Source organism: Caballeronia zhejiangensis (genome assembly GCF_000698575.1).
Classification (GTDB): domain Bacteria; phylum Pseudomonadota; class Gammaproteobacteria; order Burkholderiales; family Burkholderiaceae; genus Caballeronia; species Caballeronia zhejiangensis.
In genome coordinates this window covers 1-55,774 of sequence record NZ_JFHD01000005.1, presented here as the reverse complement: position 1 = coordinate 55,774, position 55,774 = coordinate 1, and the positions used below count along the sequence as shown (strand labels likewise).

Annotated in this window: 57 protein-coding genes and 2 pseudogenes (1 of these 59 cut by a window edge); 20 read left to right on the top strand and 39 right to left on the bottom strand. The window is 62.6% G+C overall.

Features of this window, described 5'->3' with window-relative positions; translation table 11 throughout:
- The 9 genes from rng to upp form a co-directional block, all read right to left on the bottom strand.
- A protein-coding gene (rng, locus tag BG60_RS09645) for a ribonuclease G (protein ID WP_008350634.1) crosses the window boundary here: on the bottom strand, window positions 1–833 show its 5' portion. Its footprint begins 637 nt before the window's first position; only the first 833 of its 1,470 coding nucleotides appear in the window; it begins with the start codon at window positions 831–833; its stop codon lies off the left edge, out of view.
- 7 nt (window positions 834–840) lie between these two features.
- On the bottom strand, window positions 841–1,455 hold the full coding sequence (locus BG60_RS09640; protein WP_008350633.1) for a Maf family protein: 615 nt from the start codon (window positions 1,453–1,455) through the stop codon (window positions 841–843).
- Window positions 1,456–1,509: 54 nt separating this feature from the next.
- A complete protein-coding gene (gene rlmH, locus BG60_RS09635) occupies window positions 1,510–1,980 on the bottom strand; it encodes a 23S rRNA (pseudouridine(1915)-N(3))-methyltransferase RlmH (protein WP_008350632.1) in 471 nt (156 codons plus the stop codon).
- Between the two features lie 14 nt (window positions 1,981–1,994).
- On the bottom strand, window positions 1,995–2,447 hold the full coding sequence (gene rsfS / locus BG60_RS09630) for a ribosome silencing factor (protein ID WP_008350631.1): 453 nt from the start codon (window positions 2,445–2,447) through the stop codon (window positions 1,995–1,997).
- Between the two features lie 2 nt (window positions 2,448–2,449).
- The gene (locus tag BG60_RS09625) at window positions 2,450–3,127 is read right to left on the bottom strand and encodes a nicotinate-nucleotide adenylyltransferase (RefSeq protein ID WP_034471229.1); all 678 of its coding nucleotides are present in this window, start codon (window positions 3,125–3,127) and stop codon (window positions 2,450–2,452) included.
- Window positions 3,118–4,077 (bottom strand): oxygen-dependent coproporphyrinogen oxidase, encoded by a 960-nt coding sequence (gene hemF / locus BG60_RS09620; protein WP_034471227.1) that lies wholly within the window; start codon window positions 4,075–4,077, stop codon window positions 3,118–3,120. Before hemF ends, BG60_RS09625 begins: the two co-directional genes overlap by 10 nt.
- 133 nt (window positions 4,078–4,210) lie before the next feature.
- On the bottom strand, window positions 4,211–5,512 hold the full coding sequence (gene purD / locus BG60_RS09615) for a phosphoribosylamine--glycine ligase (RefSeq protein WP_008350628.1): 1,302 nt from the start codon (window positions 5,510–5,512) through the stop codon (window positions 4,211–4,213).
- Between the two features lie 266 nt (window positions 5,513–5,778).
- The gene (locus tag BG60_RS09610; RefSeq protein WP_008350627.1) at window positions 5,779–6,507 is read right to left on the bottom strand and encodes a YebC/PmpR family DNA-binding transcriptional regulator; all 729 of its coding nucleotides are present in this window, start codon (window positions 6,505–6,507) and stop codon (window positions 5,779–5,781) included.
- A gap of 318 nt (window positions 6,508–6,825) precedes the next feature.
- Window positions 6,826–7,479, bottom strand: a complete 654-nt coding sequence (gene upp / locus BG60_RS09605) for a uracil phosphoribosyltransferase (RefSeq protein ID WP_008350624.1) — start codon at window positions 7,477–7,479, stop codon at window positions 6,826–6,828.
- A gap of 212 nt (window positions 7,480–7,691) precedes the next feature.
- Here upp and BG60_RS09600 point away from each other — a divergent pair, with 212 nt between their 5' ends.
- From BG60_RS09600 to kdpE, 4 genes are read left to right on the top strand one after another with little or no spacing between them, the layout of a single operon-like run.
- Complete coding sequence (locus BG60_RS09600) at window positions 7,692–8,471, top strand: SDR family oxidoreductase (protein ID WP_008350622.1); 780 nt, start codon at window positions 7,692–7,694, stop codon at window positions 8,469–8,471.
- A 13-nt stretch (window positions 8,472–8,484) separates the two neighbouring features.
- The gene (locus tag BG60_RS09595; RefSeq protein WP_008350620.1) at window positions 8,485–8,874 is read left to right on the top strand and encodes a methylglyoxal synthase; all 390 of its coding nucleotides are present in this window, start codon (window positions 8,485–8,487) and stop codon (window positions 8,872–8,874) included.
- A 23-nt stretch (window positions 8,875–8,897) separates the two neighbouring features.
- The gene (locus BG60_RS09590; RefSeq protein ID WP_034471225.1) at window positions 8,898–9,872 is read left to right on the top strand and encodes a quinone oxidoreductase family protein; all 975 of its coding nucleotides are present in this window, start codon (window positions 8,898–8,900) and stop codon (window positions 9,870–9,872) included.
- A 31-nt stretch (window positions 9,873–9,903) separates the two neighbouring features.
- Window positions 9,904–10,602, top strand: a complete 699-nt coding sequence (gene kdpE, locus BG60_RS09585; protein ID WP_008350616.1) for a two-component system response regulator KdpE — start codon at window positions 9,904–9,906, stop codon at window positions 10,600–10,602.
- Here kdpE and BG60_RS09580 read toward each other — a convergent pair.
- Complete coding sequence (locus BG60_RS09580) at window positions 10,578–11,255, bottom strand: SDR family oxidoreductase (protein ID WP_008350614.1); 678 nt, start codon at window positions 11,253–11,255, stop codon at window positions 10,578–10,580. The genes kdpE and BG60_RS09580 overlap by 25 nt on opposite strands.
- A 700-nt stretch (window positions 11,256–11,955) precedes the next feature.
- Here BG60_RS09580 and BG60_RS09575 point away from each other — a divergent pair.
- From BG60_RS09575 to BG60_RS09565, 3 genes are all read left to right on the top strand, one after another.
- A complete protein-coding gene (locus tag BG60_RS09575) occupies window positions 11,956–12,459 on the top strand; it encodes a hypothetical protein (RefSeq protein ID WP_008349889.1) in 504 nt (167 codons plus the stop codon).
- On the top strand, window positions 12,456–12,785 hold the full coding sequence (locus tag BG60_RS09570; RefSeq protein ID WP_008349887.1) for a hypothetical protein: 330 nt from the start codon (window positions 12,456–12,458) through the stop codon (window positions 12,783–12,785). The genes BG60_RS09575 and BG60_RS09570 overlap by 4 nt, the downstream gene beginning before the upstream one ends.
- Before the next feature lie 252 nt (window positions 12,786–13,037).
- Complete coding sequence (locus tag BG60_RS09565; protein WP_008349885.1) at window positions 13,038–13,364, top strand: hypothetical protein; 327 nt, start codon at window positions 13,038–13,040, stop codon at window positions 13,362–13,364.
- 13 nt (window positions 13,365–13,377) lie between these two features.
- Here the strand turns inward: BG60_RS09565 and BG60_RS09560 are convergent, their stop codons facing one another.
- From BG60_RS09560 to BG60_RS09550, 3 genes are all read right to left on the bottom strand, one after another.
- Window positions 13,378–13,698: a hypothetical protein gene (locus BG60_RS09560; protein ID WP_008349882.1), complete on the bottom strand. Its 321-nt coding sequence runs from the start codon at window positions 13,696–13,698 to the stop codon at window positions 13,378–13,380.
- A gap of 525 nt (window positions 13,699–14,223) precedes the next feature.
- Window positions 14,224–14,508, bottom strand: coding sequence for a hypothetical protein (locus tag BG60_RS38170; RefSeq protein ID WP_152563190.1), 285 nt, complete (start codon window positions 14,506–14,508; stop codon window positions 14,224–14,226).
- Window positions 14,505–14,882 (bottom strand): hypothetical protein, encoded by a 378-nt coding sequence (locus tag BG60_RS09550; protein WP_034471219.1) that lies wholly within the window; start codon window positions 14,880–14,882, stop codon window positions 14,505–14,507. Before BG60_RS09550 ends, BG60_RS38170 begins: the two co-directional genes overlap by 4 nt.
- A gap of 601 nt (window positions 14,883–15,483) precedes the next feature.
- Here BG60_RS09550 and BG60_RS39510 point away from each other — a divergent pair.
- Window positions 15,484–15,894: pseudogene (locus BG60_RS39510) on the top strand (contractile injection system protein, VgrG/Pvc8 family); the annotation flags it as partial.
- Window positions 15,895–15,927: 33 nt separating this feature from the next.
- On the opposite strand, the pseudogene BG60_RS38685 reads toward BG60_RS39510, so the two are convergent.
- The 7 genes and pseudogenes from BG60_RS38685 to BG60_RS09510 form a co-directional block, all read right to left on the bottom strand.
- Window positions 15,928–16,260: pseudogene (locus BG60_RS38685) on the bottom strand (phage portal protein); the annotation flags it as partial.
- Window positions 16,261–17,266: 1,006 nt separating this feature from the next.
- The gene (gene gpW, locus BG60_RS09540; RefSeq protein WP_008349871.1) at window positions 17,267–17,497 is read right to left on the bottom strand and encodes a gpW family head-tail joining protein; all 231 of its coding nucleotides are present in this window, start codon (window positions 17,495–17,497) and stop codon (window positions 17,267–17,269) included.
- A gap of 96 nt (window positions 17,498–17,593) precedes the next feature.
- On the bottom strand, window positions 17,594–19,630 hold the full coding sequence (locus BG60_RS09535; RefSeq protein WP_081851839.1) for a phage terminase large subunit family protein: 2,037 nt from the start codon (window positions 19,628–19,630) through the stop codon (window positions 17,594–17,596).
- Complete coding sequence (locus BG60_RS09530; protein ID WP_034471217.1) at window positions 19,623–20,147, bottom strand: hypothetical protein; 525 nt, start codon at window positions 20,145–20,147, stop codon at window positions 19,623–19,625. Before BG60_RS09530 ends, BG60_RS09535 begins: the two co-directional genes overlap by 8 nt.
- Window positions 20,148–20,872: 725 nt before the next feature.
- Window positions 20,873–21,490, bottom strand: a complete 618-nt coding sequence (locus BG60_RS09520; RefSeq protein WP_034471213.1) for a formyltransferase family protein — start codon at window positions 21,488–21,490, stop codon at window positions 20,873–20,875.
- Complete coding sequence (locus tag BG60_RS09515) at window positions 21,478–22,608, bottom strand: ABC transporter ATP-binding protein (protein ID WP_034471211.1); 1,131 nt, start codon at window positions 22,606–22,608, stop codon at window positions 21,478–21,480. Before BG60_RS09515 ends, BG60_RS09520 begins: the two co-directional genes overlap by 13 nt.
- Window positions 22,605–23,237 (bottom strand): ParB/Srx family N-terminal domain-containing protein, encoded by a 633-nt coding sequence (locus tag BG60_RS09510; RefSeq protein ID WP_081851842.1) that lies wholly within the window; start codon window positions 23,235–23,237, stop codon window positions 22,605–22,607. Before BG60_RS09510 ends, BG60_RS09515 begins: the two co-directional genes overlap by 4 nt.
- A 71-nt stretch (window positions 23,238–23,308) precedes the next feature.
- Between BG60_RS09510 and BG60_RS09505 the strand changes: the two genes are divergently transcribed.
- Window positions 23,309–23,869, top strand: coding sequence for a hypothetical protein (locus tag BG60_RS09505; protein ID WP_034471209.1), 561 nt, complete (start codon window positions 23,309–23,311; stop codon window positions 23,867–23,869).
- On the opposite strand, the gene BG60_RS38160 is transcribed toward BG60_RS09505, so the two are convergent.
- The 10 genes from BG60_RS38160 to BG60_RS09460 form a co-directional block, all read right to left on the bottom strand.
- A complete protein-coding gene (locus tag BG60_RS38160) occupies window positions 23,866–24,120 on the bottom strand; it encodes a hypothetical protein (protein WP_160172882.1) in 255 nt (84 codons plus the stop codon). The genes BG60_RS09505 and BG60_RS38160 overlap by 4 nt on opposite strands.
- A gap of 530 nt (window positions 24,121–24,650) precedes the next feature.
- Window positions 24,651–25,511 (bottom strand): adenine nucleotide alpha hydrolase family protein, encoded by an 861-nt coding sequence (locus BG60_RS09495; protein ID WP_034471207.1) that lies wholly within the window; start codon window positions 25,509–25,511, stop codon window positions 24,651–24,653.
- 9 nt (window positions 25,512–25,520) lie between these two features.
- Window positions 25,521–25,754 (bottom strand): hypothetical protein, encoded by a 234-nt coding sequence (locus BG60_RS09490; RefSeq protein WP_152563187.1) that lies wholly within the window; start codon window positions 25,752–25,754, stop codon window positions 25,521–25,523.
- A gap of 2 nt (window positions 25,755–25,756) precedes the next feature.
- Window positions 25,757–26,257: a RusA family crossover junction endodeoxyribonuclease gene (locus BG60_RS09485; RefSeq protein ID WP_034471203.1), complete on the bottom strand. Its 501-nt coding sequence runs from the start codon at window positions 26,255–26,257 to the stop codon at window positions 25,757–25,759.
- Complete coding sequence (locus BG60_RS09480; RefSeq protein ID WP_034471201.1) at window positions 26,254–26,484, bottom strand: hypothetical protein; 231 nt, start codon at window positions 26,482–26,484, stop codon at window positions 26,254–26,256. The genes BG60_RS09485 and BG60_RS09480 overlap by 4 nt, the downstream gene beginning before the upstream one ends.
- Window positions 26,471–26,803, bottom strand: coding sequence for a hypothetical protein (locus BG60_RS09475; RefSeq protein ID WP_034471199.1), 333 nt, complete (start codon window positions 26,801–26,803; stop codon window positions 26,471–26,473). The genes BG60_RS09480 and BG60_RS09475 overlap by 14 nt, the downstream gene beginning before the upstream one ends.
- Before the next feature lie 98 nt (window positions 26,804–26,901).
- The gene (locus BG60_RS37840) at window positions 26,902–27,888 is read right to left on the bottom strand and encodes a hypothetical protein (protein ID WP_174447717.1); all 987 of its coding nucleotides are present in this window, start codon (window positions 27,886–27,888) and stop codon (window positions 26,902–26,904) included.
- A gap of 1 nt (window position 27,889) precedes the next feature.
- Window positions 27,890–28,087, bottom strand: a complete 198-nt coding sequence (locus tag BG60_RS38155; protein WP_152563186.1) for a hypothetical protein — start codon at window positions 28,085–28,087, stop codon at window positions 27,890–27,892.
- A 10-nt stretch (window positions 28,088–28,097) separates the two neighbouring features.
- Window positions 28,098–28,604, bottom strand: coding sequence for a hypothetical protein (locus BG60_RS09465; protein ID WP_034471195.1), 507 nt, complete (start codon window positions 28,602–28,604; stop codon window positions 28,098–28,100).
- Window positions 28,601–29,455 (bottom strand): hypothetical protein, encoded by an 855-nt coding sequence (locus tag BG60_RS09460; protein ID WP_152563185.1) that lies wholly within the window; start codon window positions 29,453–29,455, stop codon window positions 28,601–28,603. The genes BG60_RS09465 and BG60_RS09460 overlap by 4 nt, the downstream gene beginning before the upstream one ends.
- Before the next feature lie 407 nt (window positions 29,456–29,862).
- Between BG60_RS09460 and BG60_RS09455 the strand changes: the two genes are divergently transcribed.
- Genes BG60_RS09455 through BG60_RS09430 form a run of 6 tightly spaced genes read left to right on the top strand, consistent with a single transcriptional unit; the run spans window position 29,863 to window position 32,542 of the window.
- The gene (locus BG60_RS09455; protein WP_034471193.1) at window positions 29,863–30,096 is read left to right on the top strand and encodes a hypothetical protein; all 234 of its coding nucleotides are present in this window, start codon (window positions 29,863–29,865) and stop codon (window positions 30,094–30,096) included.
- 50 nt (window positions 30,097–30,146) lie between these two features.
- Entirely contained in the window at window positions 30,147–30,398 is a 252-nt protein-coding gene (locus BG60_RS09450; RefSeq protein ID WP_160172881.1) for a DNA-directed RNA polymerase subunit alpha C-terminal domain-containing protein, read from the top strand.
- Complete coding sequence (locus BG60_RS09445) at window positions 30,385–31,296, top strand: YqaJ viral recombinase family nuclease (RefSeq protein ID WP_034471189.1); 912 nt, start codon at window positions 30,385–30,387, stop codon at window positions 31,294–31,296. The genes BG60_RS09450 and BG60_RS09445 overlap by 14 nt, the downstream gene beginning before the upstream one ends.
- A complete protein-coding gene (locus tag BG60_RS09440; RefSeq protein ID WP_051996452.1) occupies window positions 31,293–31,937 on the top strand; it encodes a RecT family recombinase in 645 nt (214 codons plus the stop codon). The genes BG60_RS09445 and BG60_RS09440 overlap by 4 nt, the downstream gene beginning before the upstream one ends.
- Window positions 31,938–31,966: 29 nt before the next feature.
- On the top strand, window positions 31,967–32,197 hold the full coding sequence (locus tag BG60_RS09435; protein ID WP_152563184.1) for a hypothetical protein: 231 nt from the start codon (window positions 31,967–31,969) through the stop codon (window positions 32,195–32,197).
- Window positions 32,198–32,218: 21 nt separating this feature from the next.
- Window positions 32,219–32,542: a helix-turn-helix transcriptional regulator gene (locus BG60_RS09430; protein ID WP_008349861.1), complete on the top strand. Its 324-nt coding sequence runs from the start codon at window positions 32,219–32,221 to the stop codon at window positions 32,540–32,542.
- 50 nt (window positions 32,543–32,592) lie between these two features.
- Here the strand turns inward: BG60_RS09430 and BG60_RS09425 are convergent, their stop codons facing one another.
- The 7 genes from BG60_RS09425 to BG60_RS09395 all read right to left on the bottom strand — a co-directional run bounded on the left by BG60_RS09425 (window position 32,593) and on the right by BG60_RS09395 (window position 45,286).
- Window positions 32,593–33,825 (bottom strand): tyrosine-type recombinase/integrase, encoded by a 1,233-nt coding sequence (locus BG60_RS09425; RefSeq protein ID WP_033536402.1) that lies wholly within the window; start codon window positions 33,823–33,825, stop codon window positions 32,593–32,595.
- A gap of 879 nt (window positions 33,826–34,704) precedes the next feature.
- Window positions 34,705–38,040, bottom strand: a complete 3,336-nt coding sequence (locus BG60_RS09420) for an efflux RND transporter permease subunit (protein ID WP_034471185.1) — start codon at window positions 38,038–38,040, stop codon at window positions 34,705–34,707.
- Between the two features lie 3 nt (window positions 38,041–38,043).
- Window positions 38,044–41,163: an MdtB/MuxB family multidrug efflux RND transporter permease subunit gene (locus BG60_RS09415; protein ID WP_034471183.1), complete on the bottom strand. Its 3,120-nt coding sequence runs from the start codon at window positions 41,161–41,163 to the stop codon at window positions 38,044–38,046.
- 15 nt (window positions 41,164–41,178) lie between these two features.
- Window positions 41,179–42,534 carry an MdtA/MuxA family multidrug efflux RND transporter periplasmic adaptor subunit gene (locus tag BG60_RS09410; RefSeq protein ID WP_034471181.1) on the bottom strand — a complete coding sequence of 452 codons (1,356 nt, stop codon included), beginning with the start codon at window positions 42,532–42,534 and terminating at the stop codon, window positions 41,179–41,181.
- Between the two features lie 321 nt (window positions 42,535–42,855).
- A complete protein-coding gene (locus tag BG60_RS09405; RefSeq protein ID WP_008350606.1) occupies window positions 42,856–43,689 on the bottom strand; it encodes an IclR family transcriptional regulator in 834 nt (277 codons plus the stop codon).
- Between the two features lie 512 nt (window positions 43,690–44,201).
- Complete coding sequence (locus tag BG60_RS09400) at window positions 44,202–44,510, bottom strand: hypothetical protein (protein ID WP_144403775.1); 309 nt, start codon at window positions 44,508–44,510, stop codon at window positions 44,202–44,204.
- Window positions 44,511–44,704: 194 nt separating this feature from the next.
- A complete protein-coding gene (locus BG60_RS09395; RefSeq protein WP_034471179.1) occupies window positions 44,705–45,286 on the bottom strand; it encodes a DJ-1/PfpI family protein in 582 nt (193 codons plus the stop codon).
- Window positions 45,287–45,463: 177 nt separating this feature from the next.
- On the opposite strand from BG60_RS09395, the gene BG60_RS09390 reads away from it, so the two are divergent.
- Together BG60_RS09390 and BG60_RS09385 are read left to right on the top strand one after the other, a co-directional pair.
- Complete coding sequence (locus tag BG60_RS09390) at window positions 45,464–45,937, top strand: BCAL1086 family glycoprotein (protein ID WP_051996467.1); 474 nt, start codon at window positions 45,464–45,466, stop codon at window positions 45,935–45,937.
- Between the two features lie 115 nt (window positions 45,938–46,052).
- A complete protein-coding gene (locus BG60_RS09385; protein WP_034471177.1) occupies window positions 46,053–48,725 on the top strand; it encodes a mechanosensitive ion channel family protein in 2,673 nt (890 codons plus the stop codon).
- 7 nt (window positions 48,726–48,732) lie between these two features.
- On the opposite strand, the gene BG60_RS09380 is transcribed toward BG60_RS09385, so the two are convergent.
- The gene (locus BG60_RS09380; RefSeq protein ID WP_081851837.1) at window positions 48,733–49,341 is read right to left on the bottom strand and encodes a cysteine dioxygenase family protein; all 609 of its coding nucleotides are present in this window, start codon (window positions 49,339–49,341) and stop codon (window positions 48,733–48,735) included.
- 127 nt (window positions 49,342–49,468) lie between these two features.
- On the opposite strand from BG60_RS09380, the gene BG60_RS09375 reads away from it, so the two are divergent.
- Entirely contained in the window at window positions 49,469–49,942 is a 474-nt protein-coding gene (locus BG60_RS09375) for an Lrp/AsnC family transcriptional regulator (RefSeq protein WP_033536869.1), read from the top strand.
- Between the two features lie 281 nt (window positions 49,943–50,223).
- Window positions 50,224–50,445 carry a hypothetical protein gene (locus BG60_RS09370; RefSeq protein WP_008350594.1) on the top strand — a complete coding sequence of 74 codons (222 nt, stop codon included), beginning with the start codon at window positions 50,224–50,226 and terminating at the stop codon, window positions 50,443–50,445.
- 7 nt (window positions 50,446–50,452) lie between these two features.
- On the opposite strand, the gene BG60_RS09365 is transcribed toward BG60_RS09370, so the two are convergent.
- Complete coding sequence (locus BG60_RS09365; protein ID WP_034471175.1) at window positions 50,453–52,999, bottom strand: FUSC family protein; 2,547 nt, start codon at window positions 52,997–52,999, stop codon at window positions 50,453–50,455.
- Between the two features lie 203 nt (window positions 53,000–53,202).
- Between BG60_RS09365 and recC the strand changes: the two genes are divergently transcribed.
- Window positions 53,203–55,774: exodeoxyribonuclease V subunit gamma (gene recC / locus BG60_RS09360; RefSeq protein WP_034471173.1), on the top strand; the 2,572-nt coding region annotated here is incomplete at its 3' end.

Genomic DNA, 55,774 nt, shown 5'->3' with positions numbered 1-55,774 from the left:
CGCTGAATCTCCGCCTCGATGTTGTACAGATCGAAGAGCGGCCGCTCGCCGGTGTAATGATGCAGACGCGACGCCACCGCCGGGGTGAACTCCGCGGCGAAATCCGCGAGCATTTGAAACGTCTCGCGCGAATCGACCTGAATACGCGTGGTTTCGTCGTTGACGAAATCGCGCAGCACGCGTTGCGCGAGGTTCAGATCCTGATAGAGCAGCGTGGTGGGCGGCACGCGCTGCGCTTGCGCGACGATCGTCGCCCAGGTCTTGCGCAAGTACGCCACGTCGGCCGCGAGTTCTTCGCTCGTCGCGTCTTCGGCGATGGTCCGCACGATGTAGCCGCCTTTCTCGTCGGCGGGCAGGACGGCGGTCAGTCGCGCGCGCACGGCCTCGCGCTCCGCTTCGCTCTCGATCTTCTGGGAGATGCCGATATGCGGCTCCTGCGGCAGATACACGAGCGTGCGTCCCGCGATGCTCACCTGCGTCGACAGGCGCGCGCCCTTGGTGCCGATCGGGTCTTTCACGACCTGCACCATCAGCGACTGACCTTCGAAGACGATCTTTTCGATCGGCGTGTGCGGCTGTGAGTTATGCGGCTCGCCCGCGATGCGCGGATGCCAGATATCCGCCACATGAAGAAACGCGGCGCGCTCGAGACCGATGTCGATGAACGCGGACTGCATGCCCGGCAGCACGCGCACGACCTTGCCGAGATAGACGTTGCCGACGCGCCCGCGCGAAAGCGTGCGCTCGACGTGAAGCTCCTGAACGGCGCCTTGCTGAACCAGTGCGACGCGGCTTTCCTGGGGTGTGACGTTGATCAGGATTTCTTCGTTCATGGCCTGTTTAGAATGCGACGCGCGCCAGGCGCAAGAGAGCAGCGGTTTCGAAAAGGGGCAGACCCATGATACCCGAATAGGACCCGTCGATTCGCTCGATGAACTCGGCCGCGCGGCCCTGAATGCCGTACGCGCCCGCCTTGCCGAGCGGCTCGCCCGATGCCGCGTAGCGTTGCAGCGCAGCACGGTCGACGTTCGAAAAACGCACTTGCGAGCGCGAGAGCGCGGGTTCCAGCAACGCGCCATCGGCATCGACGACGGCGAGCGCCGTCAGCACTTCATGCTCGCGGCCTGCGAGGCGTTCGAGCATCGCGACGGCGTCTTCTTCGTGAAGCGGCTTGCCGAGAATCAGCCCGTCGATGGTGACGGTCGTATCGGCGACGAGAATCGGCGCGGACGCGAAGCCGCCGGCGAGCAATCGCGCGCGCGCGGCCTTTGCCTTTAACGCGCACACGCGCACGACGTACGCATCGGCGGCTTCGCCGGGCAACTCGGCTTCGAGCGCTTCGGCGTTTTCATCGGCACGGGGAAGAAGGAGTTCGAACTGCACGCCCAGTTGAAGAAGCAACTCCTGACGGCGCGGGCTTTGCGAGGCGAGATAAACGTAGGGATGAGTCGGCATCGTGATGTGGATTCGAATGACGCGCGGGGCATTCGATCCAGCGTCGAAGCACCCTCAAGCGCGATGATAGGGATGATTCTGCGTGATGCTCCACGCGCGGTAAAGCTGTTCGGCGAGCAGCACGCGCACCATGCCATGCGGCAACGTCAGGCTCGAAATGCGCAGCATCAGTTCCGCGCGCGATTTCACCTCCGGATGCAGCCCGTCCGCGCCGCCGATCACGAACGCGACGTCGCGCCCGTCCTGCTGCCAGCCGGGCAGGGCGTTCGCGAGTTGCATCGTGGTCCAGTCGCGGCCGCGTTCGTCGAGTGCGACCACGCGCGCGTTCTTCGGCAAGGCGGCTTCGATGCGCTGCTTTTCGGCCGCCATCACGCTCTCGGCATTGCGTCCCGACGAGCGCTGTTCCGGCTTGATCTCTTTGAGCTCGATGCGCAGTTCGGGCGGCATGCGCTTCGCGTATTCGTCGAAGCCATTCGTGATCCAGTCGGGCATCTTGTGTCCGACGGCGAGGATGACCAGCTTCATGAAACGAAGCGGTGTCAGTGCTTGCGCACGGTCTTCCGCGCGGGACGTTTGACGGCGGGCGCGTCGTCTTCGTCGTCCTCGTCTTCATCGGCGGTGACGCTCGCGCCGCCGAACATGTTCGGCCTTTGGAGCTTCACGCGCACGGGCTTGTCGCCCCAGACTTCCTCGAGGTTGTAGTACTGACGCAGAGCGGGTTGCAGGATGTGCACGACCGCGTCGCCGCAGTCGACCAGCACCCATTCGCCGATCTCTTCGCCTTCCGTGCTGACGATGTCGCCGCCCGCTTCCTTGACCTTCTCGCGCACGCTGTTGGCGAGCGCCTTGGTCTGGCGGTTGGACGTGCCGCTCGCCACGACCACGCGGTCGAACAGCGACGTCAGATGGGTCGTGTTGAACACTTTGATGTCTTGCGCCTTGACGTCTTCGAGACCGTCGATGATCGCGCGTTGCAGCTTCTGAAGTTCCATAGTTACGATGTCTGGTACAGGTGATGTTGAACAATATAGTCCCATACGGCGGATGGGACCTGCGCGCGGGCGTCGGTCGCACCGTTCATCGAACGCGCTTCTTCGCGGATCGCCGTGGCGGATACGTCGAGTAGCAGCATTTCGTCGATGTGCATGTGACCGTGCGGACTCCCGCGCAAAACGTCGGGCGATGCGCGGCGCGCTTTGAATTCGGCCGCGACCGGGGCGGGCAGCGTCGCGACGTCGAAGCCGGCGCGTGTTTCCACGCAAATGTGCGCGTAGTCGAAGAGCCGCTTCCACTGATGCCACGAATCGAGCTTGACCAACTGGTCCGCGCCCATCAAGAGCGTGATCGACGCGTCCGCGCCTTCGCGCTCGCGCCAGTGCGCGAGCGTGTCGACGGTGTACGTGTCGCCGTGGCGGTCGATCTCATCGGTGGCGACGACGATCTGCACGCCATCGAGCGAAAGCGATGCCGCCGCCGCACGCGTCATCGCCAGCCGATGCTCCGGCGCCGATACGCCCGCCTTCTGCCACGGCTGTCCGGCGGGCAGCAGTACGAGCTCGGTCAGTTGCAGCAACTCGACGAAGCGCCGCGCGAGCGCGAGATGCCCGTTGTGGATCGGATCGAATGTGCCGCCGAGCAGGCCGACGCGCTTGGCGCAGGGCGTCACAGCCATTCCCGGCGCACCAGAAAGTCTTCGTACAGCCGCGCTTCCGGCGTGCCGGGCGCGGGCTTCCAGTCATAGCGCCAGTTCGCGACGGGCGGCATCGACATCAGAATCGATTCGGTGCGTCCGCCGCTTTGCAGGCCGAAGTGCGTGCCGCGGTCGAACACGAGATTGAACTCGACATAACGCCCGCGCCGATACGCCTGAAACTCGCGCTCGCGCTCCGTGTAGGGCGTGTCGCGGCGTCGTTCGATGACCGGCAGATACGCCTTCAGGAACGCATCGCCGACGCTTCGCATCATCGCGAACGAGCGCTCGAAACCCGGCTCCGAGAAATCGTCGAAGAAAATTCCGCCGATGCCGCGCTGCTCGTTGCGATGCTTCAAATAGAAGTACTCGTCGCACCAGGTCTTGAAACGCGGATACAACTCCGCGCCGAACGGATCGAGCGAATCGCGGCAAACCTGATGGAAATGCCGCGCGTCTTCCTCGTAGCCGTAGATCGGCGTGAGATCCATGCCGCCGCCGAACCAGAAGATCGGCGCTTCGCCGTCTTTGGTCGCCGTCAGCATACGCACGTTCATGTGCACGGTCGGGCAGTGCGGATTGCGCGGATGCATGACGAGCGAGACGCCGAGCGCCTCGAAACCGCGTCCGGCGAGTTGCGGACGCGCCGCGCTCGCCGAGGGCGGCAGCGCGTCGCCTTGCACATCCGAAAAGCCGATGCCGCCGCGCTCGAAAAACGCGCCGCCTTCGAGGATGCGCGTCACGCCGCCGCCGCGCAGATGCGCGCCGGGCTCGCGGGTCCAGGCGTCGGTAGCGAAGGCGGTGCCGTCGAAGGCGCCGAGCGCATCGGCGATGCGCGTCTGCAGGCCCCTCAGATAATCGCGAACGGCGGCGATATCGTGGGCTGCGTCGGATTGTGTGCGTTGTTCCGCGCTGCGGTTCGGTTCACTCATCGATTGCTGCGTGCGCCCCTGTGGGCGGCCTTGAATGGCAGGGGTTAACCCTTCGTATCGAAACTCTCAAAAGCACGCTGCCGGACACGAGGTCCGGCAGCGCGGGTGCTTGGGCGGCGTGCGCCGCGCCGTGTCAGTGCTTGTCGCCGGGTTTTTCCGCCGTCTGCTTGCGATTCAGCGCGCGATAGCCGATGTCGCGCCGATACTGCATGCCGTCGAACGAGATCTGGTTGACTGTATCGTAGACCACGGATTGCGCGCCGCGCACGGAATCCGCCAGGCCGACGACGCACAGCACGCGCCCGCCCGAGGTCGTGAGCTTGCCGTCGGTGAGCGTCGTGCCGGCATGGAAAGTGACTGAATTCTCGGTTTCCGCGGGAATGCCGCTGATGCGGTCGTCCTTGCGCGGCGTATCCGGATAGTTATGGGCCGCGAGCACCACGCCGAGCGCGGTGCGGCGGTCCCAGTCCAGATCGACGGTGTCGAGCTTGCCGTCGATCGCCATTTCCACGACCTTCGAGAAATCGCCCTTCAGGCGCGCCATGATCGGCTGCGTCTCGGGGTCGCCCATGCGGCAGTTGAACTCCAGCGTTTTCGGATTGCCGTTCGCGTCGATCATCAGGCCGGCGTACAGGAAACCGGTAAAGCGGATGCCTTCGCTTTCCATGCCGCGCACCGTCGGCTGGATGATTTCGCGCATCACGCGCGCGTGCAGTTGCGGCGTGACGATCGGCGCGGGCGAGTACGCGCCCATGCCGCCGGTGTTCGGGCCCTTGTCGCCGTCGAGCAGGCGCTTGTGGTCCTGGCTCGACGCGAGCGGCAGGACGTGCTTGCCGTCGACCATCACGATGAAGCTCGCTTCCTCGCCCGCCAGAAACTCCTCGATCACCACGCGCGCGCCGGCGTCGCCGAGCTTGTTGTCGGCGAGCATCGAATCGACGGCGGCGTGCGCTTCTTCCAGCGTCATCGCGACGACGACGCCCTTGCCGGCGGCGAGGCCGTCCGCCTTGATGACGATCGGCGCGCCTTTGGCGTCGATGTAGGCGTGCGCGGCGGCGAGCTCGGAAAACGTCTCGTATTCGGCGGTCGGAATGTTGTGGCGCTTCATGAACGCCTTCGCGAAGTCCTTCGAGCTTTCGAGCTGCGCGGCTTCCTTGCTCGGGCCGAAGATTTTCAGCCCGCGCGAACGGAACAGATTGACGATGCCCGCGGCGAGCGGCTGTTCCGGCCCTACGAGCGTGAACGCGACGTGTTCCTTCTCGACGAAATCGGCGAGTTCCGCCGGATCCGTGATGTCGACGTTGCGCAGGCGCTCGTCCTGCGCGGTGCCGCCGTTGCCCGGCGCGACATAGACGATCTGCACGCGCGGCGATTGCGCGAGCTTCCAGGCCAGCGCATGTTCGCGGCCGCCGGAACCGACGACGAGTAACTTCATGTGAATCCCCGAAATCCTGACAAAAAGCGGCTTGAGAAAAAGCGGCGGGCGCATCGACCGTAAAGCGCGCGTATGACACTCGTCATGGCGTCGCGAAGGCGGCTCGCGCTGACATCGGCTGCGTCACGCGCCTTCCTCGGGCGATGCCGCGCCGCGAAGGCCGTGCGGCGCTGCTCCGGCATGGCAGCCGAAGCGAAAGATGTTCCATGCGAGGCCGCGGCGGATTTCGATGCCGCCGCGCCCCTGCGCTACGAAGCTCGGAAAGCTCAGTCTTCGTTGATCGCGGCGTTTGTATAGACTTCCTGCACGTCGTCGAGATTTTCGAGCGCGTCGAGCAGTTTTTGCATTTTCACTGCGTCGTCGCCGCTGAATTCGACTTCCGTCTGCGGTTTCATCGTCACTTCGGCGAGTTCCGCCTTGAAGCCCGCGGCTTCGAGCGCGTCCTTCACCTTCTGGAAATCGTTCGGCGGGCAGACCACTTCGATGCTGCCGTCCTCGTTCGTCACGACGTCGTCCGCGCCGGCTTCGAGCGCGGCGTCCATCAGCTTGTCTTCCGGCGTGCCGGGCGCGAACAGGAACTGGCCGACGTGATCGAACATGAACGACACCGACCCGTCCGTGCCCATGTTGCCGCCGAACTTCGAGAACGCGTGGCGCACTTCCGCGACGGTGCGGGTGCGGTTGTCCGTCATCGTGTCGACGATGATCGCCGCGCCGCCGATACCGTAGCCTTCGTAGCGGATTTCCTCGTAGTTTGCGCCATCGACGCCGCCGGTGCCGCGCTGGATCGCGCGGTTGATGTTGTCCTTCGGCATGTTGGCGTCGTAGGCCTTGTCGACGGCGAGGCGCAGGCGCGGGTTCGAATCGATCTCGCCGCCGCCCATGCGCGCCGCGACCTGGATTTCCTTGATGAGGCGCGTCCAGACCTTGCCTTTCTTCGCGTCGGCCGCGGCTTTCTTATGCTTGATGTTGGCCCATTTCGAATGACCCGCCATTACCTTTCTCCATCGCGCGCGGACCTGCCGGGCGCCTAGTGTGCTGTCGTGCTGAATGTGTCTGTCTGCCGCGCGCTGCTCGGCCGCGGTCGGGTTCGCTCGGGGATCGTTTCGATCCGGCCTGACCCGAATAGGAACAGACCGAAATTTTAGCATGGCGTCGTGCGCTCTCAATGCCGTGTGGCACGGGCCGGAACGCGAAAATCGGCGCAAACCGTGCGAAATTCCGTCGAATCGCGTGGAATTCGCGGGAACGAAGCCGTAAACGCAAACCGCCGCGCAGAATCGCGCGGCGGCTGGAATGGTTCCGGCGAACGCTTAATTCCTCGTGCCGAAGAGACGGTCGCCCGCGTCGCCGAGACCCGGAACGATATACGCATGCTCGTTCAGATGCGAATCGAGCGACGCGACATACAGCTTCACATCCGGATGCGCGTCCTGGAACACCTTCACGCCCTCGGGCGCGGCGACCAGTGCGACGAAAATGATGTTTTCGGCTTGCACGTTGCGGCGCTTCATCACGTCGACGGCGTGCACCGCCGAGTAGCCCGTCGCGACCATCGGATCGCACAGAATGAAGACGCGCTCTTCGAGATCGGGCGGCAGACGCACGAGATACTCGACCGGACGATGATCGTCCGCGCGATACACGCCGATATGCCCGACACGCGCCGAGGGCACGAGATCCAGCAGGCCGTCCGACATGCCGATGCCCGCGCGCAGCACCGGCACGATCGCGAGCTTCTTGCCGGCGATCACCGGCGCGTCGATCCCGACGAGCGGCGTTTCCACGCGCTTGGTCGTAAGCGGCAGATTGCGCGTGATTTCGTAGCCCATCAGCAGCGTGATTTCGCGCAGCAGCTCGCGGAACGTGCGCGTCGACGTGTCCTTGTCGCGCATGTGAGTGAGCTTGTGCTGGATCAGCGGATGATCGGTGATGAAGAGATTCGGAAAGCGGCTGTCTTGTTTCATGGGTCTCGCGCGCGGCGCGTCCTGCTCGTGTGATGTTCTGCCTCTGACGCTCGGGGAGCGGACAGTGGCGACAGTTTACCCAAAAGCCCGCGCACGCCTAAGAAGATTCGCGCGGGCCTTGGCGTTTCCGCCGCCGACGTTGCTGCCCCGATTCTTCTAGAATTGCGCGAAGACGTCACGATCTGTGACGAAAGACAACTGGAGGAAAGACGATGGATATGGGAATCGCGGGCCGCACCGCGTTGGTATGCGCGGCGAGCAAGGGCCTGGGACGTGGCTGCGCCGAAGCGCTCGCCGCCGAAGGCGTGAATCTCGTCATCACCGCGCGCACGGCGGAAACGCTCGAAGCGACGGCAGCGCACATCCGCTCGACTTACGGCGTCACCGTGACGACCGTCGCGGGCGACATCACGACGCCCGAAGGCCACGCCGCCGCGCTCGCCGCCTGTCCCGCGCCGGACATTCTCGTCAACAACGCGGGCGGGCCGCCGCCGGGCGACTTCCGCACTTTCACGCACGAGATGTGGATCAAGGCGCTCGAAGGCAACATGCTGACGCCGATCGAGCTCATCAAGGCGACCATCGACGGGATGATCGAGCGCGGCTTCGGGCGCGTCGTGAACATCACGAGTTCGTCGGTGAAGGCGCCGATCGACGTGTTGGGTCTCTCGAACGGCGCGCGCTCGGGCCTGACCGGTTTCGTCGCCGGCGTCGCGCGCAAGGTCGCATCGACGGGCGTCACGATCAACAATCTCCTGCCGGGCACGTTCGACACCGACCGTATCGCCGTGACGATGGAAGCGCAGGCGAAGGCGCAGAACATTTCGATCGACGAAATGCGGGCGCGCCGTGCGCAAAGCCTGCCCGCGGGCCGCTTCGGCACATCGGAGGAATTCGGCAAGGCATGCGCGTTCCTCTGCAGCGTGCATGCGGGCTACATCACCGGTCAGAATCTGCTGATCGACGGCGGCGCTTATCCCGGCACCTACTGAGACGGAGCCTCTGATGACCACACGCGTCGCGCTCATCGCGCACGACATGAAGAAGGACGACATCGTCACGCTGGCGGGCGAGTTCGTCGACACGCTCGCGCAATGCAATCTCGTCGCGACCGGCACGACCGGCGGACGCATCGCGGCGGCGCACGGGCTGGAGATCGAGCGCAAGCTGTCCGGCCCGCACGGCGGCGACCTGCAGATCGGCGCGGAACTGGCGGAAGGGCGCGTGAACATCGTGATCTTCCTGCGCGACCCGATGACGCCGCAGCCGCACGAGCCCGACATCAACGCGCTCGTGCGCGCCTGCGACGTGCACAACGTGCCGTGCGCGACCAACATCGCGACGGCGCGCATGATTCTCGACGACTTGCGTCTGCGCTTCGCGCGGGCGTCCTGAAGATCAAAGGAGACGAACGAGCGATGACCAAGGCAATCCGATTCGACAAGGCAGGCGGCCCCGAAGTCATGAAGTGGGTCGACGTGGACGTGGGCGCGCCGGGCAAGGGCGAAATCCGCGTGAAGCATCATGCGGTGGGCCTCAATTTCATCGACGTGTACTTTCGCACCGGCCTGTATCCGATGCCGCTGCCGGGCGGCCTCGGCATGGAAGCGGCCGGCGAGGTGACGGCGGTGGGCGAGGGCATCACGCAGTTCAAGCCGGGCGATCGCGTCGCCTATGCGTCGCGCCCGCCGGGCGCCTATGCGGAAGAGCGCGTGATGTCGGCGGATTACGTCGTCAAGCTGCCCGATTCGATCGGCTACGAAGATGCCGCGTCGATCATGCTGCAGGGTTTGACCGCGCAATATCTGCTGCGCCGGACGTATCGCGTGAAGGCGGGCGACACGGTGCTGATCCACGCGGCGGCGGGCGGCGTCGGCATGCTCGCGTGTCAGTGGGCGAAGGCGCTCGGCGCGACGGTGATCGGCACGGTCGGCTCCGACGAGAAAGCCGAGCTCGCGAAGGCGCACGGCTGCGATCATCCGATCGTCTACACGCGCGAGAATTTCACGCAGCGCGTGCGCGAGATCACGAACGGCGCGGGCGTGCCTGTCGTCTACGATTCGATCGGCAAGGACACGTATATCGCGTCGCTAGATTGCCTGTCGCCGCTTGGGCTTTTCGTGAGCTTCGGCAATTCGTCGGGCCCGTTGCCGCCGCTCGATTCGTCGGAGCTGGCCGGTCGCGGCTCGCTGTATTTCACGCGGCCGACGCTTTTCAGCTACATCGCCAAACGCAGCGATCTCGACACGATGGCGGCGGAACTGTTCGATGTCGTGTCGTCGGGGAAAGTGAAGCCGAACGTGCGCCAGCGTTATCCGCTGTCGGAAGCGGCGCGCGCGCACGAAGACCTCGAAGCGCGCAGGACGACCGGCTCGACGATTCTTCTGCCGTGAAGCGACGCGAAACCGCGCGGACGGCTATCCGATGAGCGAGCCGTCCTTTACCGTCGTCCTGATCGAGGATGAGAAGCAGATTCGGCGCTTCGTGCGCGTGTCGCTCGAAGCGCAGGGCATGACGGTCCACGAAGCGGACACCGGTCAGAAAGGTCTCGTCGAAGCCGCGACGCGCAAGCCCGATCTCGTGATCGTCGATCTCGGCCTGCCGGACACCGACGGCATCGACGTGATCCGCGAACTGCGCGGCTGGACCGAGCTGCCGATCATCGTGCTGTCGGCGCGCACGCAGGAGGAGGAGAAAGTCGCCGCGCTCGATGCCGGCGCCGACGATTACCTCACGAAGCCCTTCGGCGTTTCCGAGCTGATGGCGCGGATTCGCGCGCATTTGCGGCGGCGCAATCAGGCGTCCGCGAGCGAGACGCCGGTCGTGACTTTCGGCGATGTGACCGTCGATCTCGCGCTGCGCCGCGTCACGAAGCACGCCGAAAACGTGCATCTGACGCCGATCGAATACCGGCTGCTATCGACGCTCGTGCGTCACGCGGGGCGAGTGCTGACGCATCGGCAATTGCTGGTGGAAGTGTGGGGGCCGTCGCATGTCGAAAGCCCGCATTATCTGCGCATTTACATGGCGCATCTGCGGCAGAAGCTGGAGCGCGATCCCGCGCAGCCGGAACATATCGTGACGGAGACGGGCGTGGGTTACAGGCTCGTCGGCGTGGCGTGACGGACCGCGCTGAGCGAAGCGAGCGCGGTATCGATCGGCACGTCGCCGCCGACGAACGCGATCAATCGGTCGCGGATGCCGAGCGTCACACATCGCACGGCGATGCGCGCGACGTCGGCGCGTGCGACTTCGGGCGTGTGTTCAGTGAGTTCGTCGGCGAGCGCGATGGTCCCGCGCGGCGGCGCGTCCGATAAAGGCCCTGGCCGAAGAACCGCGAACGGCACACCGCGATGCGCGACGTATTCGTCGGCTTCGCGCTTCATCCGCGAGTAATGGCGCAATGCAAAACTGCTTCGCGCCGGATGAAGTGCGGATAGCGCGCTCACGACGACGAGCTGCTGCACGCGGCGGCGCCTGGCGTAATCGGCGGTGCGCATGACGGCATCGCGATCGATCGCGCGTTCTTCGTTGACGCCTTCGTTGTCCGCCGATCCGGCTGCGTAGATCACATGCGTGATGTCATCGAAGGCGTGAGAAAAGTCGTTGGTGAGATCGCCTAGCAGGATTTCGGCGCCCATCGCCGCGAACTCGCTCTTGTGCGCGGATTTGCGCAGCATTGCGCGGAATGGCATGGCTTGCCGATGCAATCGCTCGGCGATGAGGCGGCCCGTGCGGCCGTGGGCGCCGATCAGCAGAACCTTCAGCGAGTTCATGTGCGGAAGTCTCCTTTGCTTGCGGTTCCTTTTTTTTTGGTCGGTGGCTTCGGCTTTCGCCGGATCCCGGTTTCGTGTCGGTCTATTAACGTTGCCCCTGTGCGGGGCGGCACTCACTTTCTTTGCTGCTGCAAAGAAAGTAAGTTTTCCAGTCTAAGTGATTGATGTAAAAGCAATTTCACCATCGTAAAATCCCCGAGTGTACACATTAGTAGACACAACGAACGTCGAGCAAAGAGGCCGCATCGCGACAAGATTCTACAGATAGTGTCGCGCCTCGCTAACACTTCCGCGCGCATTCGACGGTTCCCCTTACGCGGTAGGTGGTCCGACGAAATGCCGTGTCTGTCAGCGCCAACAAGCGATTCGATGCTTGCTGGCGTCCATGACAGCTACACGCCATGTTTCCCGGTATGAGACGAACATTTAACCAGCATGAGGGTTAACGCCGAAGCCCCGGCTCCCGTTGCCTGTCCGAAACCTGTAAGCGAACGCTGAACAGCCGCGTGGCTAGGGCCGCGCGAGTGCGTTTGCATGCCTTTCGGACGATCCGCGCGAGCCGCATTTCAAAACGCAACCGTTCTCGTTTGACGCCGAATAAACATTGTAAATCCGGCCTGTACAAAACTCCTACCTTGCGTACAACCGCCCGCTTGTTTAAGGTTCAATCGTCGCCCGTTATTCGCAAATCGGAGACCGTATGATGATTTACGGCCTTGACCTCACTGACTGCCGTTTCGTCACGGATGAACGTGGCCAACGACTAAGAGCCGATATTCCATATTCCCTGTTTGCGATGCTCGCTGAGTTCCGAAGCGCCGCATTGCGCGCACAGACAGAGCGCATCGACCGACAGGTATCTCCATCGCGAGCGTCACGCCAGTCCCTTTACTCGACGCAAGCCAATCCTCTTCATATCGATATGGCACTGGGCGTCCCGGTCTATCCGTTGGCCGTGCTCGGCTATATAGGCGAGGGTAAAACGCCGCTGACGGCATGGCGTCTCTACCGGCAGCTTTCTATTGCTCAAGTTGCGACCGCATATGGAACCAGCGTGAGCAATATGAAGACAATCGCAAGCTCCCACATGCTCCGCGAAGGAACGCGAAAGAAATTGGCGACCATTTTCGATTGCGAGCCGAGCCACCTTCTACAACCGGAAGTGTTTGATCTCGTCGCACCTGCGCGGCGCATTTCAGAATGAGCGCGTTACCCAAGCTCGCCGAACGCGATCGCATTAACTGCGAGCGCGGCGCGCGAATCTGCGCAGTCAATAACTATTCTGACTATCGAACCTTCGAGAACGAACGCGACGCATGTATTGCGCCGTTCCTCTTCACGTATGCGATTCTCGCGGACCTTGACGAGTGGGGCTACGGGGATCGATGGTGCTATCACACATATGCAGACGCCCGCCGCGCGCTCGATGCTTGGGACGGCGAGTACGAGCCTGCCGGCTGGTTGCGCCACCCCGCCAGCGGTCGTCGGGGCAAAAAGGATTCAAACGATTTCGAGGAAATCAGATTATGAAGCGCACTTATTTATTGGCATCAATACGAGAGAGCATAACGTTGATATTAAATCGGCGGAACTCAATTGAATTTGAGGACTTTAGAGATGACTGGATTTATATGCGTGGGCGCTGTGCGGACTCACGGAGGCCAGATTACGAATGATTGACCGAAACTCTAAATAGAGAGTCGCGGCCAATTTAATCCTCCAAGGTCGCAGCAGTCAGGAGCCCGCCTATTGTGCGGGCTTTTTGTTGCCTTGGAGATTTGAATGGGAGTCGCGAGTCCGACTTTTGGACGGAATTTACTCTTTATTCGCGCGGTCATTCTCAAATGGCCTCGACGTCTATTTGTGAGCCGCTGCGGTAAGAAGATGACTCGCGATGAGCGCAAGGTCCTTTATAGTGCGCTGAAGAACGCGGAAGACCGAGCACAGCGCAAATCTGCGCTCGTGCCCGCAGTCTCGCGCTTGGTCGGAATTCCCGTCCCTGTACTGATGCACGAAGATTTGACGTGCGAGACCGTCGAATCGTTGCGCGAGCGCTTTGGATTCGACCCGGCCGCTGTGGAGCGGCGCGCTGGCGACTTCAAGTATTAGCAGGATCGAGGCGTCATTCGTCCCACGACATTGAGCCCACTTCGCGCCTGTGATTCCGAGCAATATCGCCCGTCCGACCGATGTCCGCAACAAGCAAACTGTGAAGCTTTTCCAGCGCGACGACAAAGCCCAAACCGGATTCATGTGCGACCTTGCGCGCGACGTCGCATAGGTAGCGCGCCTCGCGGCGGAACTCGTTGCGGTTGCGCAAGACCTCCCGGCCCACGCGGACGACTAACTCGCGATCAAGCTCGCGGTCAGGCTTCATCGCGCTCCGAACGAGCGAATAAACCTCGTCGGTGGTCGGCGAGTCGAACGGATCAAGCCCAGACATATCGCGCCCTCTTACTGAATAAAATCCCAGTGTAGGGCTGCGCGAGGACACTTCGTGTCTGAGAGCGGGAACGACCTGAGTGAGCCGACTGTATATCGCGTGCGCGAAAAAAACCCCGCACAAGGCGGGGAAACATCATTGGTTCGACACAAGGTCAGAACGGGAACAAGTCTACTGATGAAAGCCAGGGCACGAATCGGAAAATTCGGAAAAAAAGAGCCCCGCTCGTGCGGGGCTTGAAAGGAGCGCGCCTCCGTTCAATCACGCGCGCTCCGAGAGGGTCTTATTTCAGACTTGCTCTTGCATGAAGTTGTCGCTTGAGAACCGTAGAAGGCGAGCGGTCATAGCCGTAGATTTGATGGACGAAGCTCATCGAGAGCGAAACGTTTAGCTTGCACCGCGCTACCACGTCGATAGGCCTTTGATGCGCGCTTTGCCTCGCTGCATGCAGCGGCGCGAACGCATAGAACTCGACGCGAACGTCGGGACGCCCTGACGTGCGCTGCTGTTCGGAGACGGCACCCATCAGGCGCTTCCTGCTTTATGGAAGTGCTCGACGTCGAAGAATCCGACATCGACGCCGCATTCCCCTGCGTCGCGCGCGAGTTGCAAGCGATTTCCGGTCGTGCGCTCCATATCGAAAACCAGATGCTTAAGAATTGCCTCAACGCATCCGGCGGCCGATGCGTGCAGCGGGAAGCGCTGTAACGCCAGAAGTGAGACGTACACGCGAAGTAGATCGCCTTCTGCCCTGGCGAGATAGCCGTGGGCTTGATGGAGTCTGTCTACAAGGTCTGTGTGCTTGCTCATGCCGACCTTGCCTCGAAGTTGCGCACGCGCTTGAGCAAATGAATCGCCCGTCTCCTTACTTCCACCAAAGACGCACGTATCGCGCGGATATGATCGCGCGGCGCGCACACGTCGTCCGATTGGAGCGCATCGTCAATCTCTTCAAGGACGGCTTTGGCGGCATCATAAAACTGCGCTTCACGCTCAACATATCCCGGCAGCGCAAGCTCTGATGCCACTGCTTTAGTTTCGCGGGCGCGACTGCCAAATCTGATGTCGTGATACGTGAACATTCGCGCGTCAATGCTGTCGCGCATTTCGATGAGTTCCGTCTTGAGACCACTTGCACTTTCTACGTCGCGCATTGCATAAAGGCTGTCTTCATGGTTGAGCATCGTGTCGACGGTTCTTTGAAGCGTGCGAAATAGCGCTCGCATGGCAGCAATACGTGGATCGAGTGTAAAAGGCTCGGAGTACGCTGAGGAAGGTTGTCGCCGTGAGGATGCGTGCGGGACTGCCGATTGTTTTTGATGTAGCACCGGTCTAGCTCCTGTTTTGGGCAAACCCGGAGCCGCCCCCTGTCTCTCAGTAGGGGGCGGGCGGGAACAATGACAGGGTTGACAGACCGAGCTAGATACCACCATACCGGCAACCCTTGCGGGTTCCCTGCCACGTCCCGCCCATAGGCGTGACAAAGCACCAGCCGCCGACGGTCAAGTCGGCACGCGGGGTTCAACGCTTCGCCCGCATTACGCGGGCGTCGCGGGTGGTTCCTTCCTAGCTTCAGGCTGTCAAACCTGTTCCGGCGCACCACACGCCAGAAATGCAAGCATACGTCACCCCCCCGCGGAATCATTTTAAGAGAAATCCGATTTTGTATTGCTGCTTCTTGGCAGTGTCTTTGGCCTAAGGGTTTTTTTTGCTTCCTCTCGAAATAATTCCCGCCTACGTTTCGCCGGTCGTGCGCTGAATCCGTATGCGCCCGATTAGATAGGAATGTTTATCAGGCCATGGCCTGACAGCATCTCGATGCAGGGAATCCCAATGGAAGCACAATCAAAGCGATCCACCGCCCTCGCGCGCTGGATCACGGGCAGGCAGAACTACTATCTCAAGGTGCGAGGCGCACCGCCGAGCGATGGCCTCTCGATCATCTCCGTCAAGGCGATCGAGCGGCTAGGCAGTCCGTATCACATCACGCTTGAACTGACCGCCAATGTGGAACTGGCGCGCGCCGACTATCTCGGGCACAACGCGACGTTCAGCATCGAGCCGTTACCCGGCGACGGCACGCCGCGCGAGTGGAACGGCAACATCACGCGCTTCACACGAACTCGCAAGACGCGCGACTTCTGCGCGTACCGCGTCGTGGTCGAATCGCCGCTTGCGCGTTTGCGCATCACCAAGCGCTCGCGCATCGCCGTCGATGAGCTTGTGACGATAGGCGAGACGGAAAACTTGCGGCATGGTGAGCGCGCGCTGGACGTCGCAGTAACGCCCGAGGTCTTGCGCCCATGCCCTCCAATGCGCATCGAGCGCACGCCCGAACTCGGTCGCCCAATCCGCATCGAACGCCTTGTTTCCGCTGACATGCGCGAGCGCTCGATAGTCCGGTTTCGCGACGGGTCGGAAGTTCGCGCCGACCGCGTTATCGAGAATGCGCGTAATGCCCGCGCTCGCCCATCCGTCATTCCGAACGAGGTCGCGGACTCGCGCAACGATCCTGTCGCGGTAAGCGTTGAGGTCTGTATCAGGCGAGCCGAGCGACGGCATCCACGCCGCAAGGTGCGGATCGGTTACGTCCGCCGCGTCATAGGGCGCATTCCCGCCGCCCGCGAGCATCGACACGCGCGAGCGCGTCTGCATCGGCTTGCCGTCCAAGCCGACGATTTGCGGAGCGTTCATGATTGCGTTACGGCAGTGCTACCATCCAGGACCACTCACGGACGATATGCGCATATGATTACTTCACTCGCCGATCGCGGCAGTTTGGGCTCCACTCTCGACCTTCTAATCAAGGTTCTTGCTGTCCTGACTGGAGCAAGTCTTGGCGTGTCGATTGTGTATGACTGGGGTTTCTTCTCGGCGATCGGTCTTACCTTGGCCGATCTGCCGACTTCACTAGCAGACCACACGCGGAGCGCGTTAAATTGGTCGCCTTGGCTCATAGTGCTTGGATGCGTGCTTTGTGTTTACGTATTTTTCGTGAACACGCTGACGTACTTGCGTTCCTTCGAAGGCTGGGTCCAGTCACTCGTTGTTCCGACTGCACCACGAAGCCGTCTTCAGAGGGTTAGAACGATCGCTTTACTATCGCTGTTAGTGATGGTGCCGCTCGGCTATTTTTTTATAGGAGGCGGTCCATTTGGAATTTGTTTCGCGCTCATTGCTTTCTGGACGTTCATAGGCGTTGGAAGCCATGTGTACGGAAGGTTTCTGAAAAGTCGTCCAAAGTGGGTCAGATTGTTGGTGACGTTGGTTCCGGTGGTAGTCTTTTTCTTTTGGGGAAAAGGCTACAACGATGCCGCGGTTATCCTCAACAGCCCTTTGAGTAATGTCATAACTTATACGGGCGAAAAAGTCGGCGTAGAGGCCGCGGTCTTTCGCTACTTGGATAAGGGGGTATTGCTTCGTGAAAAAGGCGGTGCAACTGTATTTCGTCAATGGTCCACGATCGAAAAGATAGAAAGCAAAGGAAATCCGACTCGCGGACTTACAGTCCTATGCCGGCCTTTTCATTGGACGTGCCACAAGCGAATATTTGACGGAAGTTCATTCTTTACCGATATGTAAAGCGGATTGGCGCGCGCGCTCTGCACACAATCCCAAGCTGCTGCTGGAGCTGCTTGATATATGCGGCGAGATGCGCGAGATTCGCCGCGCTATAGGTCACGCTGCGTGTGCCGTCGCCTTGTGTGTACGAAAACGAAACTCCTTGCGCGCCGGTCATAAGTCTTGCATATGCCGCCTGCGCCGCCGCGAGCGCCGCGCGTAGCTCGTCGTTCGTCATCCCTGCAAACATGCTCGCGCATGGGTCATAGCACGAACCCGCGCAGCCGCAACCGCTCGCCGCGTCGCAAGTCGTTGAACCGTTCGCCATGTTGAGTTACGCCAGTTGAGAGACAAGTCCGCGCGCCGCTTCACTCTGTCCCGCTGGTGTCGCGGGAAGTTCGCCATACGGCAGCGCTGCGCGCTCGGTCATCGCGTTGAGCTTCAGTCCGAAATGCTGAAGACCGCACAGCGCCGCATACGCATAGACGCGGCAATCCAATGCTTCATTCGCGCGACCGGCGGGCAGTTCCCACACGAAGAACCGATGCCCCGCGACCTCTTTCACGGTGATGCGCTCGGACGTCAGTTGCGCGTAATAGCCCATGTCTCGATCGTGCGGGAAGTGCATATAACCGGGTCCTGGCTTGTCGAGCGCGAGCCGGTTTCGTATCGCGTCCTTCGCCGCGTTGACGCCGATAATCACCGGTCGATACGCGGCTTTGGTCTTGCGGCTCGGCTTCTTCGTCGGCCATACCGGAGAGCGCTGGCCGCTGCGCGCCGACTCGCCTTTGATCGCCCACACGCGCCGCCCAATGCGGTCCTTCGCGAATGAGTACACGGTCTGTGTCGAATGCCCGCCTGAGTCGACGCATGCGGCCATGATGCTGAACGGTCGCCCATCTTCACGCTGGAATGTTTCGAGCAATGCGGCGTCAACCTCTTTCCAAAGGTCCGGGCTATCCGGGTCGCCCTCGATGACGTCGTAGGCGACGCTCCAACTTTCCTCATCGCGCCCCCAGCCGACAATCTCAATCTCGACTCGATCGCCTTGTACGTCGATTCCTGCTGTCAGCACGCCCACGCCCTCGGGCACCTCGCCGGACCAATGTTCAGCGCGCGCCGCGAGCGCCTCGACCCGAACGTCTTTACCATGATGTGCGCGATAGGGTTGGCCGAGCTGCGTGTTCCACCAGACCTGTTTCAACGCTTCATCGCCGCGCGCAGCAAGGAATTTAGCCGCGATATCGGCGGGGCGGTCCTTCGTCCACGGTGAATAGAGCTTTGACGCCGTGAATCCCGCATGCCGGTTGTCGAGCGGCCAACGTCCGCATGTCGGGCAGCGCGCACGATAGACCGCGTGCAAGTCGGACGCCCACCAGTCCCATACCTGCGAGAGCGCCGCGTCGTGGCTGTCATCAGGATTGAGCGCGCGCCATGCCCGCGCGTACTCTTCGAGCGGTTCGTGTAGCCCACCACAGCATTGGTACGGGCGCGTCTGGTGCCAGCGTGCGGTCGAAAGCGCTCTAAGCCGTTGTCCTTCGCTCCACGCCGCGCCGCATGCCTCGCAGAAGATACGCGCGGTCTTTGGCAAGTGCGAGCGCTCGCGGTCGTCCGCGCGCTCCCATTTGACGTGATGAAAGAAGTCCAAAAACTGGCGGTGCCCGCAATGCGGACAGGCTACGCTCGCGCGTCGTTGGTCCGACTCCGCATAGCTGGATGCGATGCGGCTTTGGTCCTCGACCGTGGGCGAGCACGCGCGAATGGATAGCCAATTTCCGAATGTCGCGGTGCGCTCTTCAGCGAGCGATATAGGATCGCCCTCACGCGTGACCGGGTACTTATCGACTTCATCAGCCAGGACAACGCGGATCGGGCGGCGCGCGAGATTGTCGGGCGAACCTGCGCCGGCGAGCGCGAGAAAGCCACCGGGAAAGCCTTTGAACAGGATCGATTCGTCGCCGCTACGCATGCGCCGCGTGCCGACTATCTCGCGCAACGTGGGCGTGACGCGCACAAGCGGGCTGATACGCTCCTTGCTGAACTGTTGCGCGCTTTCGTCCTTCGGCTGAAGCAAGAGCATCGGACACGGATCGAGACACGCGAAGTAGCCGAACACGTTTTCCAGAAGCGACGTTTTGAAAAGCTGCGTCGCAATCATCGCCGTGATCGTATGCACACCCGGTTCCGTGACCGCGAGCATCGCGCCGCGCGCAACCTCAACCGTAGACGTGCGCCACGTCCCGGACGTGCTACCGGCTTCGCGCGCAAGCTGTCGATAGCGGTCGGCCCATTGCGCAACTGAAATGCGCGGCGGCGGCGACAGCGCGCGCCGAATCGCGCGCACAAGACGCCCGAGCTTGTTGTCACTCATGCGCAATACCGAGGTCGAGTTTCCCGTCGCCGAGTTCGGATAGTTGCGCGTGAACGTGGGCGGTCAGAACGAGCGTCAAGCCTTCGACGTCTTCAATCTCGATATCGGCGGCGATGAGCGGTGCAACGCGCGCTGGCCATGAAAGCCACGCATCGCGCACCGCGCGCCACGCGCTGAAAAACGCGTCTTCGGCGGCGTCTAGCTCGATGACGGAGCCGGACTTGGTTGTGTATTCGAGCTTGCGCAGCAGCGCCGTGTAATTCTTTTCGATGCGAACCGCGTCGATGTACGTCGCGCCGCTCTTCGGCTGCTCGGGCACGCGCGCATTCGCGGCGGCGTTCGGGTCTTGGTCGAGCGTCTTGACGTTCTTCTGACGCCACTCGGAGCCGACGAGCTTCGGATCAATCGAGCCGTCGGGCAGCGTCCGCAGACGACCACGCGCGACCGCATACCGAACCGCCGTTTCGCTGCAACCTTCACGGCGCGCAAACTCGCGCATCGTTACGCCGCGTTTCAATCCGCCTCTCATCGCGTTACCCTGCGCTAGCGCTGGAAGTTCATAGCTAGACAGAATTCGCGCGGTTTACGCTCCGCGTCGAATTTCGTGCAGGAAGGACCCGCGCCTCCGGTGGGAGTGCCTAATTTTTCCTCGGTGGAGGGTCATTTGTTGCGTGACACTTCGAATGCCAGTTCGTGATCGAGGATCGCGGGATAGCGCCCGACGATCAAGCGTCCCAGTGCCGTTTGCACGGCGTCAGTGCCGACCGCTTGCGGGATTGATGGACCGTATAGCTCGCGGATAGGCAGGCCATATCAGCGCGCCTTACCGTCTTTGATTACCCGCTTATGTCCTTCGCCGGCGCGGAGAAAAACACCGCGATGACCGCTCTTCATTGTGGCAATGAAGGAATGCGCATAGAGCTTCGATGCGCCTCTGATGCGCACTCGCACGCCTTTCTTCGTCTGTCGTGCATTGAAGGCAATAAGCGGAACAGCGCGACCGGACGGGTATAGCTCGGTCGTCAGCTTGTTAGGATGGGCGGGCCGATGCGTGAACGACTTCCGAATCGCTGAGGCCGCGAAGTTGTATCCAGCCGCGCGCACTTCGCGCCCGGCAGCCGCGCGCTTGTCTCGCCGTTTTGTTGAGTGCGCGGGCAATGGCGCGCGTCTGTGCTTTCGGATCGAGCAGCGCGGAGACAACGAGCGCCCTCGTGTTCTCTTTGACAGAGATGTTGAGCATGACTAGCAGGACGTCCGGCGAGTGGCGTTCCCGACGTAGCGCGGTTCACAGGTAGCCAAACTGTTGTCTTGCTCTTTGAGCCGGAAGTCGTCGCGTTGGAGCATGTCCAGCGCTCGCGAAAAGAGCCGCAACGCCATAGGTGCGAGTTCCCGCCGCCAAAGAGTCGAAGCGTTGTCTTCGGGCCTCACATGGCACCAGTCTTGAACAACGATCGGCCCGGTATCGTATCCGTCATCGAGCTTGAACACCGTTCCGCCAGTAATGCGTTCCCCTTGCGCGATGGTCCAATCGATCGCGCTCGGGCCGCGATGCCGCGGCAACAATGACGGGTGAAACGCGAGCGCGCCGAACTTGGCCCGATCGTGCGCCGGACGCGGTATGTACGCGAACGAATGCGCCGCCAGAATGACGTCGACACCGTGCGGCATGATCGATGCGTCAAGTGTCTTTCCGAGGGCGAGAACCGGAACAGCCCGGCGCGACGCCGCCGCGCGTAGCCGGTCTATCGGATTGGTGTAGGGAAACGGTGTAACGACGGCCACTATCTCGTGCCCCGAATCGGCGCAGAGTTTGAACACTTCCGCGCCAAGCCATTTCTGCCCGACGATCACGACTCGCACGATGCAACCGCGCCAAGGTATCTGAACCCCTGAACGGCCCGAAAGTGTCCGCCGAAACCTCCGCGAGACCTCCCGCTCCAGCCGCGCCGCCGGCTGCTAGCGCAAAGTGCGTCATGGGCCCGATTACGGTCTTCGCCACATAGGCACGACGAGATCTGAGTCCATCGGCGGTCTCGCCGCAACGCAGTCGCGAGACCCGGATGGCTCGTATGAAAGAGCGTTCGCATCGGACGAGCGAAGCGGTTCTGGCCGTGCAACCACGCCTCACAAACGGCGTTCAGGAAGCGCATTCCGACGCCTGCGCCTTGCCATTCAGGAAGAACCACTAGCCGACACGCTCGGGCCTCGATCAGGCCGGGACGCGGACTGAATGCAACATGACACACTGGATTACCGTCAACGTTGCCGACATAGTTGCTCGACGCGATCATATGCGGCAACTTCAGATAATGATGCGGCTCAAAAGTTGGCCAGTAGCGCCAGTCCGTTTCGCAGATGTCCAGCTCGTAGCGAGGTCGCTGTCGAAGAGTCCCCCGTTCAAACTCGCCGCGACCTGTGTCAAAGACCCAATCCGGCTGTAGCCAATCGAGAATGTCGTGATGGCAGGAAAGGAGAACCACCCGCCCTGAGGTGCGACGCCAAGCTTTAGCAAACGCCCCGGCACCGATGCGGGCAATCTGGCGATCAACGACCGACGAAAACTCGTCCACCACGGCCAGCGTTGGCGCTTCACATACCAGCCGCGCGAGCATCGCTCTGAAGCGCTCGCCATTCGATAGCACCTGATAGGGACGCAACCATGTCGGCACGCTGCCCAACCCAACCGCAGACAACGCGCCCGTTACGTCATCGAACGTGCAAGCAGCACCGATTGCGTCAATGATCGGCTCGCCATCCGGCCAGAGCGGTTCATACAAGGGCGCAAGCTTCTTGCCAAGACTTGTTTTACCGGAACCGGAAGGCCCGACGATCACGCCGATTTTCCAGTCCGCATTATCGATAGGTAAATCAACTTCCAGATCGAAGCGCTGCCCGTTGTCTACGTTGAAGAGCGACTTCACGCGCGCGGCGCGGTATGAACCGGCGTCGGCGCATTCGTGATGTACGTCCAGCCTCATACCGTTACAACCTTCAACTGATAGCCTTGCTGGAGCAGCGCGTCATAGGTCGTCTGTTGTTCGGCCTCATCGTTGCAAATGACAATAACTCCGTACTGCCGGCTGTAACGGAAACCATTTTCGGACGGAGCGTCTTTTGCGTCCGAGACCTGAACGGCCCGAGTAGCGCCGTCGGGTGTTAGCGAATCAATTTCGTCCGTGAGGTGTAGGAGGTCATCGCCAGAGAAGCCGAGCACATCGGCCTCGAAGCCGTCGAGCGCCAAGTCTGAAAGTTCGGCTGAGAGTAATTCAATGTCCCAATGGCCATTGAGCGCGAGCTTGTTGTCCGCGATGACATACGCGCGTCGCTGAGTCTTGCTCCACCCTCGCGCAATCATCACGGGAATCGACTCGTAGCCGAGATTGCGCGCGGCCAGCACGCGCCCATGTCCTGCGATGATCGTTCCGTCTTCACTGACCAAAATTGGGACTGTGAAGCCCCATTCCTGCATGCTAGCCTGAATCTGCGCCACCTGCGCTTCCGAGTGCGTGCGGGGATTCTTCGCGTAGGGAATGAGCTTGTCGAGCGGCCAGCGCTCGACCCTATCGGCCGGCCAGAATGGCTCAATGGAACGACGACGCGCACACATAGTGGGGCGACCTCGGTCGGCGGACTCCGACATCTCGTCTAGAATGCGGCCTTTTCTGATGAGCGTTCCACATGATCTGGCAATTTCCAAATTGGACTGTGTCCGAGTGGTCCAGCCTTATTACCGCGTCGGTCGCGCCCATATCCGTCATCGGTGGACTCGTTCTGCAATGGCGGATTTCCAAACGGCAAAGCATCGCGCAAGAACGCATCGCTGCCCGTGTCGCAGCGGACAACATATCTGCCATGCGGCAGGCATGGATCAATGAAGTTCGGGACGACTGCGCCGAATATTTTCAACTTCTAGCGCGCCTGGCAAGCGCGAAGGAACTAAAACCAGATAACCCGGATGAACAGAAGGCATACCTTAGGCAACTCGCTGAAGCCGCCCACAGGTCGGCTCAATTGACCCATCGGATCAGATTGCGCCTGAACCCAAACGAGACCGAGCATGAACTTCTTAGGGATGCCTTGAACGGTCTCATCGTTCACGTAAAAGGCCAATACGACGAAGGGTCATCCAGCAGCTATCGTGAATACTTCGAGGAAATGGAAAGGCTGCGAGGAAAGGCCACGATGCGGTTGCAGAAAATTTTGAAGAGCGAGTGGGAACGAATCAAGCGCGGGGATTAGGCAGCCTCTGCTTCCTCTTCCTTGCTCGCGACAATTCCAGCCCCGCGCAGCAGTTCGTCGACTCGCGAGAGCGCTTGATCGAAAGGTCCGGCTTGACGCGGCGAACCCATCAAAGCTGCCTCGATGATCCGCGCATGCTCCGCGACCGTCATTCGATTGACGCCGCAGCGCGCGGCGATGGCTACTGCGGTTTCTTTGGTGCGCGTGAGCGCATTAGCGGCCAACGTCGAGCGTAACCGGTAGTTCGCCATGTGGCCCGACAGAAGCGGTTCCACATGGACTAAAACGGCGTTTAGCGCGTCCTTCCACTCGGGGTTAGCGTATCGACCCGCGCAGCACGGCGAACCGCACACGCACACGATATCGCGCGGCGCATACGCCACGACGAGCAAGTCGCGCGGGAGCGCGTCGAGCCGTTCAAGCTGTCGGCGTATACGCGCCGCTTGCGCGGTTCCGTCTGAGCCTGCAAGCGCGACCGGCGAAGGTGCGCCCGCATGCAACGCGCGCAGCGACGAAGCGCCCCCGCGCTCGATGACGTGACGTAAAGCATCGCGCAGCGCGGCAGGCGTTGACCGGTATGTAGAGCGCATGAGTGCAGTAACGAAAAAAGCGGCAGACGAAAAAAAACCCGCTCAAAGAGCGGGCTGGTTCGAGGCGAAAACCTTGGCGCAAATTCGGACGATCCAAATTACTGCGCAGTTTAGGCATTTTTTGCAAGAAGTCAAAGGTGCGGGTTGCGGGCTTAGGATAAACCCGCGTTCTGCATGTGTGAATTGCTCGATTAGTCGCCGCAATAGCAATCCGTCACTGACGAATCGCCGTCTTCCTCTTCGAATGCTAGAGACAACTGACGGCGGTAGAAGTCAGCCGCGCGCAAAAGGTCGCGATAGTGAGGTGGGTCCTTTCTAAAGGTTCCGCTGCGCTTGGTCTCCTGTTCGATCCACCAAACCGCACGCTCCGGTTCATTGATCAGCGCGCGCACGAGCTTGTATCGCGCTTTGAGGAAACACAGATCGCAGTTTCCCAAGTCGCCTTGCGGATCGAGCGCGAGGTCGAATGGTTGACGCTTCCAAAAATCCAAGATGTCACGCTTCGACACGTCGGCGGTTGCCAGTGGCAGCAAAGGAACGCCGCTGGTATTGTCGCGCGCCGGGTCGCGCATGCGGGCTACTCGGAGTGGTTCGTCAGCGCGGATTCCCATTACGGAATCCCACTCCCGAAAGCCGAGCGAGCGCATAAATGCCGAGCCGGTGCGAATCTTGAGGTTGATCGTACACATCCGCTTTACCGGATTCGGGAGCATGGTGCTGGCGTTAATCATCGCGGCGAAGGGTTCGCCGTGACGCGCTGCATTGTGGAAATTCACTTCGCGAAAGCATGGTCGCGATTGCGGCTCTCCCTCCAAGAATCCATCCCATTCGAGCCAATGCACCGGAACAGACCAACGCAGCGCGCACTCTTCGATGAAATCGAGCGTTTGCGGACGCTCTTTGCCTGTATTCTCAAACGTGACATGGCAGTCCGGCGGCAAACCTTCGTTTGCCGCGAGGATTTGATGCAGCATAAAGGCGCTCGTGCGTCCCCCGCTGAAGCAGATTTGTGCAGGCCCTTCGATGACGTACGGCTTCAGATCTGCGCGCATGCCTTACTCTCAATGTTTCGCCTCGGTTGACTCAGCGCTCAAACGCGGATCAGCGGGCGCGGAGCCGATCAGCGCACTGCGCGCGAGACGCGCGATATCCGGCAGCACCAGCGCCGAAGTCGTCCGCTCTGCAAGGTCGGCAATCAACGCGAGCGCTTCGCGCAGTCGAGCAGCTTCGTGCAGCGCGCGAGCGCGCATATGGTCGGAACGCATCACGCGAATCTCCCTTTGGCGTGGGTTCATGGTCATACCTCCAGCGGGTCTAGCGCTTCAATCGGACAAGCGAGCGAGAGCGCGATTTGCTGCGGCGTCATCGGCTCGACGCGAATTTCTGCGCGTGGGTCCGCAGCGTCGATGCCGTGAAAGACGTGTTTTTCCCTCACTTGGCGGTCGTTCGCGAAACACCCCTTGCGCACGCATTCCCGCGCTTCGCGTCCGTTGCGCTTCACCGTCCGATAGCGCGATTGCATCGCATCAAGAATCACGCTTTCGTCGAGGTCCGGGCGCTCGGTCGCGTAGTAGATGCGAATGAACACGCGCACCGCGCCGGTTAGCTCGACACGGCAATGCGCGGGGATTTGCAGCAGCGCGGCCGGTTCGAAAGCGCGCGCTTTCTCCGACTTGATCGACATCGGGCGCGTCTTTACACGGCCCGTATCGTCGCGATAGCGGCGCGTGACGATATCGCGGCTATTCGCTTTCGAAGCCGGTTCGCCGTGGATTGTGAAGACGATAGGCGCGCTCATACCGCGCTACCGTCGAGCGCTTCGTCGTCGTCCAGCTCGCGCACGTCTTCGAAGCGCCGCAGCACATCACGCGCGAAAGCGAGCCTGACAGCGGGAACAGGTTTGCTCTGCGCTTCAACGAAAACGCGCCGCGCCCAGATGACGCCACCCGCGCACCACAAGCCCGCCCAATCATGCGGGGACGGTGACGCGGCGGGCGCGTCGTAACGTTGTTCATCGTTGCGCATGTGTCGCCTCCTTCCCTTCGGTACCTTCGAAGTCGCGCTCTTCGTCGTCCTCGCCTGGCTCTCGCGAGCGCGGCATCGCAACGCCCGCGCCGCGCTCGCGCGCTGCGGCCTCGTAGAGCGCCAAAAGCCGCGTGCGTTCGCTGCCTTGCGCGTCCTCGACGCACGCGCGGCCAGCGGGCGAAAGAACCGCATCGAGCACCACGCGCCGCGCTTCGTGCGTGAGAGAGCGCCCGTTCTTCGCCTTGCCGCGTGCGATCAACTCGAACGCCCAGCGCGCGGACGGCTGCTGACTCGCCAGCGGTGCGAGAGTGGCACGCATGCGTGCGACGTATTCGCGGCTATTAGCCCCCCGAACCGCGCGCCCACGCGCCGGATATGCGCCGTCTTCCGTTTCATCGCTCATATCGCACCTCTCGCCTAGTGCAACTGGTCACGGCCCGCCAGCGCCGCGCGAATGCGCCCGACAAACGTCTCCATGCTTTCGCCCGGTCGCGATGCCGCGATGCCGAGATCGAGCGCCATCGCGTCGAGCGCGGGGCCGTCGAGTTCGGAGAGAACCGAGCGGTTGCGCGTAGCGTTCTTACGCGGCGGTCCGTTAGCGACAGTCGGTTTCGCTGTCAGCCATTCGGCGCGAAGACTTGCCCAACCGCGTTCGCAGCAGATTCGCAACGCGTCGTCGAGCGTGATTCCCGCTTTGGCTGCTTCGCGTTCGATCCCGGCTATCGCCGTTGCGGTCGGCTTGGCGCGCTTGTCCGCGCGCAGCGCTAGCCAGTCCTTCGCTAGGTCCGTTCTCGCACCGCACGAAACGAGATGCGCTTGCGCATCGAAGCGCGGTACGCGCGTATGTTTTTTTGTTTTTAAAACTGAAGATGAAGAAGAAGATAAAGAGCCGTCACTTTGATACTCACCTTGCCGTTCACCTTCATATTCACCTTGCTCTTCACCTTGCCGTTCACCTTGCTCTTCACCTTGGTATTCACCATGCACCCGGCTTGGTGAACGCTTCGAAGGAAATCGAGTTGTCCCGCCCGTGTGAGTACGTACGTATTCATCCCGCACCATGCGCGAGGAATACCAGAGTGGTCCCGGTTGAGCAGGAATGAGCGTTATGGCGGTTCCGTCACGGCGTCCGGAACGCGGTACGTAGACGAATGGGGCAACGAGAGAGCCGGTATCCGCTCCCTTCAAGATGCCTTTATCGATGAGCGTATGCAGCGCAGATATTGGACAGCCGATTGCGTGCGCGACTTCCGCCAACGTCCAGCGGGCGATACCGTATTCAGGCTGGACGTGCAGCAAACAAAGCGTGTCGACCCAGACGCCTTTCTCCGCGTGTGAACACCGCCGCAGCTTGCCGTTCATTGTCCAGTCGCCGGGATAGAACTGAAATGACGGGCGTTTCATTTCACCTGCTCCGGTCGAACGGCAACGACGCGACCGTCATCAATGCGCGCCCGCGTGCTTCTTGTTCCTGCAATTGCGCGAGCTTCGCCTCGATGCGTTCGCGCGTGGCTTCGGTGTCGCGAATGAACACAGCATAAGCGCGCTGGTAGTCCGCGAGCGTGTACACGCGGGGACGAATCGTTGGATATCCAATCGGCATATTTGCCTCCCTATTCGTGTTTCGAGGCGACAAGCGGGACGCCTTCATCATCGAAATAGCCGCGCGCAAGCTTGTCGTCGGTTTCGGCGTCGAGCGCCGCAGCGTGGGCCGTCTTTGCTTGGCCTTCACGTCTCAGGCGTTCGGCATTAACGCGAAGCTGACCGACTGTCATCAAATCGCACTTGCGGTAAAAGGTTTCGCCATCTACCTCGACCGGATAACGGGGCTGTAGCCCCATGTTGAAACGCACGCCTTGAGCGGTTGTCATTTCTTCGGCGGTCCGATGAACGTTTGCGCACAGGGCCGCCGCCATGTGAACTAGCATTGCGTGCGCGCAGAGCCGCACGTCGAGCGGAGTGCGGTCTCCCGGATCGAGCCGAGCGAGCACACGGCGCGCGAGATCATGCGGTTTGAAGTCCGCGAGCTGTTCATCGTCCATGCGTGCATGCTCTTTTCGCATCAACTCGGAGACGTGCCGCATGTCAGAGAGCAGCGTCTTGCCGCGCTTCGCGTTCATGGCTTCACCGTGTCGATGGGTAGGCGCGCGAACCAGTCAAGCAGCCCCGGAACGAGCCTCGCGAGGTCCGCCTGCATGGTCTGCGTCATCCCGCCGAAAACAGCGATAGGTTCTTCCTGCGCAAGGCATTTGCGTTCGAAACCGCGCACTAAGTCCCAGACCCAGAGCGACATGGGATTCATCGACGTGGAGCCGTCCATTGCCGTGACTGAATAACGAGGTCCGGCTTGCGTTGCAAGCTTGACCAAGGAAGTAGTCGTCGGCGGCTGTTTCTGATCCGCAAGGGCGGCCTCGAAGGTTTGTTCCGGCAACGTCGCGAGCTTCTGCCAGTCGGACCCTTGATCCTTGGAGATTCCCTTTTCTCGCAGCGTCTGCGCGCGTGCTTCTGGCGGTCGTTCGATCCGACCGCCAGAAGCATCGCGACCCCGAAGCTGCGAGCGCGTTCCCTCCGCCTTTGTCTGCTTGAGCAACAACTCACCGGCGCGGCGTTCAGCGCGCAAGCGAATCTCGGCCGCACGCCGTTCGGCCTCCCTGTTCTGCGCTTGTCGCGTATAGACTTCGAGCGCCCGCGCTTTGTCGCGGAGGTCTTTCACTTCATCGACGCGGTAGCACTCCGCGATCGCCGTACACATCGCCGCGTAGCGAGCGTCGACTATCTGCCCGGCAATCTCGCGACGCACGGCGATAACGGTGTCGCGCGCCGAATGCATGCGCTTGGCTATCGCCGTATTGGTCGCGTGTGGATCGGCCTCGATCGCGCGCCGGATAGCATCGCGGTGCGCAGTGTACGACGCCGGATAACTCTTTCCGTCAGAGCCGTTGACACGCTCGACAGCATTCTTCGAATTCAAGTTCAGTTCCTCGCCGGCAGGTTTTAAAAACCGCGCTTTCGCCAAGGCACTTTAGAAATTAAATCCCGCTTGGTCAAACGAACAGCACACCGGATTCGCTTAATGCATTGCTATGTTTTTCTATGCGTTTTTAGCTTTTTGCATGAAACGACGCTTAAAAAGAATTATTAGGTGAATTCCCTTATCAAAAACGATCGAACCGCAGTCGATCCCATTTGATATGCGCAACGATAACTTCAGCTAGGCGATGTTAGCCATTGATTTTTCAGTTAAATTTCTTATCAATTGAATCAATCTGGACGATTTTTGTATTTATTTTTAGCGAATTTAGCGGGCTTGATTTAGCAAGCGGCGCTGCCTATCTTTCGGCTTCATCACCGATGAGCTAGCGGCCAGAGGGTAAAGCGATGAATGCGAAAGTGAAGCTATGCGCCGTGTCATTGACGCGCTATCCACTCGAAAGCGGCGGTGATCTTGTCGAGCTTCGCGGACTCGAAGAGGACGCAGTTTATGCGGCGGCCATCATTGAAAAGCGCCGCCTTCCTGTCGAGCTTATTCCGCATATCGCCGGAAGCTTTCGCGATATCACAACCGGCGAATTTGTAATTCACGTTCGCACCATCGAAGACAGCGAGCGCTGATGTGCGCGCCGAATGCACGGCGCATTTCCCACGTACCGGAGGAACCTGAAATGAACGAGGCGACCGTAAAGACGCAATCTGCGCCCGAGATTCGCATTGTCGATCTCAAGCTGGGCCAGCGCCCGACCGAATTGCTGATCGAATCGGGCTTCGTGCGGCTCGAAGACCTGACCACAGCGACGGCGGGCGAGCTTAGAGCGATGAACGGCATCGGTCGCGAAAGCATGCGCAAGATTCGCGAGGCCCTAAAGCAGCGCGGCATGGCGCTGAAGGAAGAGGACAAAGACGATGCGCGCGCCTGATGAATGGCTAGTCGAGCGCCGCAGAGGTATCGGCGGGAGCGATGCCGCCGCCGCTATCGGCCAATCGCGCTACAGGACCGCTTACGAGCTTTGGCTCGATAAGACGGGGCAATCGCCATTTCAGCAAGAGGAAACCGAGTTGACACGCTTTGGCCGCGCCATGGAAGCGATCGCGGCCGGCATGTTCGCGCAGCGTATGGGCGTGCGATTGCAGCGGCGTAACGCGATCATCCGACACCCGCGTTACGCGTTCATGGCCGCGAGCGTCGATCGCCTCATCGTTGGACGGCGCGAAGGGTTCGAAGCGAAGAACGTCAACGCGGATTATTTCAAGTTCTCCGGCGAATGGGGCGAGGAAGGTAGCGATCATGTGCCGGTCGAATACCTTCTGCAATGCGCGCACTACATGACCGTGCTGGATTGCGACGCGTGGCACCTTGGCGCGGTCGTCGGCGGCAATCGCCTGGTGACGTACGCAATTGAGCGCGACCGGGAGTTTTCGGAGTTGCTGATCGAGCAGGAAGCGCGGTTCTGGACGTACGTCGAAGCCCGCGAGCCGCCGCCTTTCGACTATTCCCACGGTCACGCGCTCCCGATCCTGAAGCGCCTTTATCCCGGCACGAATGGCGAAGCGATCGACCTCGACGCCTCATTGCTCGACTGGCATCACGTCAAGCAGGATGCCGACGAACATGTGAAGCGCTATCAGGCAGTCAGCGACGGCGCGCGCGCCCATATCCTGCACGCCATGGGCGAAGCAGCTATTGGGCGTCTGTCAAATGGCGGCGCGTACAAGCGCCTTACCGTGCATCGTCCCGCGTATGACGTGGACGACTGCGATTACATCAGCTTGCGCTACATGAAGCCGAAGGGCGCGGTCAAGGAGAGCGACGAATGAATGCTATCGACACCCTCGACGGGCCGCGCACGCTCGCGCGGTTCGAACTCACGCCCGATACGCTCGGTTATATCGAGCGCTTCGCGTCGATCATGGCGACTGCTGGCGAGACCATCCCCGGCCAGTATCGGAACAATCCCGGCAACTGCGCGGCGGTGACGATTCAGGCGCTGATCTGGGGGATGAATCCCTTTGCGCTCGCCGCGAAAACGCATTTCGTCGGCGGCTCGATCGGCTACGAAGCGCAAGCGATCATCGCGGCGGTGAACAATTCCGGGAGGCTGTCCGTCCGTCTTGATTGGGAATGGTTCGGGGCGTGGGAAAGCATCATCGGCAAGTTTGAGGAACGCGAGTCACGCAAGAAGATGAACGAGCACGGCGAGCCGTTGAAATACCGCGTGCCCGCGTGGCGCGTCGAGGACGAAGACGGGTTAGGCGTTCGATGCTTTGCGACGCTGAAGGGCGAGGACAAGCCGCGCGAGCTGGTCATTTACATGAAGCAAGCGCGGGTCAGAAATTCCACGCTATGGGCCGACGATCCGAAACAGCAAATTGCCTATCTGAGTGCCAAGCGCTGGTCGCGGCTCTTCACGCCCGAGGTCGTGCTCGGCATTCGTACACCCGACGAACTCGCCGCGTAGGCAATGTCGAACGCGTGCGCTTCGCCTTCGTGGACCCAGACGACGAGCAAATCGCCGTCTCTTTCAACGATGCGAGATTCGCCCGGCACGAATTCACGCCGAAAGAAGGCGGAACGGTGACGCATTGCTGGCGCTTGCAGGTTCATCCGCAGAATGAGGACGTCAGCGCGCGGATTCTGTCTTACCTGCATCGGCCCGACCTGCGCGGCGCGCTATCACCGTCCGACGATGCCGACGACGAAGACCAGCACGACGATTAGCAGTCTTTCCAGGAGGATTTTATGAGCTTTCCATCGCCGCGCAATAGCGCGTTTGCGCCCCTCGACAAGCAGGAGCACACACATGCGAACACGCCCGCCGCTTCACCGGTCGCGGTCCCAGACAAGCCCGCTGCAGCGCAGAGCATTGAGACAGACCCGAATCGGGTGTTGAGCATCGGAGAGGTCGCTAAACTGCTTGGATTGAGCACGCGCACCTTGAAGCTTTGGGAAAAGACAGACCCGTGTTTTCCAAAGTCGTTCCAGATGGGCACCCGCGCGCGCAACTGGTTGTATGAGGACGTTCAAGCGTACATCCTCGAAAAGGCGGGACGGAGGAAAGCATGACAAGTGCGGGACAGTCAGAGTGCGCCCCTCACGAGGGGCGCTTTTTTGCGTCAGGCGGCTTCGAGGAACGTTTCTTCTTCCGCCGCGGGCGGCGCATCGAGATAGTCGGCCCACGCTTGCATAATGGGGCGGCGGTCCTTCAGGAAGCGCGTTCGCTCGTAGGTCTGTTCGACGCTGCCACGCTTGTCGTGCGCAATGACCGCTTCAGCGATTTCCCTCTTTATGTTCTTGTATGTCTCGCCTACCCATGTGCGTAACGTCGAGCGGAAACCATGCGTCGACGCCTCGCCGATCACGTAACCGAGTTCGCGCAAGACTTCATTGACGCGGCTGTTGGCGACCGGCGTCCCCTCACGCGACGGGAAAACGAGGTCATCGGCGTTATGTTCGCCCGGTAGTCCTTTGAGGAATTCGACAACCTGCCGTGACAGCGGGATTTCGTGAATGTGGTTCTTTTTCATGCGTTCAGCCGGAACCGTCCAGACGCGTTTAATCAAGTCGAACTCGCGCCAGCGCGCGGCCGCTGCCTCGTTGTAGCGCGCGCCGGTATAGGTAACGAGCAAGAGCGCGCGGGCGTCGTTGTCGGTTCGGGCTTGGAGTTTCAGCACGAACGCATGGGCATCCTGATACGGCAGCGAGGGGCGCGGTACGGTCACATGGACGTGCTTCGCAATCAAGTGTTCGATATGCCCGTCGTAGCGCGCCGGGTTCAGACCGCTACGAGAGCCTCGCGTCGCGGCCCAGTCGAGAATGTTCTCGATGCGGCTGCGCACGTTGCAGGCCGTCTTGTGCTTGGTCGTCCAGATCGGCGAGAGGATCGAGACAATGTGATCCGTTTCGACGTCTGCGACGTCGAACGCGCCGATAACCGGCTCTGCGTAGTCGCGCATGGTCTGCCGCCAGTCGTTCGCCGTGCGCGCGCCGCGCCATGCGCCTTCATGCGTCTTGATGTAGGTTTCAGCAGCCTCCCTAAACGTGAGACGCAGCGCGGTCCGACGCTTGGATGCAGCTCGCGCCGACTGCTTTGCGGCGCGCGGATCGACGCCGCTCAAACGCTGCTGGCGCAGTTCGAGCGCTTTCCTTCGAGCATCGGCGAGGGAAACGAGAGAAAGGGGACCGAGGCCGAGCGCCGGGCAATCGTCCTTGCTGATCCGGTAGCGGAACACCCAGCTTTTGGAACCGGAGGGGGTAATTTTTAGGTAGAGGTTTCCACCGTCAGCGTATAGACCCGGCTTCGTGAGCGTTCTTATAGAATGAGCGGTGAGGCGGTTGACTGCGCGCATGGGAGGCTTAACTGTAGAGGAATTGAGCCATCCTACGCGCGGGGCGGTGTACATTCCAGTACACACTTTTTTCTTCCTATCTTTGCCTAGAGTTTCCCGCTTTTGCTATCGAAAATCTCGGCTAAGTCGTTGAAACAGAAGAGGAAAGTGCTGGAAAATCCATCCGTTTCCATGTCGTCCGTTACTTTTGCAAAGAAAGTAAGCAAAGAAAGCAGCTTTTCAGGCCCGCGGTCACACGCAATTTGGGTAGTTCTCTCGTTCTCGATGGCACTCGCCTAAAGAGTGCCCTCATCACAATCACCGGGCTTGGCTCGCGCACGGTCTGCCTTCACTCGCCACACACCAAACTGGTTCAGCACCAAATAGCTCCGGCCCGCTTCGCGGCCGACCGGTCAATCGGGTCCGCGCGTGCTTCTCTACTAACGTCTCCATCTCACTGCAATCGCCGCACGTTGGTTTCCCTTGCATAGCCGGCGGCAGCGCGTAGCGCTGTGCCGAACCTCTTTCGTGCTGAACCAGTGTCCTTGGAAAACTAGCTCGTCAGACCGTGCGCGATCCAAGCCCGGTTAGTCCTTTGAGGGCACTCTTTAGGCGAGTGCCGCCGTGGACGAGAGGACTACCCAAATTGCGTGTGACCGCGGGCGTGTCGAGCTGCTTTCTTTGGTTACTTTCTTTGCAGCAGCAAAGAAAGTGACTGCCGCCCCGCACAGGGGCAGTGCTAATAGACCGAGAGCAAAACGGGATCCGGCGACGGACCAAGAACAAACGCCCACTCCGGGATCCGGCGAAGGACCAAGAACAAACGCCCACTCCGGGATCCGGCGAAGGACCAACAACAAACGCCCACTCCGCGATCCGGAGAAAACAAAGAGCAAAACCTCACTCCGCCGCGCCAGCCGGCCCCGCCCCGCGCTGCCGCCGAGCGCGCCGTTCTTCCGCGCGAATCCGAAACCGATCCATATAAAGATAGACCACAGGCGTCGTATAGAGCGTGAGCATTTGACTCACGATCAACCCGCCAACGATCGCGATCCCGAGCGGCGCACGCATCTCCGAACCTTCGCCGCTGCCGAACGCCAGCGGCAGCGCACCGAGCAGGGCGGCGGCGGTCGTCATCATGATCGGGCGAAAGCGCAACAGACACGCCTCGCGGATCGCGTCCTGCGGCGTCTGCGCGCCGTGGCGCGTCGCCTCGATCGCGAAATCGACCATCATGATCGCGTTCTTCTTCACGATGCCGATCAGCAAAATAACCGCGATCAGCGCGATGATGCTGAACTCCGTCTTGAACAACAGCAACGCGAGCAGCGCACCGATGCCCGCCGACGGCAAAGTAGAGAGAATCGTGATCGGATGGATGTAGCTCTCGTACAGAATCCCGAGCACGATGTAAACCGCTGCGAGCGCCGCCAGAATAAGGAGCGGCTGGTCGTTGAGCGATTGCTGGAACGCCTGCGCCGTGCCCTGGAAGCTGCCGTGAATGGTCTGCGGCACGCCGATCGTGGCCATGGTCTCGTAGATCGCCGCGGTCGCGTCGGAGAGCGACTTGCCCGGCGGCAAATTGAACGAGATCGTCGATGCGACGAACTGGCTCTGGTGATTCACCGAAAGCGGCGTGTTGCCCGGCCCGAACTTCGCAATCGCGGAAAGCGGCACCATCGTTTCCTTCGATGTCGACACCGCAGCACCCGACGACGACCCGTTTTTGCCCGTCGCCGCGATCGCGTTGGTCGCCGAGTTCTTCACGGCGGCCAGCGCAAGGGCTGCGGTTGTGTCGGACGTGCTCGTCGAGGAACCGCCCGCGCCCGTCGATCCCGTCGCCGAAGTGGACGCGGTCGTCGTCGTGCCGGACGTGGTCGTCGATTGCGTCGATGCCGAACCGCTCGCCGTGCCGCCCGACGTGCTGATGTAAATCTGCTTGAGCATCTCCGGGTCCTGCCAGTATTTCGGCGCGAGCTCCATCACGACGTGATACTGCGACAGCGGGTTGTAGATGGTCGATACCTGCCGCTGGCCGAATGCGTCGTAGAGCGTGTTGTCGATCTGCGCGGGCTTGATGCCGAGGCGCGCGGCCGTCGCGCGGTCGAACGTGACCATCGCTTCGAGGCCGCCTTGCTGCTGGTCGGAATTGACATCGGCGAGTTCGGGGCGCTTTTGCAGCGCCTCGGTGAGAAGCGGCCCCCACTTGTACAAGTCCGCCGTGGAGTCGGACAGCAGCGTGAACTGATATTGCGCGTTCGATTGCCGCCCGCCCACGCGAATGTCCTGCACCGCCTGAAGGAAGGTGCGCGCGCCGGCGACATCCGCGAGCGGCTTGCGCAGGCGGTTGATGACCTGATCGGCGGAGACCTTGCGCACGCTCTTCGGTTTGAGCGAGATGAACATGAAGCCCGAATTGGTCGAGCGCCCTCCCGTGAAGCCCGCGACGCTGTCGACGGCCGGGTCCGCTTCGACGATCTTCATCATCTCGGCGAACTTGAGTTTCATCGCCTGGAACGACGTGCTCTGGTCCGCCTGAATGCCGCCGATGATGCGGCCCGTGTCCTGCTGCGGGAAAAAGCCCTTCGGCACGATGACGTACAGATAAACGTTCAGCCCGATGGTCGCCAGCAGGATCAGGAGAATCGTGCGCGGATGCGTGAGCGCCCAGCCGAGCGTGCGCGCATAGCCGCGCTGCATGCGATCGAACTGGCGCTCCAGCCAGCGCGCGACGCGGCCTTCCTGCTTGCGCTCGTGCGGCTCTTCGAGCAGGCGCGAGCACATCATCGGCGTGACGGTCAGCGAGACGACGAGCGACACCGCGATCGCGAGCGACAGCGTGAGCGCGAATTCGCGGAACAGCCGCCCGACGATGCCGCCCATCAGCAAAATGGGCAGGAACACGGCGACGAGCGACACGCTGATCGACAGCACCGTAAAGCCGACTTCGCGCGCGCCGAGTATGGCGGCCTGCATCCGCGGCACCCCTTTTTCCACATGCCGAGTGATGTTCTCGAGCACGACGATCGCGTCGTCGACGACGAAGCCCGTCGCGATGGTCAGCGCCATCAGCGAGAGATTGTCGAGCGAGAAGCCGAGCAGATACATCGCCGCGAACGTGCCGATGATCGAGATCGGCACGGCGACGCTCGGTATCAGCGTCGCGCGCCAGTTGCGCAGGAACAGGAACACGACCATCACGACGAGCGCCACGGCGATCACGAGCGTGAGCTCGGTATCGTGCAGCGATGCGCGGATGGTCGTGGAGCGGTCGGCGGTCGGCGTGATCTGCACGTCGGCGGGAAGCGCGGCCTGCAACTGCGGCAGCATCGACTTCACGCGGTCGATCGTCTCGATGATGTTCGCGCCCGGCTGGCGATACAGGATCACGAGCACCGCGCGCTTGTTGTTGATGAGGCCGAGATTGCGCAAGTCTTCGACGGAATCGACCACTTCGCCGACATCCGAAAGCTTCACCGCCGCGCCGTTGCGGTACGCGACCACGAGGTCCTTGTACTGCGCGGCCTTGCTCGCCTGATCGTTGGTGTAGAGCTGGACGCGCGTGCCCTTGAACTCGATCGCGCCCTTCGGACTGTTCGCGTTCGCCGACGCCAGCGCGGCGCGCACGTCCTCCAGCCCGATGCCGTAGTGAAAGAGCGCACCCGGCTCGAGCTCGACGCGCACGGCCGGATTCGCCGAGCCGCTCACGTCCACTTCGCCGACGCCCGGCACGGTCGAGAGCGTCTGCTGCAGCACGGTCGCCGCGGAATCGTAGAGCGAGCCCGCCGTGCGCGTGGGCGAGGAGAGCGCGAGCACGAGAATCGGCGCGTCGGCGGGGTTGACCTTGTGGTACGTCGGATTCTGGCGCAGCGCGGTCGGCAGGTCGGCGCGCGCGGCGTTGATCGCGGCCTGCACGTCGCGCGCGGCGCCGTCGATATCGCGATTCAGGCCGAATTGCAGCGTGATGCGCGTCGTGCCGACAGAGCTCATCGAGGTCATTTCGCTGACATCGGCGATGGTGCCCAGATGTCGCTCCAGCGGACTCGCGACGCTCGTCGCCACCGTCTCCGGACTCGCGCCGGGCAAGGACGCCTGCACGGAGATGGTCGGAAAATCGACTTGCGGCAACGGCGCCACCGGCAAGCGCACGAACGCGAACATGCCCGCGAGCGCGATGCCGACCGCGAGCAGCGTCGTGGCGACGGGCCGGGCGATGAAGATGCGCGACAGGTTCATGACTCAGCGGCCCTCGCTGGCCGGGGCCGGCGGCGCGTCGCGATGAAAGCGCGCGCGCAGCTTGCGGGCGAGCGAATCGAAGCCGAGATAGATGACGGGCGTCGTGAACAGCGTGAGCAACTGCGACACGATCAGGCCGCCGACGATCGCCACGCCGAGCGGACGCCGCAGCTCCGAGCCCGCGCCCCAGCCGAGCATCAGCGGCAGTGCGCCGAGGAGCGCGGCCATCGTGGTCATCAGAATCGGGCGGAAGCGCAGCAGACACGCCTGGAAGATCGCTTCGCGCGGGGGCTTGGCCTGATCGCGCTCCGCTTCGAGCGCGAAGTCGATCATCATGATCGCGTTTTTCTTCACGATGCCGATCAGAAGCACGATGCCGATGATGCCGATGATGTCCAGATCGTGCCCGGTGATCATCAGCGAGAGCAGGGCGCCGACGCCTGCGGACGGCAGCGTCGAGAGAATCGTGATCGGATGGATGAAGCTCTCGTACAGCACGCCGAGCACGATATACATCGTGACGATGGCCGCGAGAATCAGGAATAGCTCGTTCGACAGCGACGCCTGGAACGCGAGCGCGGCGCCCTGATAGCGGATCTGGAACGACGCGGGCAAGCCGATTTCCTCCTTGGCCTGCTCGATTGCTTTCACGGCCTCGCCGAGCGACGCGCCCTTCGCGAGATTGAAGGAAACGGTCGTCGCCGGGAACTGGCCGAGGTGCGTGACGAGCAAGGGCGCCGCGCGTTCGTGGAACTTCGCGATGGCCGAGAGCGGCACCTGACCGTTGGTCGCGGTGGAAGAGGGCAGATAGATGCCGTTCAGCGTTTCGCTGTAATGCGCGTCGGACGGTTCGGCTTCGAGAATCACGCGGTACTGGTTCGATTGCGTGAAAATCGTCGAGATGATGCGCTGGCCGAATGCATCGTAGAGCGCATTGTCGACGGTCGCGGGCGTGATGCCGAAGCGCGCGGCTGTCTCGCGGTCGATCTCGATATAAACCGACTGGCCGTTCTGCTGCAGATCGGTGGCGACGTCCGTCAGCACGGACGTGTGTTGCAGCCGCTCGACGAGCTTTGGCACCCATTCCGCGAACTCCGACGCGTTCGGGTCCGTCAGCATGAACTGATACTGCGTCGGGCTGACGGTCGAATCGATCGTCAAATCCTGCACCGGCTGCATGTACAGCTTGATGCCGGGAATATCGGCGACTTCGCTCTGAATCTCGCGGATGACATCGCTCGACGTATTGCTGCGGTCGTCGCGCGGCTTCAGGTTGATGAGCATGCGCCCGCTGTTCAGCGTGATGTTCGAGCCGTCCACGCCGACGAACGAGGTGAGGCTTTCGACGTCCGGGTTCTGCAGAATCTTCTTCGCGAGCGCCTGCTGCTGGTCCGCGACAGCCTGATACGACGCGGCCTGCGGCGCCTGCGTAATCGCCTGGATCACACCGGTGTCCTGCGTCGGAAAAAAGCCCTTCGGAATGTACACGTACAGCACGGCGGTCAGAATGAGCGTGAGCACGAAGACGAACAGCGTCGCGCGTTGGCGCGCGAGCACCCATTCCAGCGCGACCGCGTAACGCCCGATCACGTAATCGATGAACTGATGCGCGCGCGCCTCGAAGCGCTTGCTTTCCTTCGGCGGCGTGTGGCGCAGAAGTTTTGCGCACATCATCGGCACGAGCGTGAGCGAGACGATTGCCGAAATGACGATGGTCACCGCGAGCGTGATCGCGAACTCGTGGAAGAGGCGGCCGACGACATCGCCCATGAAGAGCAGCGGAATCAGCACGGCGATGAGCGAGACCGTCAGCGAGATGATGGTGAAGCCGATCTGCTTAGAACCCTTCAGCGCCGCTTCGAGCGGCGGATCGCCTTCCTCGACGTAACGCGCGATGTTCTCGATCATCACGATGGCGTCGTCGACCACGAAGCCGGTCGCGATGGTCAGCGCCATCAGCGAGAGGTTGTCGAGCGAGAAGCCGCACAGGTACATGATCGCGAGCGTGCCGACGAGCGACAGCGGCACCGACAAGCTCGGAATGATGGTCGCGTAGACGTTCGCGAGGAACAGATAGATGACGAGCACGACCAGCACGACGGACAGCGCGAGTTCGAACTGCACGTCGCGCACCGAAGCGCGGATGGTCGTCGTGCGGTCCGTGACGACGCGCACGTCGAGCGCGGCCGGCAGCGATTGCTGCAATTGCGGCAGGATTTTCTTGATGCCGTCGACCACCGCAATCACGTTCGCGCCCGGCTGACGCTGCACGTTCAGGATGATCGCGGGCGTCGAATCGACCCATGCGCCGAGCTTCGTGTTCTCCGGCCCCTCGACGATGCTCGCGACGTCCGTCAGCATCACCGGACGGCCGTTGCGATACGCGACGACCGCGCTCTTGTACGCGTTGGCGTCGGTGAGCTGGTCGTTCGCGTTGATGGTGTAGGCGCGCGTCGGGCCGTCGAAGTTGCCCTTCGGCGTGTTGACGTTGAGGTTCGAGATCGTCGTGCGCAGATCGTCGATGTTCAGGCCATACGACGCCAGCGCGCGCGTGTTCGCGCGAATCCGCACGGCAGGGCGATTGCCGCCGCTCACCGATACGAGGCCGACGCCCGCGACCTGCGAGATCTTCTGCGCGAGACGCGTGTCGGCGAGGTCTTGCACTTGTGTCAGCGGCAAGGTTTTGGAGCTGACCGCGAGCGTCATGATCGGCGCGTCGGCGGGGTTCACCTTTGCGTAGATCGGGGGCGCGGGCAGGTCGGACGGCAGCAGGTTGCCCGCTGCGTTGATCGCCGCCTGCACTTCCTGTTCGGCGATATCGAGCGGCAAATCAAGGCTGAACTGCAGCGTGATGACCGATGCGCCCGCCGAACTTTGCGACGACATCTGGTTCAGGCTCGCCATCTGCCCGAACTGCTTTTCGAGCGGCGCCGTGACGCTCGACGTCATCACGTCGGGCGACGCGCCCGGATAGAACGTCTGGACCTGGATCGTCGGATAGTCGACGGCGGGCAGCGCCGAGAGCGGCAAAAAGCGCAACGCGACGAGGCCGACCAGCATGATCGCCGCCATCAGGAGCGCCGTGCCGACCGGACGCAGAATAAAAATGCGGGATGGATTCATGCTTTCGAATTGCGCTTACTGCTGCGATTGCTGACGCCGATGACCGCCGTGGCGCGCACCCGACGCCGCCGAAGCCGGCGCCGCAGCCGACGCGCCCGATGCACCCGACGCGCCCGATGCCGCTTTCGCCTTTTCAGCCGGAATCGTGATTTTCGCGCCTTCCTTCAGGCGGTCCGAGCCGTCGATGACCACGCGCTCGCCGACTTGCAGTCCGGATTTGATGCTGGTGCGCTCGCCGTCGACCGGGCCGGTTTTCACGTTGCGCACGGTGACGGTGTTGTCCGGCTTCACGACGTACACGAACGCGCCCGACGAACCGTTGAGCACCGCCGGCGTCGGCACGATGGTCGCGTTCTTGATGACATCGACGAGCAGCTTCGTGTTCACGAACTGATTCGGGAAAAGCATGCCTTCCTTGTTGTCGAAGGTAGCGCGCAGCTTGACGGTGCCGGTCGTCGTGTCGATCTGGTTGTCGACGGTCTCGAGATAGCCCGCTTCGAGCGACGTGATATTCGCACGGTCATACGCCGTGACCGACATCTTCGTGCCCGCGTGCAGCGGCTTGAGAATCGCGGCGAGATTGTCTTCGGACGTGGTGAAGATCACGCTGATCGGCTGCAACTGCGTGATGACGACGACGCCGTTCGTGTCGCCCGTCGTCACGTAGTTGCCCGGATCGACCTGACGCAAGCCGACGCGCCCCGACACCGGCGCCGTGATGCGCGCGTAGGTCAGATCGAGCTTGTAGGTATCGACGTTGGCCTGATCCGACTTCACCGCGCCTTCGTACTGCTTGACGAGCGACGCCTGCGTGTCGACCTGCTGTTTCGCGATGGAATCCTGCGAGAGCAGCGTCTGATAGCGCTGCAGGTCGAGGCGCGCGGTCTGCAGCAGCGCCTGGTCTTTCGCGAGCGTGCCCTCGGCGTTGCGCAGCGAGATTTCATACGGACGCGGATCGATCTGCGCGAGCACGTCGCCCTTCTTGACCATCTGGCCTTCCTTGAACGCGACATCGACGAGCGTGCCGTTCAACTGCGTCTTGACCGTGACGTTCGCGAGCGGCGTCACGGTGCCGAGCGAATTGATGACCACAGGCATTTCGCCTTGGGTGACGGTCGCGACATGCACCGGCTGCGGCTGATTCATCGGATTCGGCATGCCGCGCCTTCCGCCTTGACGGGCTTCCGGCGCGCCGCTCGTGCCGCCGCTCTCGCCGCGATTCCACGGATGCCACCACGCAACTGCGCCGGCGACGATCAGGATCGCGACGATGAGCGGCACGACCCGGCGCCGCCGCGGCGCGGGTTCGATGGCGGCAGGCGTCGGAGGCGTCGGGCGCGAGTGCCCTGGGGGATTCTTTTGGTCGTCCATCGGTTCGGAGGCTGGTCTTTCAAATCTGTTCGGAGCGCGGACGGGCGGCGGTCACGGTTCAAGCGCCAGACGATGCGCCGCGCGCATGAACCGAGACCGAAGCGGAGGCCGTGAATGACGCGGGGCCGTTGAAAGCGGCTGGAAAGGCTGCCTGTCGAGTTAGGCGAGCGATCCGGCGCGACCCCGGTGCGCGCGAAGCATGATGCTACGTCCCGCACCCGAGGGCGTCCACCGGCCTTTCTTTCTGTTGATTACGAGTGTTACACGCGCAACCGGCCGCGCTTTCGAAGGCGTTCGGCCGCGCGGCGGCCGTCGCGTAGTCTAACTGGCGGCGCGCAATAGGTTCGGGGCGTGCGTTCCGCCGATCTCGCGTGTGATCTGCTCGACGCAATCGAGCAGGGCGGGCGCGACCTCGTCGATCAATATGTCGCGCGGACACTGATGCGCGGCGCCGCCGCAATTGACCGAATAGCGTTCTTCGGACGGCCCGACGAAGCCCGCCGCGACCGCATTCAATCCGTGATGCCATTCGCCGATGGAGATCGCGAAGCCGAGGCGCAACGCATCGTCGAGGCCGCGTTGCAAGCCGCCCGCGATGGCCGGCCAGTCGTCGCCGGATGCGATCTGCAAGCTGCCGATCAGCGCACGCCGATCCGCGTCGGACAACACCGCGAGATACGCGCGTCCGACAGCGGTGCGGCTCAGGTCCATCCTGCCGCCGACTTCCAGCCGCGACACCAGAACGGCGGACCGCGGCCGAATGGCATCGATTACAACCATCTCCAAACGATCGCGCACGGCGAGGTGCACCGAGAGACCAGTGCGCTCGGCGAGACGGATAAGAAACGGGCGCGCTCGAGCGCGAATATCGAAATTACGTAAGAATCCGTTGCTCAGTTCGAGAACGGACGCCGTCAGCACGAAGCGCTCGCTGTCGGGCAAGCGGTGCAGCAATCCGGCGCCGACGAGCGTCGCGGTGATCCGGGATATCGTGGGCTTCGGAATTCCCGTCCAGTCGGTCAGTTCGCGATTGCTCACCGGCGCGTCCGCGGCGGCGATCCGGCGCAGCACATCGAGCCCGCGGGCGAGCGCGGTGACTTCCTCGCCGTCCTTCTCCCGGGCGCGTTCGCGGCCCACCGACGGTTCGTTTTGCATAGGCATTCGTTAAGTGAAACATCGTTTTGTTTGATGACCTGGCGCAATTCTACAAGGCCAGCACGAGAAACTTGCAAACGATGCAAACCTTCAGGATAAGCTGTACCCGCAATGAAACTTTTATGTGTTTCGGTGCATGTTGAACGAAACTTGGGCAGTTGCCCGGACCGCGAGATTTTGCTTGACTTGAGCAGCGATCCCGGAAAAAATGGAACCGAATTTCGAAACCCGGGGTGATGTGCGCTTCAGCGCTTACCGCCCGAGCTTCGGAGACAGGCTCTCAGGTTCTAGCACGGCCCTCGGAATGGCTAGAACTTTTAAGGCGCTACGGAAACGTAGCGCCTTTTTTTTCGTCCGTGCGTTCGTCGAAAGTCTTGGCGCGAATATACCGGAAAGCGCGGGGGAGCCGGGTCTCGTCGTTCGGACGTCGAAAGGAAATGATGGGGAGAGAAGCGGCAGTCATCTTCGCTGCCGAAAGCAAAACGCGGCGCAATGTGCGCCGCGCTGGGAGATCAATACATGTTCGCAAACACGCGTGGCTGCCGAAGCAAGCGTTTGCCGCGCCCGATCCAGTAGACCGCTGCGCACACCAGCAATAGCGCGACCGAGTACACGACGAGCGGCGAAATTCGTTCGGGCGCGGGCGGGCTCGTCGCGATGAGCAGAGCCGCGAAGAATGCAGCGCCCGCCTGACAGAAAGCGCGGTGAGCGAGACTGCGACGCATGCGTGGAGTGGTGAAGCGGGAGACAGGGGCGCGAGTGAACGGCTCGAAGAGCATCAACCCTGCGACAAGGGCGACGGCGACATTCATGAAGAGCATGGTGCGAGACTTCGTGGGAGGCGGGACGGCGGCAAATATATGCCAACCGTATAGGGTGCCAAAACCAGAAGTCTCCGAAATGTAGAGGGAAAATTCTATTCGCCGCTCACCGCGGGTAAATCGTTTGCGCCAGCTATATGTAAGGCTGGCGCACCCCGTTGACCAGAGGCGAGGTTCCCCTGCGATGCAAGGTTTCAAAGTTCGATTCGAGTGCCGAGCAGCGCCAGGAATTGCCCGATCCACGCCGGATGCGCGGGCCATGCGGGCGCGGTGACGAAATTCGCATCGGTGATGGCCTCATCGACGGCGATATCGGCGTGAGTCGCGCCCGCGAGCCGCACTTCGGGCGCGCACGCCGGGTACGCGGAAATGCGCCGCCCTTCGATCACGCCCGCCGCCGCGAGCAATTGCGCGCCGTGGCAGACCGCGGCGATCGGCTTGTTCGCCTGCGCGAAGTGCCGCACGAGTTCGAGCACGCGATCGTTCAGGCGCAGATATTCCGGCGCGCGGCCGCCTGCGATCGCGAGCGCGTCGTAACGGGCCGGATCGATGTCGTCGAAGCTCGCATTCAGCGTGAAGCGATGTCCCGGCTTCTCCGTATAAGTCTGATCGCCTTCGAAATCGTGGATCGCCGTCTTCACGGTGTCGCCGCGCTTTTTACCGGGGCACACCGCATCCACCGTATGGCCGACGGCCTGCAACGCCTGAAACGGAACCATCGTTTCATAGTCCTCGGCGAAATCGCCGGTGAGAAACAGAATCTTCTTGGCAGCCATCGCTAACCTCGTCAGGGAATGGGTTGTCGGATGCTCGATGCCGCGCGCCGCTCCATCGCGCGCGCGCCGCGCGGATCAGTCTACTATTCGCGCCGCGCTTCGCATGTGACGGCGCGAAGCGACGCGCACCGACAGCGTATGATGTGCGCGAGTTTCGAGACGAAGGAAGGTATCACCATGCAGATGACTCCCATGACCCGCATCGCCGTGACGCTCGCCGCGCTGGGCGTGCTGGCCGCGTGCGAGAAGCACGACGCAACCGCGGGGCAGGCCGCGAGCGCTCTCAACAATCTGGCGAGCCAGACGAGCCAGAAGTTCGACCAGGCGGCGAGCTACGTCGGCCAGAAGGTCGATGCCGCGAAACAATCGGCGCAGCAGAACATCGACAGCGCCGGATCGATGCCCGATGTCTCCGCGAGCAGCGTCGCCGCGACGGCGCGATCGAACTTCGACAGCGCGGCGAGCGCGACGAACGCCGCGATCAACAATGCCGCGAGCGCGACGGGCGCGGGCTTGCAATCGGCGGGGCGCAAGCTGCAGGAATGGTCCGCGCAGTCGGGCGGCGCGTCGAATCCGCAAGCGAGCGCGCAAGGCTCGGTCGCCGGACCCACGTCCGAGTCCAGCGGCGAGCGCACCGAGATGGATAAATAGAGCTGTTTCGTCTGAAAAATCAACGCAGAAGCGCTTAACATTCGGTTACGTCCGCTTTGGGCGGCCTCCCTGTTATAGCCGCTAAACTGGCGGACTTTCAGAAATCGAGACCGTTATGAAGTCACGCAAGCTCGCGCCGCGAAGCGCGGCGGAGTCTGGCGCGATCTCCTGGATGGCGGCGAGCGTGCTGTTGCGCGCCGCACTCGCGCGCCACGCTGCGCGCGCGTTTTCGCTTGCAATGTCGTCGATGCTCGCCGCGCTGGCCGCGTCGATCGTGTTCGCCTCGCCTGCCGTCCAGGCCGCACAGGCCCTCACGCTGCCCACGTTCCAGGAACTGATCACGCCGGCCGCGCCCGCATCCGCACCGGATGCCGCGTCGGCGCCCGCGATGTCCGACGCCGAGATGCTGCGCTCGCTCGACAACATCATCGCCACCCTCGATAGCGACAAGCAGCGCACGGCGCTCGTCGCGCAGCTCAAGCATCTGCGCGATGCGAAGCGCGCCGCCGATTCCACCGCTCCGGCATCCGGCGCGGCGGCGGCCTCCGCGACGGCGGACACCGCCGCGAGCGGCACGGCAGCGGGCGCACAGCCGACTTCGGGAACGACGGCATCGTCGGTCGTGGCGACCATCGCGCAGAACGCGGGCTTGCTGGGCGCGATCGCGTCGGCGCTCACGAACATCGAGGCCGACGTGAAGCGCGGCAAGACGCCTATCGCCTATTGGGTCGGACGCTTCAACGCCGCCGGCAACGAGCTTTTCACGATCGTCACGAGCCAGAGCCGCGAATCGTTCGGCCGCACGCTCTTCAACTATTTCGCGACGCTCGCGGGCTGGGGCGCATGCGCGATGGCGCTCGTCTATCTGCAGCGGCGCGTGCGGGCGCGATTCGGCATCGACAGCGGCCTGCATTCGAACCCGACGACGCGCGAACTGCTGCTCTTCACGCTGCGCCGCGTCGCGCCGTACCTGTTCGCGTTCCTCGCGGCGCTCACGTTCACGCACTACATGCCGCTGTCGCTCGGCCGCACGCTCGCGATGGTCACCGCTTACGCAATCGTCGCGGGCGCGGTGTTCTCCGCAATCTGTCTCATCATGTTCTCGCTGTTCGGCTCGGCGCACCGGCGCGTCGCGGTGAACCTGCTCATCGGCCGCGCGCGGCGGCTTCTCTTTCTGATCGGCACGCTCGGCGCGCTCGGCGACGCCGCCGCGAATTACGACGTCGCGCAGCAGCTCGGCACCAATCTCTCCGCGCTGATCTCGACGTGCGCGAACATGGGCGCCGCGGCGCTCACCGCGTATTTCGCGCTCGCGTTCCAGCGGCCCGTCGCGCATCTGATCCGCAGCCGCACGTACGAGCAGCGCAACACGCGCAAGGCCGCGACCGAGACGTTCGAAGTGGTCGCGTCGCTTTGGCAGTTGCCGCTGCTCCTGCTCGCGTCGGCGTCGGTCGTGGCGACGCTCATGGGCATCGGTACGTCGGAAAACGTGCTGCAGATGGCGATCGCCACCGCGGGCCTGCTCGTCGTCGCGTTCTTTCTCTCGGCGATCGTCGTGCGTATCACGCGGCCCAAGTCGAGAAAACCGCGCCGCCAGTCGGCGTATGTGCGCAGGCTCGTCAAGTTCGTCGGCACGATGATCGTGGTCGGCGTCTGGCTCGTGTTCCTCGAATTGTCGTCGCGTTTCTGGGGATTCTCGCTCGCGCACATGGCCGAGGAGAGCGTCGCCGCGCGCGGCATCACGCACGCGGTCGGGATGATCGTGCTGACGTTCTTCGTCGTCTGGCTGATCTGGATTCTGATCGACACGGGCATTCAGGAAGCGCTCAGGCCCGACGCGGCGCGGCGCGGCGGACGCGGCCCGAGCATGCGCGCCCGCACGATGCTGCCGCTCGTGCGCAACGTGGTGTTCGTGTTCCTGCTGACGGTCGCCGCGATCGTCACCGCCGCGAATCTCGGCCTGAACGTGACGCCGCTGCTCGCGGGCGCGGGCGTGATCGGCCTCGCGGTGGGTTTCGGCGCGCAATCGCTCGTGGCGGATCTGATCACCGGGCTTTTCATCATCATCGAGGACACGATTTCGGTCGGCGATTCGATCGAGGTCGAAGGCGGTCACGCGGGCATCGTCGAAAGCCTGACGATCCGCACCGTGCGCCTGCGCGACGGCCAGGGCGCGATCCACGCGATTCCGTTCTCGCAGATCAAGACGGTGAAGAATCTGTCGCGCGATTTCGCGTACGCGGTGTTCGAGGTGCGCGTGCCGTTTTCGGCGGACGTCGACCAGGTCACGCAGATGATTCGCGAAGTCGGCGCGGATCTGCTGGACGATTTCCGCTATCGGCTCGAAATGCTCGGGCCGGTCGAAGTGTGGGGACTCGACCGCTTCGATCCGAACTGGATGGTCGTGAAAGGGCAGATCAAGACGCGCCCGTTGCAGCAATGGAGCGTCGCGCGGGCGTTCAATCTGCGTATCAAGCGCAAGATGGACGAAGCCGGCATCGAGATTCCGGTTCCGCAGATGCACGTGCAAATGACGCGCGACGCGATGTCGGGCGCCGACGCCGAAGGACGCGAGCGCGCGCGGCGCATCTGGACGGGCGAGGCGCCGGCGCCGGTGGAAGAGGAAGAAGAACTCGCGGCCGGGCCGGCCTTTGTGCGCGAGACGAAGATCGCCGCAGCCGCGGCCCGCGACGTTTCGCACGAACCCCAGCCGGCGCCGCCGCCGACCGATCAATCCGTGCAGATTCCGCCGCAGATTCCGACCGCGTCCGAGCCGGGGAAGGGCTGAGCTTTTTTCAGGCGGCGAGCAGATCGTTGACGTGTGTGGCGATCTGCTCGCCCGCGACGCCGTAGACATGCAGCGATACGGCGCGCGCGGCGGCATCGGCGGGATTGCCGAGCTGATGAATCGCGCCGCGTCCCGCATCCACATAGGACACCGCGCCCGGCGCGCGCGGATGACGCCGCGTCTCGATCGCGCGATGGGCGACTGCATCCCAGCGATAAAGCGTTTCTTCGAGCGCGCCATCGATCACCGCATAGCCGCACCATGTCCGATGACCATGCACCGGGCTCGCTTGCCCCGGCTCCCAGACGAGCGCGGCGATCGCGTAACGGTTGAGCGGGTCGGCGGCGAGCAGATGACGGCAATAGTTCCGCGGATCGCTCACGCGCTGATCGGGGCGCAGCAGACCCGGATCGGCGATCGCGCGTTGCAGCGCGAGGCGCACGCGCTCGCCGAACGACGCGCGCGAATCCGCTTCGGCGGTGGCGAATGCGGCGTCGATTTCGCGGCACAGTCGTTCGAGCGCGGGGTTTCGTAACGCGGCACAATCGGCGGCCGGGGAAGCCGCCAAAGCCGATGAAGAGGGCCGCGCCAGGCGGCTGACATGTTCGAGTCGCATAGTGGATGAGCCGTCGCGTCGTTGTTGTTCGATCCGCTCATTTATACCGGCTTGCCTCCAGAATTAGTTTCCATATAATTCCGCTCGACCATCAAGAAATAGAATAATTTCCTATAAGGGGTGCAGCATGGGAATGGACCTCATCGACCGCAAGCTGCTCGAATTGCTTCAGCAGGATGTGACGATGCCCATCGCGGAACTCGCGCAGCGCGTGAACCTTTCGCAGACGCCGTGCTGGAAACGCGTGCAGCGTCTGAAAGAGACGGGCGTGATCCGCGCGCAGGTTGCGTTGTGCGATCCGAAGAAGCTGGGCGTCGGGACGACGGTGTTCGTCGCGGTACGCACCAACCAGCACACGCAGACCTGGGCCGACGATTTCACGCGCGCCGTGCGCGATATTCCGGAAGTGGTCGAGGTGTACCGGATGAGCGGCGAGACCGATTATCTGTTGCGCGTCGTGGTGTCGGATATCGACGACTACGATCGCGTCTACAAGCAACTCATTCGCGCCGTGCCGCTGTATGACGTGAGCTCGAGTTTCGCGATGGAGCAGATCAAGTATTCGACGGCGTTGCCGGTGCGCCCCACGCTCGAACCCTGAACCGCCGACACATAAGAAAAGCCGCCCGGGCGGGCGGCTCAACACGTCCGGTCACTAGGTATCCCGGGATTGCCCCTTTAGCCCTTCCCGGGATCGGACGCGCATGGAATCGTGACTAGTATCGTCAATCGGACGGGCCGCGTTCAAGCGCGCGCGTGCAGCAGAGAATTTCGCGATGGCGGCGCGGGTTGCGAAACGACGATGGGCGCCCCGCAATCCAACTGAAACCCAACCCGAGTACCATAGCGGGTCCTTCCCGACACGCCGCCACGAATCCATTCATGAGCCACGACCCCCGCGATCCGCGCCGCCCGGACGGTACGCCGAAAAAGAATCCGACCCGCGCCGTCAGCGTGTTCATCGTGGTCGTGGTGCTGATCGTGATCGGCACGATCCTGTTCAACGCGATCCGCGAGAAGCGCGAGTTCGACGAGGAAAACGCGCAGCCATCCGCGGCGAGCGACGTGCGCCCCGCCGTGCCGGCGGTCGGCGCGTCGCAGTAGGCACGCGTCAAACCGGCAGGCGAATCTGCGCGGCGTCCTTCTCGATCAGCGATGACGCCGTCAGCATCTGCTTGCATTGATGCGCGAGCAGCTTGAGATCGTGAAGCGCATCGGCGGGCAGCGACTGCGCGCGCTCTGCATCGACGACCATCTTGTCCAGATCGCGCCGCAGTTGCTTGAGCGCGTCCGCGTGAGCGGGCGGCGCATCGGGCTTGGCGGCGGCGGGCAGTTCGCCCTCGGCCTCGGCGAGATTGTCGCGCACGATCCCGAAGGTGCGCTGCACCGGCTCGAACGGCTGACCGCCCACCTCGTTGAGCGATTGCAGCAGCGGCGCGGCGGCGGTGATCTGCGAGGCGAGCACATGGCTCTGCACGAGCAGATCGTTCAATTCGGCGGCATACCTTTGCTGCGCCTTGGGCTCCAGCATCATGCGCTGGAACGCCTGCGCGAGATTGGCGAACGCGATATGCACGTTCTTGCGCGCGAGCCGGTAGCGGAAGTCGCGGTCGAGCGCCGTGGCGGTCACCGTCGCCGCGGCGGATGCGCCCTTGCTCGCCGTGGCCGCCGTGCTCTCGCCGATGCTCACCGACGATAAACGCTGCGCCGTCGCGCTCGCGGCTTTCATCGCGGAATCGGCGGCGGGCGGCGGCGTGGCGGCCATCGGCTCGACCGGTTCGCTGACCGCTTCCGCCGTGATCGTCACCGTTTGCGCGGGCGTCGCCACGGCCGACGACGTCGCCGCCACCGCACCCGCGTTCGCATCGGCGAACACGGCGCGATCGACCGGCGTTTCGGCCGCCGGCGCGTGAACCGCAGCCGCGCGCGCCTTGTCGGTCTGCGTCCCGCGCCACCACCAGCTCGCTTCGAGATAATTACGCGTCGCGGCGAGCAGATCCTTCACGGGCTTGCCCATCAGCCGATATTCCCAGTACGGAAACAGATGACTCGCCGCGATCGCGATCGCGCAGCCGACGACGGTGTCGATCGCGCGCTCGCCGATGATCCGCATGTTGCCCGGCGCGAGCAGATGGAACATCAGCAGCACATACGACGACGTGAACACGACGCTCGCCGCATAGTTGAAAAGCAGGAGGCTGTAGCTCATCACCATCGACGCGAACATCACGACGAGCAGGATATGCGGCTCCTTGAAGAACAGGATCAGCGCGATGGTCACCGCACAGCCGATCGCCGTGCCGATGATCCGCTGCGTGTTGCGCTGCTTGGTGAGCGAGTAGCCGGGCTTCAGAATGATGACGGTCGTCATCACGATCCAGTACGCGTTCGTGAGCGGCAAGAGACGCCCGAGCCAGAAGCCGATACCCACGGCGATCGTCACGCGCAGCGCATGCCGGAAACTCGGCGACGACATCGTGAGGTTCGAGAATATCTGCATGAACGGCACGCGCCGGCTCGATATGAAGCGCGACAGCGCGTGGTCGATCTGCACTTCGGTTTCGGTGACGCTCGGTTCGTCGCGCGTGCGGCGGCGCATCTTGTCGATGAGACGCGTCGCGCTCCACAGACGCCTGAACACGGCGGCCGCCGCCGCGTACGCTTCGGGATTCTTCTCCGGCAGCCCGTGCTTGCGCATCAGTTCCAGTTCGTATTCGATCGCGCGCAGTTCGGCCTTCATGCTGATCTGCCGGCCGGCCGCCTTGTTCTGCAGCACCGCGAGCCCGATTTCCTCGAGATCCGCGCTCGCCTTGCGCATCAGGTCGCGATAGAAGATCAGCACGTCGGAGCCGGCGAACGTCTTTCTCACGAGCGGATAGTCCGTATGCGCGCCGACGAAGAACTCGTGCAGATCGACCACGTTGATGAACAGATTGAAGAGCCGCGCGCGCCGCGCGTCGAGCTTGCCGCTCTTCACCTTCGGCAAGTTGCGCAGCACGATGTCGCGCGCCGCTTCCTGCCGCTCGACGGCCGCAATCTGCTTTTCGATGAGCACGCGATAACACTCGTCGAGATCGGCGTCGCTGTCGTAGAACTCGGCGCGCGCGAGCAGATACTCCGCGCAACTGAAGATGCTTTCGGCCAGCGCCTGCTGCTCGATGCGATAGACGAGCAGCCGTGAGACCAGCGTCGCCCAATACGTGTACCAGAGGCCGCCCAGCAAAATCCACGATGCGTTGATGAGCGCCTGCATCGGCGTGAAATGCTCTTCCAGCGTGACGACCATCATGAAGAGCGTCGCGAAGCTGATCTGCGGCCAGCGATTGCCGTACACGACGATCAGCGACAGCACGAACGTTAGCGGCACGATGGTCAGCCAGAGCGTGATCGGATTCGCGGTCGCGATGCCCGTTGCGAGCGCCGCAAGAAAGCCGATCACCGTGCACGCGAGCATCTCGTTGTGCTTGTGCCTGAGCGGGCCGGGCATGTCGACGACGCACGCACCGAGCGCGCCGGTTGCGATCGTGAAACCAAGCTCGCGATTGTGAAAGACGGTGAGCATCAGGACGGCGGGCAGCGATACGCCGAGCGCGATGCGCAACCCGCCAAAGAAATACTGGCTGTAAATGAACTTCCTGATTTCGAACGAATAGCGCATCGACTTCCTGTTTTACGCTCGTTGACGTCATGGAGACGAAGCGAGAATCGAGTCTAACCCAACTCACCCGGGCTTCGACCCTCGGCCATTCGGCCAGGTTCTCGGCGGCACGTCCGCTTTGTTATGCTGGCGCATTAGCTGACAAAGCTTTTCAAATCGCGCGCCGGTGAAGCTTTCACAGACCGCATAGCAAGCCGCTTTCCATGCTCGAACTCTTCTATTCGAATCGTCACGAGACGCTCGCCGCAGCGCTCTTCGAAGACCTCGACGCGTTTGCGATGCGCGAGGGCGATCCCTTCGCGCGCGAGTCCGTCATCGTGCCGAGCGCGGCGTTGCGGCGCCGGCTCGAACTCGATATGGCGGAGCGCTTCGGCATCTGCGCGAACGTCGACTTCTGTTATCTCGCGCAATGGCTGTGGGCGCAGATCGGGCGCGTGCTGCCGGTGCCCGCGCATTCGCCGTTTTCGCCGGACCGGCTCGCGTGGCGTTGCTATCGGCTCTTCGAAGATCCATCGTTCGGCGATTCGGCGCGGCTATCGACGTATCTGAACGCCGCCGACGATTCCATGCGCTACGAACTCGCGCGGCGCATCGCGACAGTCTTCGATCACTATCTGACGTATCGGCCCGAGTGGCTCGCGCATTGGCAGGCGGGCGGCTCGATTCTCACGGGAAGCAATGCCGAAATCGACGCGCGCGGCCCGCGTCTTTCTGGCGCGAACGACATCCAGCGCGAGGACGAGCGCTGGCAACGAGCGCTCTGGCGCGCACTGCTCGAAGACCTGTCCCGCGATGCGAACGGCGACGAGAAAGACCCGACGCCGCCCGCATACCGCTTCCTCGCCGGTTCCCCCGGCTTCGATCTCGATACGGTGATGCGCGCGCAATGGCCGAGCCGCATCAGCGTGTTCGCCTTGCCGACGATGCCGCCGCTGCACATCGCGCTCTTGCGCGAGCTGTCGCGCTGGATCGACGTGCGCGTTTATGCACAGAATCCTTGCCGCGAGTTCTGGTTCGACATCGTGAGCGAGGCGCGCGTCGAGCAACTCGAATTGAAGGGCGAGGCGGACTATCAGGAAGTCGGTCATCCGCTGCTCGCGGAGTGGGGCCGGCAGACGCAGGCGCAACTGCACATGCTGCACGAATTGACCGAGAGCGCGGCGTCGAGCGAGCGGCAACTGTACGAGAACAATCCCGCGCCTACGTGGCTCGCGCGTCTGCAAAACGGCATCCTCGCGCTCGATGAAGACAGCGCCGAGCCGCAGCCCGAGGACATCGTCGAGAACGGCATCGAAGTGCATGTTTGTCACAGCCTGTCGCGCCAGCTCGAAGTGCTGCACGATCGCTTGCTCGACTGGTTCGACGATATCGAAGGGCTGGAGCCTTCGGACGTGCTCGTCGCGTTTCCGGATCTCGCAGTCGCTGGGCCGCTCATCGACGGCATCTTCGGCACCGCGCCCGCGGGCGCGAGCAACGAGCGCCGGCGCATTCCGTATCGGATTACCGGCCTGCCGCCGTCGCAGGCGAATCCCGTCGCGCGCGCGCTCATCGACTGGCTCGCGCTCACCGAACGCAGCGTCGGCGCGCCCGAGCTCGTCGAATGGCTGCGCGTGGATGCGATCGCGGCGCGCTACGGGATCGACGCCGCCGCGCTCGAAACGGCGCAGGCGTGGCTCGCGGCGGCGGGCGCGCGGCGCGGCCTGCGTCCCGACGACGTGACGGCGGACGACGTGCCCGCCGCGCGTCACACATTCGCCGATGCGCTCACGCGGCTCTATCTCGGCTATGCGCTGCCGGGCGGCGGCGCGCCGGTCGCGGATTGGCTGCCGATCGAAGGGGCGAACGGGTCGGAGGCCGAATTGCTCGGCCGTCTCACGCGCTTCGTCGACGACATCGACGCGTTCGCCGAACGCATCGCGAGAGCGCGCACCGCGCGCGCCTGGGGCGATCTGCTGCTCGACGCGCTGGAGCGTTTTTTCGATGCGGGCGTCGCGTTCGCCGACGCCGTCGGCGACGTGCGCCGCGCGATCGATTCGCTGATCGCCGCAATGGACGAGGGCGCGGGCGTGACCGAAGTATCGGCCGCCGTGATCCGCACCGCGCTCACCGATACGCTCGACGATCCAGCGCGCGGCGGCGTGCCCTGGGGCGGCGTCACGTTCTCGTCGCTGACGAGCTTGCGCGGGCTGCCGTATCGCGTCGTGTGTCTGCTCGGCATGGACGACGGCATGCTGCCGAGCCTCGCGCGCGCCGACGAGTTCGATCTGATGGCGCGCTTCGGCAAGCTCGGCGACCGTCAGCGCCGCGACGACGAGCGCAATCTGTTTCTCGATCTCACGCTCGCGGCGCGCGACCGGCTGATGATCGCGTACACGGGCCGCAGCATCCGCGACAACGCCGTGCTGCCGCCCGCCGCGCTCATCGACGAACTGCTCGACTATCTCGCGCAGTCCGTCGCGGGCAAGCACGCGGCGCCGGACGAACTCGCGAACGCGCGCGCGCGCTTCGTGTTCGAGCATCCGCTGCAGCCGTATGCGCCCGAGTATTTTCGCGACGATGGCAGGCTCTTCACTTACGAACCCGAGCGCGCCGAACTCGCTCGCGCTTTGGAGTCGGGCAAGTCGCAGCCCGTCGCGCGATTCTTCAGCGCGCCGTTGCCGCCGGAAGACGACGCGCAGACCGTCGCGTTCGACGACTTCGTGCGCTTCTGGCGGCATCCGGCGCGCTCGCTGTTGCGCGACCGCCTGGGCATTGCGCTCGTCGATGCCGAGTCCG

Bases quoted from the DNA above. Each gene is read 5' to 3' on its own strand.
- BG60_RS09640 (WP_008350633.1), bottom strand. From the start codon at position 1,455: ATGCCGACTCATCCCTACGTTTATCTCGCCTCGCAAAGCCCGCGCCGT.
- rlmH (WP_008350632.1), bottom strand. From the start codon at position 1,980: ATGAAGCTGGTCATCCTCGCCGTCGGACACAAGATGCCCGACTGGATC.
- rsfS (WP_008350631.1), bottom strand. From the start codon at position 2,447: ATGGAACTTCAGAAGCTGCAACGCGCGATCATCGACGGTCTCGAAGAC.
- BG60_RS09625 (WP_034471229.1), bottom strand. From the start codon at position 3,127: ATGGCTGTGACGCCCTGCGCCAAGCGCGTCGGCCTGCTCGGCGGCACA.
- hemF (WP_034471227.1), bottom strand. From the start codon at position 4,077: ATGAGTGAACCGAACCGCAGCGCGGAACAACGCACACAATCCGACGCA.
- purD (WP_008350628.1), bottom strand. From the start codon at position 5,512: ATGAAGTTACTCGTCGTCGGTTCCGGCGGCCGCGAACATGCGCTGGCC.
- BG60_RS09610 (WP_008350627.1), bottom strand. From the start codon at position 6,507: ATGGCGGGTCATTCGAAATGGGCCAACATCAAGCATAAGAAAGCCGCG.
- upp (WP_008350624.1), bottom strand. From the start codon at position 7,479: ATGAAACAAGACAGCCGCTTTCCGAATCTCTTCATCACCGATCATCCG.
- BG60_RS09600 (WP_008350622.1), top strand. From the start codon at position 7,692: ATGGATATGGGAATCGCGGGCCGCACCGCGTTGGTATGCGCGGCGAGC.
- BG60_RS09595 (WP_008350620.1), top strand. From the start codon at position 8,485: ATGACCACACGCGTCGCGCTCATCGCGCACGACATGAAGAAGGACGAC.
- BG60_RS09590 (WP_034471225.1), top strand. From the start codon at position 8,898: ATGACCAAGGCAATCCGATTCGACAAGGCAGGCGGCCCCGAAGTCATG.
- kdpE (WP_008350616.1), top strand. From the start codon at position 9,904: ATGAGCGAGCCGTCCTTTACCGTCGTCCTGATCGAGGATGAGAAGCAG.
- BG60_RS09580 (WP_008350614.1), bottom strand. From the start codon at position 11,255: ATGAACTCGCTGAAGGTTCTGCTGATCGGCGCCCACGGCCGCACGGGC.
- BG60_RS09575 (WP_008349889.1), top strand. From the start codon at position 11,956: ATGATGATTTACGGCCTTGACCTCACTGACTGCCGTTTCGTCACGGAT.
- BG60_RS09570 (WP_008349887.1), top strand. From the start codon at position 12,456: ATGAGCGCGTTACCCAAGCTCGCCGAACGCGATCGCATTAACTGCGAG.
- BG60_RS09565 (WP_008349885.1), top strand. From the start codon at position 13,038: ATGGGAGTCGCGAGTCCGACTTTTGGACGGAATTTACTCTTTATTCGC.
- BG60_RS09560 (WP_008349882.1), bottom strand. From the start codon at position 13,698: ATGTCTGGGCTTGATCCGTTCGACTCGCCGACCACCGACGAGGTTTAT.
- BG60_RS38170 (WP_152563190.1), bottom strand. From the start codon at position 14,508: ATGAGCAAGCACACAGACCTTGTAGACAGACTCCATCAAGCCCACGGC.
- BG60_RS09550 (WP_034471219.1), bottom strand. From the start codon at position 14,882: ATGCTCAACCATGAAGACAGCCTTTATGCAATGCGCGACGTAGAAAGT.
- gpW (WP_008349871.1), bottom strand. From the start codon at position 17,497: ATGACGAACGACGAGCTACGCGCGGCGCTCGCGGCGGCGCAGGCGGCA.
- BG60_RS09535 (WP_081851839.1), bottom strand. From the start codon at position 19,630: ATGAGTGACAACAAGCTCGGGCGTCTTGTGCGCGCGATTCGGCGCGCG.
- BG60_RS09515 (WP_034471211.1), bottom strand. From the start codon at position 22,608: ATGAGGCTGGACGTACATCACGAATGCGCCGACGCCGGTTCATACCGC.
- BG60_RS09510 (WP_081851842.1), bottom strand. From the start codon at position 23,237: ATGTGTGCGCGTCGTCGTTCCATTGAGCCATTCTGGCCGGCCGATAGG.
- BG60_RS09505 (WP_034471209.1), top strand. From the start codon at position 23,309: ATGATCTGGCAATTTCCAAATTGGACTGTGTCCGAGTGGTCCAGCCTT.
- BG60_RS38160 (WP_160172882.1), bottom strand. From the start codon at position 24,120: ATGGCGAACTACCGGTTACGCTCGACGTTGGCCGCTAATGCGCTCACG.
- BG60_RS09495 (WP_034471207.1), bottom strand. From the start codon at position 25,511: ATGCGCGCAGATCTGAAGCCGTACGTCATCGAAGGGCCTGCACAAATC.
- BG60_RS09490 (WP_152563187.1), bottom strand. From the start codon at position 25,754: ATGAACCCACGCCAAAGGGAGATTCGCGTGATGCGTTCCGACCATATG.
- BG60_RS09485 (WP_034471203.1), bottom strand. From the start codon at position 26,257: ATGAGCGCGCCTATCGTCTTCACAATCCACGGCGAACCGGCTTCGAAA.
- BG60_RS09480 (WP_034471201.1), bottom strand. From the start codon at position 26,484: ATGCGCAACGATGAACAACGTTACGACGCGCCCGCCGCGTCACCGTCC.
- BG60_RS09475 (WP_034471199.1), bottom strand. From the start codon at position 26,803: ATGCGTGCCACTCTCGCACCGCTGGCGAGTCAGCAGCCGTCCGCGCGC.
- BG60_RS37840 (WP_174447717.1), bottom strand. From the start codon at position 27,888: ATGAAACGCCCGTCATTTCAGTTCTATCCCGGCGACTGGACAATGAAC.
- BG60_RS38155 (WP_152563186.1), bottom strand. From the start codon at position 28,087: ATGCCGATTGGATATCCAACGATTCGTCCCCGCGTGTACACGCTCGCG.
- BG60_RS09465 (WP_034471195.1), bottom strand. From the start codon at position 28,604: ATGAACGCGAAGCGCGGCAAGACGCTGCTCTCTGACATGCGGCACGTC.
- BG60_RS09455 (WP_034471193.1), top strand. From the start codon at position 29,863: ATGAATGCGAAAGTGAAGCTATGCGCCGTGTCATTGACGCGCTATCCA.
- BG60_RS09450 (WP_160172881.1), top strand. From the start codon at position 30,147: ATGAACGAGGCGACCGTAAAGACGCAATCTGCGCCCGAGATTCGCATT.
- BG60_RS09445 (WP_034471189.1), top strand. From the start codon at position 30,385: ATGCGCGCGCCTGATGAATGGCTAGTCGAGCGCCGCAGAGGTATCGGC.
- BG60_RS09440 (WP_051996452.1), top strand. From the start codon at position 31,293: ATGAATGCTATCGACACCCTCGACGGGCCGCGCACGCTCGCGCGGTTC.
- BG60_RS09430 (WP_008349861.1), top strand. From the start codon at position 32,219: ATGAGCTTTCCATCGCCGCGCAATAGCGCGTTTGCGCCCCTCGACAAG.
- BG60_RS09425 (WP_033536402.1), bottom strand. From the start codon at position 33,825: ATGCGCGCAGTCAACCGCCTCACCGCTCATTCTATAAGAACGCTCACG.
- BG60_RS09420 (WP_034471185.1), bottom strand. From the start codon at position 38,040: ATGAACCTGTCGCGCATCTTCATCGCCCGGCCCGTCGCCACGACGCTG.
- BG60_RS09415 (WP_034471183.1), bottom strand. From the start codon at position 41,163: ATGAATCCATCCCGCATTTTTATTCTGCGTCCGGTCGGCACGGCGCTC.
- BG60_RS09410 (WP_034471181.1), bottom strand. From the start codon at position 42,534: ATGGACGACCAAAAGAATCCCCCAGGGCACTCGCGCCCGACGCCTCCG.
- BG60_RS09405 (WP_008350606.1), bottom strand. From the start codon at position 43,689: ATGCAAAACGAACCGTCGGTGGGCCGCGAACGCGCCCGGGAGAAGGAC.
- BG60_RS09400 (WP_144403775.1), bottom strand. From the start codon at position 44,510: ATGCTCTTCATGAATGTCGCCGTCGCCCTTGTCGCAGGGTTGATGCTC.
- BG60_RS09395 (WP_034471179.1), bottom strand. From the start codon at position 45,286: ATGGCTGCCAAGAAGATTCTGTTTCTCACCGGCGATTTCGCCGAGGAC.
- BG60_RS09390 (WP_051996467.1), top strand. From the start codon at position 45,464: ATGCAGATGACTCCCATGACCCGCATCGCCGTGACGCTCGCCGCGCTG.
- BG60_RS09385 (WP_034471177.1), top strand. From the start codon at position 46,053: ATGAAGTCACGCAAGCTCGCGCCGCGAAGCGCGGCGGAGTCTGGCGCG.
- BG60_RS09380 (WP_081851837.1), bottom strand. From the start codon at position 49,341: ATGCGACTCGAACATGTCAGCCGCCTGGCGCGGCCCTCTTCATCGGCT.
- BG60_RS09375 (WP_033536869.1), top strand. From the start codon at position 49,469: ATGGGAATGGACCTCATCGACCGCAAGCTGCTCGAATTGCTTCAGCAG.
- BG60_RS09370 (WP_008350594.1), top strand. From the start codon at position 50,224: ATGAGCCACGACCCCCGCGATCCGCGCCGCCCGGACGGTACGCCGAAA.
- BG60_RS09365 (WP_034471175.1), bottom strand. From the start codon at position 52,999: ATGCGCTATTCGTTCGAAATCAGGAAGTTCATTTACAGCCAGTATTTC.